This is a genomic window from Phenylobacterium terrae, assembly GCF_042681205.1.
Lineage (GTDB): Bacteria > Pseudomonadota > Alphaproteobacteria > Caulobacterales > Caulobacteraceae > Phenylobacterium > Phenylobacterium terrae.
In genome coordinates, this window is the sequence record NZ_JBHUEY010000006.1 from 891,590 (window position 1) to 944,709 (window position 53,120).

At 70.4% G+C, this 53,120-nt stretch carries 62 protein-coding genes and 3 pseudogenes (2 of these 65 running past the window's edge); 33 read left to right on the top strand and 32 right to left on the bottom strand.

What is annotated here, in order from left to right; genetic code table 11:
- From ACFSC0_RS18950 to ACFSC0_RS18995, 10 genes are all read left to right on the top strand, one after another.
- Positions 1-2,977, top strand: the 3' portion of a protein-coding gene (locus ACFSC0_RS18950) for a TonB-dependent receptor (RefSeq protein WP_377281546.1). The gene continues 116 nt to the left of window position 1, outside the view; the window shows 2,977 of its 3,093 coding nt (coding positions 117-3,093); its start codon lies beyond the left edge, outside the window; it ends in the stop codon at positions 2,975-2,977.
- A 692-nt stretch (positions 2,978-3,669) separates the two neighbouring features.
- A complete protein-coding gene (locus ACFSC0_RS18955) occupies positions 3,670-4,320 on the top strand; it encodes a hypothetical protein (RefSeq protein ID WP_377281547.1) in 651 nt (216 codons plus the stop codon).
- A complete protein-coding gene (locus ACFSC0_RS18960; protein WP_377281548.1) occupies positions 4,317-4,661 on the top strand; it encodes an excalibur calcium-binding domain-containing protein in 345 nt (114 codons plus the stop codon). Before ACFSC0_RS18955 ends, ACFSC0_RS18960 begins: the two co-directional genes overlap by 4 nt.
- A gap of 52 nt (positions 4,662-4,713) precedes the next feature.
- Complete coding sequence (locus ACFSC0_RS18965; protein ID WP_377281549.1) at positions 4,714-5,118, top strand: surface-adhesin E family protein; 405 nt, start codon at positions 4,714-4,716, stop codon at positions 5,116-5,118.
- A gap of 99 nt (positions 5,119-5,217) precedes the next feature.
- Positions 5,218-5,757, top strand: coding sequence for a DUF3251 domain-containing protein (locus ACFSC0_RS18970; protein WP_377281550.1), 540 nt, complete (start codon positions 5,218-5,220; stop codon positions 5,755-5,757).
- Positions 5,758-5,869: 112 nt separating this feature from the next.
- On the top strand, positions 5,870-6,343 hold the full coding sequence (locus tag ACFSC0_RS18975; protein WP_377281551.1) for a hypothetical protein: 474 nt from the start codon (positions 5,870-5,872) through the stop codon (positions 6,341-6,343).
- Between the two features lie 124 nt (positions 6,344-6,467).
- Positions 6,468-6,899, top strand: coding sequence for a surface-adhesin E family protein (locus ACFSC0_RS18980; protein ID WP_377281778.1), 432 nt, complete (start codon positions 6,468-6,470; stop codon positions 6,897-6,899).
- A 555-nt stretch (positions 6,900-7,454) separates the two neighbouring features.
- Positions 7,455-8,420, top strand: a complete 966-nt coding sequence (locus ACFSC0_RS18985; RefSeq protein ID WP_377281552.1) for a toll/interleukin-1 receptor domain-containing protein — start codon at positions 7,455-7,457, stop codon at positions 8,418-8,420.
- 9 nt (positions 8,421-8,429) lie between these two features.
- The gene (locus tag ACFSC0_RS18990; RefSeq protein ID WP_377281553.1) at positions 8,430-8,903 is read left to right on the top strand and encodes a hypothetical protein; all 474 of its coding nucleotides are present in this window, start codon (positions 8,430-8,432) and stop codon (positions 8,901-8,903) included.
- Between the two features lie 79 nt (positions 8,904-8,982).
- Entirely contained in the window at positions 8,983-9,267 is a 285-nt protein-coding gene (locus ACFSC0_RS18995; protein ID WP_377281554.1) for a hypothetical protein, read from the top strand.
- A 196-nt stretch (positions 9,268-9,463) separates the two neighbouring features.
- Here the strand turns inward: ACFSC0_RS18995 and ACFSC0_RS19000 are convergent.
- Positions 9,464-9,892, bottom strand: a pseudogene (locus ACFSC0_RS19000) (tyrosine-type recombinase/integrase); the annotation flags it as partial.
- 423 nt (positions 9,893-10,315) lie between these two features.
- Here ACFSC0_RS19000 and ACFSC0_RS19005 point away from each other — a divergent pair.
- Positions 10,316-11,092: an Ig-like domain-containing protein gene (locus tag ACFSC0_RS19005; protein ID WP_377281555.1), complete on the top strand. Its 777-nt coding sequence runs from the start codon at positions 10,316-10,318 to the stop codon at positions 11,090-11,092.
- A gap of 230 nt (positions 11,093-11,322) precedes the next feature.
- Here the strand turns inward: ACFSC0_RS19005 and ACFSC0_RS19010 are convergent, their stop codons facing one another.
- From ACFSC0_RS19010 to ACFSC0_RS19020, 3 genes are all read right to left on the bottom strand, one after another.
- Positions 11,323-12,564, bottom strand: a complete 1,242-nt coding sequence (locus ACFSC0_RS19010; protein ID WP_377281556.1) for a DUF3363 domain-containing protein — start codon at positions 12,562-12,564, stop codon at positions 11,323-11,325.
- Between the two features lie 302 nt (positions 12,565-12,866).
- Positions 12,867-13,790, bottom strand: coding sequence for a DUF2493 domain-containing protein (locus ACFSC0_RS19015; RefSeq protein WP_377281557.1), 924 nt, complete (start codon positions 13,788-13,790; stop codon positions 12,867-12,869).
- A gap of 348 nt (positions 13,791-14,138) precedes the next feature.
- The gene (locus tag ACFSC0_RS19020; protein ID WP_377281558.1) at positions 14,139-14,540 is read right to left on the bottom strand and encodes a response regulator; all 402 of its coding nucleotides are present in this window, start codon (positions 14,538-14,540) and stop codon (positions 14,139-14,141) included.
- 323 nt (positions 14,541-14,863) lie between these two features.
- Between ACFSC0_RS19020 and ACFSC0_RS19025 the strand changes: the two genes are divergently transcribed.
- Positions 14,864-15,154: a hypothetical protein gene (locus ACFSC0_RS19025; RefSeq protein WP_377281559.1), complete on the top strand. Its 291-nt coding sequence runs from the start codon at positions 14,864-14,866 to the stop codon at positions 15,152-15,154.
- A gap of 16 nt (positions 15,155-15,170) precedes the next feature.
- Positions 15,171-15,566, top strand: a complete 396-nt coding sequence (locus tag ACFSC0_RS19030; protein ID WP_377281560.1) for an ankyrin repeat domain-containing protein — start codon at positions 15,171-15,173, stop codon at positions 15,564-15,566.
- A 903-nt stretch (positions 15,567-16,469) separates the two neighbouring features.
- Here the strand turns inward: ACFSC0_RS19030 and ACFSC0_RS19035 are convergent.
- The 5 genes from ACFSC0_RS19035 to ACFSC0_RS19055 form a co-directional block, all read right to left on the bottom strand.
- On the bottom strand, positions 16,470-16,607 hold the full coding sequence (locus ACFSC0_RS19035; RefSeq protein WP_377281561.1) for a hypothetical protein: 138 nt from the start codon (positions 16,605-16,607) through the stop codon (positions 16,470-16,472).
- 328 nt (positions 16,608-16,935) lie between these two features.
- The gene (locus tag ACFSC0_RS19040; RefSeq protein ID WP_377281562.1) at positions 16,936-17,301 is read right to left on the bottom strand and encodes a single-stranded DNA-binding protein; all 366 of its coding nucleotides are present in this window, start codon (positions 17,299-17,301) and stop codon (positions 16,936-16,938) included.
- A gap of 21 nt (positions 17,302-17,322) precedes the next feature.
- Positions 17,323-17,646: a single-stranded DNA-binding protein gene (locus ACFSC0_RS19045; RefSeq protein WP_377281563.1), complete on the bottom strand. Its 324-nt coding sequence runs from the start codon at positions 17,644-17,646 to the stop codon at positions 17,323-17,325.
- Between the two features lie 268 nt (positions 17,647-17,914).
- Positions 17,915-19,918, bottom strand: a complete 2,004-nt coding sequence (locus ACFSC0_RS19050; RefSeq protein ID WP_377281564.1) for a ParB/RepB/Spo0J family partition protein — start codon at positions 19,916-19,918, stop codon at positions 17,915-17,917.
- The gene (locus ACFSC0_RS19055; RefSeq protein WP_377281565.1) at positions 19,915-20,961 is read right to left on the bottom strand and encodes a toprim domain-containing protein; all 1,047 of its coding nucleotides are present in this window, start codon (positions 20,959-20,961) and stop codon (positions 19,915-19,917) included. The genes ACFSC0_RS19050 and ACFSC0_RS19055 overlap by 4 nt, the downstream gene beginning before the upstream one ends.
- A gap of 220 nt (positions 20,962-21,181) precedes the next feature.
- Here ACFSC0_RS19055 and ACFSC0_RS19060 point away from each other — a divergent pair, with 220 nt between their 5' ends.
- On the top strand, positions 21,182-21,913 hold the full coding sequence (locus tag ACFSC0_RS19060) for a Crp/Fnr family transcriptional regulator (protein ID WP_377281566.1): 732 nt from the start codon (positions 21,182-21,184) through the stop codon (positions 21,911-21,913).
- Here the strand turns inward: ACFSC0_RS19060 and ACFSC0_RS19065 are convergent.
- Positions 21,871-22,074, bottom strand: coding sequence for a hypothetical protein (locus ACFSC0_RS19065; protein ID WP_377281567.1), 204 nt, complete (start codon positions 22,072-22,074; stop codon positions 21,871-21,873). The genes ACFSC0_RS19060 and ACFSC0_RS19065 overlap by 43 nt on opposite strands.
- A 188-nt stretch (positions 22,075-22,262) precedes the next feature.
- Here ACFSC0_RS19065 and ACFSC0_RS19070 point away from each other — a divergent pair, with 188 nt between their 5' ends.
- From ACFSC0_RS19070 to ACFSC0_RS19090, 5 genes are all read left to right on the top strand, one after another.
- Positions 22,263-22,985: a Crp/Fnr family transcriptional regulator gene (locus ACFSC0_RS19070; protein WP_377281568.1), complete on the top strand. Its 723-nt coding sequence runs from the start codon at positions 22,263-22,265 to the stop codon at positions 22,983-22,985.
- A 274-nt stretch (positions 22,986-23,259) separates the two neighbouring features.
- Positions 23,260-23,517 carry a circadian clock KaiB family protein gene (locus ACFSC0_RS19075; RefSeq protein WP_377355231.1) on the top strand — a complete coding sequence of 86 codons (258 nt, stop codon included), beginning with the start codon at positions 23,260-23,262 and terminating at the stop codon, positions 23,515-23,517.
- Complete coding sequence (gene kaiC, locus ACFSC0_RS19080; RefSeq protein ID WP_377281570.1) at positions 23,514-25,004, top strand: circadian clock protein KaiC; 1,491 nt, start codon at positions 23,514-23,516, stop codon at positions 25,002-25,004. The genes ACFSC0_RS19075 and kaiC overlap by 4 nt, the downstream gene beginning before the upstream one ends.
- An 8-nt stretch (positions 25,005-25,012) precedes the next feature.
- Positions 25,013-26,908 (top strand): hybrid sensor histidine kinase/response regulator, encoded by a 1,896-nt coding sequence (locus ACFSC0_RS19085; RefSeq protein ID WP_377281571.1) that lies wholly within the window; start codon positions 25,013-25,015, stop codon positions 26,906-26,908.
- Between the two features lie 17 nt (positions 26,909-26,925).
- Positions 26,926-27,171 (top strand): DUF6894 family protein, encoded by a 246-nt coding sequence (locus ACFSC0_RS19090; protein WP_377281572.1) that lies wholly within the window; start codon positions 26,926-26,928, stop codon positions 27,169-27,171.
- Between the two features lie 32 nt (positions 27,172-27,203).
- On the opposite strand, the gene ACFSC0_RS19095 is transcribed toward ACFSC0_RS19090, so the two are convergent.
- Complete coding sequence (locus ACFSC0_RS19095) at positions 27,204-27,938, bottom strand: Crp/Fnr family transcriptional regulator (protein WP_377281573.1); 735 nt, start codon at positions 27,936-27,938, stop codon at positions 27,204-27,206.
- A gap of 336 nt (positions 27,939-28,274) precedes the next feature.
- Here ACFSC0_RS19095 and ACFSC0_RS19100 point away from each other — a divergent pair, with 336 nt between their 5' ends.
- Positions 28,275-28,682, top strand: a complete 408-nt coding sequence (locus ACFSC0_RS19100) for a thermonuclease family protein (protein WP_377281574.1) — start codon at positions 28,275-28,277, stop codon at positions 28,680-28,682.
- Between the two features lie 107 nt (positions 28,683-28,789).
- On the opposite strand, the pseudogene ACFSC0_RS19105 reads toward ACFSC0_RS19100, so the two are convergent.
- Positions 28,790-28,885: pseudogene (locus ACFSC0_RS19105) on the bottom strand (excalibur calcium-binding domain-containing protein); the annotation flags it as partial.
- A 435-nt stretch (positions 28,886-29,320) separates the two neighbouring features.
- Between ACFSC0_RS19105 and ACFSC0_RS19110 the strand changes: the two are divergent.
- On the top strand, positions 29,321-29,878 hold the full coding sequence (locus ACFSC0_RS19110; RefSeq protein ID WP_377281575.1) for a DUF1697 domain-containing protein: 558 nt from the start codon (positions 29,321-29,323) through the stop codon (positions 29,876-29,878).
- Between the two features lie 59 nt (positions 29,879-29,937).
- Here ACFSC0_RS19110 and ACFSC0_RS19115 read toward each other — a convergent pair whose 3' ends face one another.
- Genes ACFSC0_RS19115 through ACFSC0_RS19125 form a run of 3 tightly spaced genes read right to left on the bottom strand, consistent with a single transcriptional unit; the run spans position 29,938 to position 31,327 of the window.
- Entirely contained in the window at positions 29,938-30,585 is a 648-nt protein-coding gene (locus tag ACFSC0_RS19115; protein WP_377281576.1) for a glutathione S-transferase family protein, read from the bottom strand.
- On the bottom strand, positions 30,582-31,016 hold the full coding sequence (locus tag ACFSC0_RS19120; protein WP_377281577.1) for an SRPBCC family protein: 435 nt from the start codon (positions 31,014-31,016) through the stop codon (positions 30,582-30,584). Before ACFSC0_RS19120 ends, ACFSC0_RS19115 begins: the two co-directional genes overlap by 4 nt.
- Positions 31,013-31,327: an ArsR/SmtB family transcription factor gene (locus tag ACFSC0_RS19125; RefSeq protein ID WP_377355232.1), complete on the bottom strand. Its 315-nt coding sequence runs from the start codon at positions 31,325-31,327 to the stop codon at positions 31,013-31,015. The genes ACFSC0_RS19120 and ACFSC0_RS19125 overlap by 4 nt, the downstream gene beginning before the upstream one ends.
- A 283-nt stretch (positions 31,328-31,610) precedes the next feature.
- On the opposite strand from ACFSC0_RS19125, the gene ACFSC0_RS19130 reads away from it, so the two are divergent.
- Both ACFSC0_RS19130 and ACFSC0_RS19135 read left to right on the top strand, forming a co-directional pair.
- Positions 31,611-32,057: an SEL1-like repeat protein gene (locus tag ACFSC0_RS19130; RefSeq protein WP_377355233.1), complete on the top strand. Its 447-nt coding sequence runs from the start codon at positions 31,611-31,613 to the stop codon at positions 32,055-32,057.
- 54 nt (positions 32,058-32,111) lie between these two features.
- Positions 32,112-32,456 (top strand): hypothetical protein, encoded by a 345-nt coding sequence (locus ACFSC0_RS19135; protein WP_377281580.1) that lies wholly within the window; start codon positions 32,112-32,114, stop codon positions 32,454-32,456.
- A gap of 17 nt (positions 32,457-32,473) precedes the next feature.
- On the opposite strand, the gene ACFSC0_RS19140 is transcribed toward ACFSC0_RS19135, so the two are convergent.
- Entirely contained in the window at positions 32,474-32,872 is a 399-nt protein-coding gene (locus ACFSC0_RS19140; RefSeq protein ID WP_377281581.1) for a hypothetical protein, read from the bottom strand.
- 139 nt (positions 32,873-33,011) lie between these two features.
- On the opposite strand from ACFSC0_RS19140, the gene ACFSC0_RS19145 reads away from it, so the two are divergent.
- Positions 33,012-33,383 carry a hypothetical protein gene (locus ACFSC0_RS19145; RefSeq protein WP_377281582.1) on the top strand — a complete coding sequence of 124 codons (372 nt, stop codon included), beginning with the start codon at positions 33,012-33,014 and terminating at the stop codon, positions 33,381-33,383.
- A gap of 26 nt (positions 33,384-33,409) precedes the next feature.
- Here the strand turns inward: ACFSC0_RS19145 and ACFSC0_RS19150 are convergent, their stop codons facing one another.
- The 7 genes from ACFSC0_RS19150 to ACFSC0_RS19180 all read right to left on the bottom strand — a co-directional run bounded on the left by ACFSC0_RS19150 (position 33,410) and on the right by ACFSC0_RS19180 (position 37,655).
- The gene (locus ACFSC0_RS19150; RefSeq protein ID WP_377281583.1) at positions 33,410-33,934 is read right to left on the bottom strand and encodes a hypothetical protein; all 525 of its coding nucleotides are present in this window, start codon (positions 33,932-33,934) and stop codon (positions 33,410-33,412) included.
- Positions 33,935-34,023: 89 nt separating this feature from the next.
- Complete coding sequence (locus tag ACFSC0_RS19155) at positions 34,024-34,299, bottom strand: hypothetical protein (RefSeq protein ID WP_377281584.1); 276 nt, start codon at positions 34,297-34,299, stop codon at positions 34,024-34,026.
- Between the two features lie 91 nt (positions 34,300-34,390).
- Positions 34,391-34,558, bottom strand: a complete 168-nt coding sequence (locus ACFSC0_RS19160; protein WP_377281585.1) for a hypothetical protein — start codon at positions 34,556-34,558, stop codon at positions 34,391-34,393.
- A gap of 170 nt (positions 34,559-34,728) precedes the next feature.
- Complete coding sequence (locus ACFSC0_RS19165) at positions 34,729-35,121, bottom strand: hypothetical protein (RefSeq protein ID WP_377355234.1); 393 nt, start codon at positions 35,119-35,121, stop codon at positions 34,729-34,731.
- 221 nt (positions 35,122-35,342) lie between these two features.
- A complete protein-coding gene (locus ACFSC0_RS19170) occupies positions 35,343-36,044 on the bottom strand; it encodes a 2-phosphosulfolactate phosphatase (protein WP_377355235.1) in 702 nt (233 codons plus the stop codon).
- Positions 36,045-36,136: 92 nt separating this feature from the next.
- Positions 36,137-36,553 carry a hypothetical protein gene (locus tag ACFSC0_RS19175; RefSeq protein ID WP_377281588.1) on the bottom strand — a complete coding sequence of 139 codons (417 nt, stop codon included), beginning with the start codon at positions 36,551-36,553 and terminating at the stop codon, positions 36,137-36,139.
- Between the two features lie 145 nt (positions 36,554-36,698).
- Positions 36,699-37,655 carry an alpha/beta hydrolase family protein gene (locus ACFSC0_RS19180; protein ID WP_377281589.1) on the bottom strand — a complete coding sequence of 319 codons (957 nt, stop codon included), beginning with the start codon at positions 37,653-37,655 and terminating at the stop codon, positions 36,699-36,701.
- Between the two features lie 80 nt (positions 37,656-37,735).
- On the opposite strand from ACFSC0_RS19180, the gene ACFSC0_RS19185 reads away from it, so the two are divergent.
- The 3 genes from ACFSC0_RS19185 (at position 37,736) to ACFSC0_RS19195 (ending at position 39,846) form a co-directional block, all read left to right on the top strand.
- Entirely contained in the window at positions 37,736-38,554 is an 819-nt protein-coding gene (locus ACFSC0_RS19185) for a LytTR family DNA-binding domain-containing protein (protein WP_377281590.1), read from the top strand.
- Between the two features lie 159 nt (positions 38,555-38,713).
- A complete protein-coding gene (locus ACFSC0_RS19190; protein WP_377281591.1) occupies positions 38,714-39,157 on the top strand; it encodes an MbcA/ParS/Xre antitoxin family protein in 444 nt (147 codons plus the stop codon).
- Complete coding sequence (locus ACFSC0_RS19195) at positions 39,154-39,846, top strand: RES family NAD+ phosphorylase (protein ID WP_377281592.1); 693 nt, start codon at positions 39,154-39,156, stop codon at positions 39,844-39,846. Before ACFSC0_RS19190 ends, ACFSC0_RS19195 begins: the two co-directional genes overlap by 4 nt.
- A gap of 117 nt (positions 39,847-39,963) precedes the next feature.
- On the opposite strand, the pseudogene ACFSC0_RS19200 reads toward ACFSC0_RS19195, so the two are convergent.
- Positions 39,964-40,161, bottom strand: a pseudogene (locus ACFSC0_RS19200) (type II toxin-antitoxin system Phd/YefM family antitoxin); the annotation flags it as partial.
- 218 nt (positions 40,162-40,379) lie between these two features.
- Between ACFSC0_RS19200 and ACFSC0_RS19205 the strand changes: the two are divergent.
- Positions 40,380-42,527, top strand: a complete 2,148-nt coding sequence (locus ACFSC0_RS19205) for an Ig-like domain-containing protein (RefSeq protein ID WP_377281593.1) — start codon at positions 40,380-40,382, stop codon at positions 42,525-42,527.
- Positions 42,528-42,546: 19 nt separating this feature from the next.
- On the opposite strand, the gene ACFSC0_RS19210 is transcribed toward ACFSC0_RS19205, so the two are convergent.
- On the bottom strand, positions 42,547-43,239 hold the full coding sequence (locus ACFSC0_RS19210; protein WP_377281594.1) for a S24 family peptidase: 693 nt from the start codon (positions 43,237-43,239) through the stop codon (positions 42,547-42,549).
- A 30-nt stretch (positions 43,240-43,269) separates the two neighbouring features.
- Here ACFSC0_RS19210 and ACFSC0_RS19215 point away from each other — a divergent pair, with 30 nt between their 5' ends.
- A complete protein-coding gene (locus tag ACFSC0_RS19215) occupies positions 43,270-43,440 on the top strand; it encodes a hypothetical protein (RefSeq protein WP_377281595.1) in 171 nt (56 codons plus the stop codon).
- Here ACFSC0_RS19215 and ACFSC0_RS19220 read toward each other — a convergent pair.
- Entirely contained in the window at positions 43,437-44,918 is a 1,482-nt protein-coding gene (locus ACFSC0_RS19220; RefSeq protein ID WP_377281596.1) for a recombinase family protein, read from the bottom strand. The two genes, ACFSC0_RS19215 and ACFSC0_RS19220, sit on opposite strands and share 4 nt — an antisense overlap.
- Positions 44,911-46,257, bottom strand: a complete 1,347-nt coding sequence (locus ACFSC0_RS19225; RefSeq protein ID WP_377281597.1) for a recombinase family protein — start codon at positions 46,255-46,257, stop codon at positions 44,911-44,913. Before ACFSC0_RS19225 ends, ACFSC0_RS19220 begins: the two co-directional genes overlap by 8 nt.
- Positions 46,258-46,383: 126 nt before the next feature.
- Between ACFSC0_RS19225 and ACFSC0_RS19230 the strand changes: the two genes are divergently transcribed.
- Together ACFSC0_RS19230 and ACFSC0_RS19235 are read left to right on the top strand one after the other, a co-directional pair.
- The gene (locus ACFSC0_RS19230; RefSeq protein WP_377281598.1) at positions 46,384-46,566 is read left to right on the top strand and encodes a hypothetical protein; all 183 of its coding nucleotides are present in this window, start codon (positions 46,384-46,386) and stop codon (positions 46,564-46,566) included.
- Positions 46,567-46,765: 199 nt separating this feature from the next.
- Entirely contained in the window at positions 46,766-47,416 is a 651-nt protein-coding gene (locus tag ACFSC0_RS19235; protein ID WP_377281599.1) for an SOS response-associated peptidase, read from the top strand.
- Here the strand turns inward: ACFSC0_RS19235 and ACFSC0_RS19240 are convergent.
- Both ACFSC0_RS19240 and ACFSC0_RS19245 read right to left on the bottom strand, forming a co-directional pair.
- The gene (locus ACFSC0_RS19240; protein WP_377281600.1) at positions 47,413-47,667 is read right to left on the bottom strand and encodes a hypothetical protein; all 255 of its coding nucleotides are present in this window, start codon (positions 47,665-47,667) and stop codon (positions 47,413-47,415) included. The two genes, ACFSC0_RS19235 and ACFSC0_RS19240, sit on opposite strands and share 4 nt — an antisense overlap.
- 278 nt (positions 47,668-47,945) lie before the next feature.
- Complete coding sequence (locus tag ACFSC0_RS19245) at positions 47,946-48,314, bottom strand: hypothetical protein (protein ID WP_377355236.1); 369 nt, start codon at positions 48,312-48,314, stop codon at positions 47,946-47,948.
- A 129-nt stretch (positions 48,315-48,443) separates the two neighbouring features.
- Here ACFSC0_RS19245 and ACFSC0_RS19250 point away from each other — a divergent pair, with 129 nt between their 5' ends.
- Positions 48,444-49,364 (top strand): LysR family transcriptional regulator, encoded by a 921-nt coding sequence (locus ACFSC0_RS19250; RefSeq protein WP_377281602.1) that lies wholly within the window; start codon positions 48,444-48,446, stop codon positions 49,362-49,364.
- Between the two features lie 56 nt (positions 49,365-49,420).
- Here the strand turns inward: ACFSC0_RS19250 and ACFSC0_RS19255 are convergent, their stop codons facing one another.
- From ACFSC0_RS19255 to ACFSC0_RS19265, 3 genes are all read right to left on the bottom strand, one after another.
- Complete coding sequence (locus ACFSC0_RS19255) at positions 49,421-49,729, bottom strand: DUF4387 domain-containing protein (protein WP_377281603.1); 309 nt, start codon at positions 49,727-49,729, stop codon at positions 49,421-49,423.
- Positions 49,729-51,120, bottom strand: coding sequence for an acyclic terpene utilization AtuA family protein (locus tag ACFSC0_RS19260; RefSeq protein WP_377281604.1), 1,392 nt, complete (start codon positions 51,118-51,120; stop codon positions 49,729-49,731). Before ACFSC0_RS19260 ends, ACFSC0_RS19255 begins: the two co-directional genes overlap by 1 nt.
- A 74-nt stretch (positions 51,121-51,194) precedes the next feature.
- Positions 51,195-52,358 carry a citrate/2-methylcitrate synthase gene (locus tag ACFSC0_RS19265; RefSeq protein ID WP_377355237.1) on the bottom strand — a complete coding sequence of 388 codons (1,164 nt, stop codon included), beginning with the start codon at positions 52,356-52,358 and terminating at the stop codon, positions 51,195-51,197.
- Between the two features lie 173 nt (positions 52,359-52,531).
- Between ACFSC0_RS19265 and ACFSC0_RS19270 the strand changes: the two genes are divergently transcribed.
- A protein-coding gene (locus tag ACFSC0_RS19270; RefSeq protein WP_377281606.1) for a CitMHS family transporter crosses the window boundary here: on the top strand, positions 52,532-53,120 show its start. Its footprint extends 719 nt past the window's final position; the window shows 589 of its 1,308 coding nt (coding positions 1-589); its start codon is at positions 52,532-52,534; its stop codon lies off the right edge, out of view.

Genomic DNA, 53,120 nt, shown 5'->3' on the forward strand with positions numbered 1-53,120 from the left:
TCAGGCCGCCCTCGTCGAACTCGCCCGCGAGAACGGCGTCGAGATTCTGTTCGACGAGGCGCTGGTTCGCGGCCGCACGACCAAGGGTCTCCGCGCGAGGCTCACCCCCGAGCAGGCGCTGGCGGCCCTCCTCAGCGGAACAGGCGTCGGCCACCGGTCGACGCCGGACGGCTCATTCGTGCTCTACCGCCTGCCCTCCGAGGCGATCGCCGACGACGGCGACGGCGCCATTGCCGAACTCCTGGTGATCGGCCGGCGCACTCAGAACGCCGACATCCGCCGCACCGAGAACGACATCCAGCCCTACCAGATCGCCGGGCCGCGCGAGCTCGCCGTGGCGCAGCAGGACACGGTCGGCCAGGTTCTGCGTGACCGCTTCCCCGCCAACGCTCAGGCGGCGTCACCCACGCAGGAGGTGCTTGCCGGCGCCCGCACCAACTCGGCGATCGACCTGAGGGGCGTGGGGACTCAGCGGACCCTGGTCCTCATCGATGGGCGCAGGCTCCCGGGCCTGCCCACCGAACGCGCCGCGCTGGAGCAGGGCGACCTCAACGCCCTCCCGATCGGCGCGATCGAGCGGATCGAGGTCCTGACCGCCACGGCCGGCGGCATCCATGGGCCCAGCGCGCTCGGCGGCGCGGTCAATGTGGTGCTGCGGCGCGACTACCGCGGCGCAGACCTGACCGTCGCCTCCGGCCTGTCGGACCGCGGGGACGCCGGCCGCGTACGCCTCGAAGGCCGGCTCGGCTTCACGCCGAACCAGGGCGACACCGACGTGATGATCGCCGCCGCCTACGCCCGTGCGCAGCCGCTCGAGGTCGGCGACCGCGACTACGCGGCCCGCTCGATCGGCCGGCAGGCCGCGAACAACCCGCAGACCTTCATGGCCTGGTCCGTGCCCGCGGACGGCGTCATCGTGCGCAGCCTGTCCGGCGCCCCGCTCAAGCTCGACCCGAGCCTCGGCGGCGCACAGCTGCCGGCCGCCTACACCTTCCTGCCCGTGGACTTCACGGGCGATGCGGCGGCGCGTTCGGGCGTCCTCGCGGCCAACGCCGGCCGGCTCCCCACCGCCCCTCCGCCGGGACGCGCTGGCGAGGCCACGTCGCTGGTCAACACCGCTCAGACGGCCTCGTTGCTGCTCAACATCCGCCACAGGCTCTCGGACCGTCTCGAGGGATTCGTCGACGGCCTCTATCTCAGCAGCCGCGGCCGGTCCGACGGCCCCACCCTGGCCGCCGTCGCCTCGGTGCACGCCGACGCCCCCAGCAACCCGTTCACCGAAGCGGTGGTCTTCAGCATCCCCACGCCTGGCCTCTACGAGGCGCGGGAGAGCCGCATCGAGGCCCACCGGCTGACGGCGGGCCTGATCGCCACCCTTCCCGGTGAGTGGCAGGCCTCGGCCGACTACACGGCCGGGCGCGCCGTCGTCGAAACCCGTCGCGAGGGCCGCCGCCTCCTCAACCGCCCGCCCCTGTTCGGATACGGCCTGCCCGGGCCCAACGGGCTCCCCCCCTTGGAGCCTCTCGGCGACTTCGCCGCCCTCACCGCGGCCCTGGCGGCCTATGCTTCGGACACGAGGACCGAGACGCGGCTGGCCAACCACTTCAGCGAAGCATCCATCCGCGCTGCGGGGCCGCTGGCGGCTCTGCCCGGGGGTCCGCTCACCCTCACCCTCCTCGGCGGCGTCCGTCGCGAGCGGATGCCGGAAGGCTCGACCTTCAACCTGGCCCTGGGTCCCCCGTCCCTGCAGCCCACCCCGGAGCGGACCCAGACCGTCCGCTCGGGCTACGTCGAGCTGCGGGCGCCGCTCGCCCCGCCCGACGCCGCCTTCCCCCTCGTGCGCGGCCTCGAGTTCCAGCTCGCCCTGCGGCGGGACGACGTGCGCACGCGCTTCCCGGAAAACATCCTCACCGCCCGGACCCTCCAGGAGGGCCACGCGACGCTGCGCCACCAGGCGGACGTGTTCACCGCCGGCGCCCGGGTCTTCCCCGCGCCCTGGCTGATGCTGCGGGCCAGCGTCGCCACCGGCGAAGCCCCCCCGGACCTGCGGCATGTCCAGGAACAGACCTTGCTCGTCGCCGCCGACCACCCCAGCGAGCCCCGCGATCCCCAGCGCGGCGGACGGCGGGTGACCCAGGACGGCGCCTACCTCTGGGTCCGAGGCGGCTTCCGCCCCATCGGCCAGGAGAAGGGCCGCACCACCTCGGCCGGCGTCGTGCTCAATCCGTCCGGGCGCAGCGGCCCCCGCCTGTCGGTGGACGTCTCCCGCATCGACGTGCGCGACGAGATCGTACCCCTCCCCCTCTCCGTCCAGCAGTTGCTCGACGCCGAGGCCCGCTATCCCGACCGGGTGGTGCGCGAGCCCCTCTCCCCCGCCGACGCAGCCCTCGGCTACACCGCCGGCCGGGTGGTCCAGATGCACGTGGGGATGATCAACGGCGGCCGGACGGTCACCGAGACCGTGGACGTCCAGCTCGACTGGGCCCTGCCCCCCACACGGCTGGGCCAGGCCCGCCTCTACGGCGCGGCCACCTGGCAGCCGACCTTCCGCAGCCGCGTGCGGGCGGACGGCCCGCTAATCGAGCGGGCGGGCTACCGGGACGCCCCGCTAAAATGGCGCGGCAACGGCGGCGTCCAGTGGACGCACGGCCCGACGATCGTCGATCTGAACCTGCAGTACTTCGGCGCCCGTCAGGTCGCCTCCTCCGCGGCCGACATCGTCGCCACCGGCCCCGAGCGGGTCCGCTTCCAGGGCGCCGCGCACATCCCTTCCCAGGTCTACGTCGACCTCGCCGTACGGCGCAGCTTCGAGCTCCCCCCAGGCGGCCACCTGCGCGCCTTCGACGTCCGCCTGGGCGTCCAGAACCTGCTGGACCGCAGCCCGCCCATCCTCGCCGACTCCACCACCCTCGGCTACGACTACTACGGCGACCCCCGCCGCCGCCGCTTCGAGGTCCTGCTCACGGCGAAGTTCTGATCCCGCACGTGGCGCTCCATACGTGTGGGCGGCCCCTCGTGCTGGCGCGTGTGACGCGCGGGACTGGCTGTCGGCGATGCGCCATCAGCGCACCTTAGATCAGCGCCAACTAGCGGAACTCTATGGCTATGCCAGCCTCGCGATACCGCGCCAGCGGGTCGGCCAATTCGCAATCCGCGGGCATCTTGGAACGTAATCCTCGAGCCGCCAGGAGGTTGTGTTCGTCCGAGGTTAAGACGACGGGCTGCACATAAGTCTGGAGCGCACGCAGCATCAACTCGGGGGATTCGGCAGACCGCCTCAACACCGGCATGAAGCAAGCAACGGGGATGGAATGGTCATACTCCAGGCCCGCCGTTTGGCCAGTACGTCGCTGCGCACGCGCGGCAAGAGAATGCGTTCTGGATTCAGCCAACTTAGCGCCAGCGCGGAGCTCCCAAAGGAAATGTACAGCCTCACGGCGCACACGGCTGCCGGAAGCGTCACTTGCCCCCTGTTCGTGGAGCCGCTCAAGGGCTGCGAATATAGTTGCGATTGCGCGGGCGACCTCAATTTCCGGAGCCATCGTTCCCCCTCCCCCCTCGGTTTGTGGTCCAGCCTACCGTCGTTCATGCAGCACGACATCTCCATCGCGCCACTAGTGGACGTTGAGATCGGCTCGCTGAGCGGACCTTCGGTTCGCGTCGCCGCGGTTGAAGCTCGAGAGGCTGCTGAAGGACCGGATCGGGTCGAGGCCCTCGTCGGCCCCGCTGACCGTCAGCAGCGAGATCGTCCTGGTCCAGTCGGACCTGATGCTGCCCGATCTGCCCCTGAAGGCCTGGCTCGACCAGGTCGGCCCCCTCGACGCTGTCACCATGTGGTTCTCCGGGGTCCTCAAGGGCCGGGTGCTGACCAAGATCGCACACGACATCGGCGCCACGAGCGACCTGGATCTCCGCGAGGCCCTGGAGGACGAGGTGGTCGAGCTGGCCGCCAAGCGGCTGCGGCCGGGCGGCGTCCTTCAGATCGTCCAGCGCGGGGCGGGCGACATGGAGGGGGAGCGGCAGAAGTGGGCCGCGATCGTCGCCGGCATCGCGGCCGACCACGGGTTCGACGTCGTCAGCGTCACCGGCATGCCCTACGAGGAACCCCCCGTTGGCCGCCAGACAGCAGTGAATAGGAGAAGAGGCGCTCGAGCCTCACAAGATGATGGGCGTGCCCCCCGAGTGAGGCTGAGGACACGCATTGGAAATGCACGGATGGGCGTAGTCCAAAGCAACACAACTTCTCCTGTGGATAGACTCGACTTGCACGTAAGCGCATCGAGCGTCACGGTCAGCTCCTCGGGGGAGGCAATGCGATGAAGACCCAGGAAAGAGTTACGCTGGCGGTATTGCTTGGGGGCATCACCGCGCTCTTGATTGGAGCCGCGCCGGTCGATGCGCATGGTGGCGGATCGAATGCCGAAGGATGCCACAACAACCGAAAGACTGGTGACTACGATTGCCATCGTGGCGCTGGCGCTGCCCCCACTGCACGGTTCACGTCTCAGGGCGGGAGGGGTGATCGCCCAATCGCCGCGCTTGCCAACTGCTCCGCCGCACGCGCTGCCGGTGTAGCTCCAGTTCGGCGGGGACAACGCGGGTACGGCCGGCACTTGGACGGGACGGAGATGGAGTGGGCTGCGAGTGAGGCTGCACCCTAACGTGCCGGCTCCCCAGTCGAGCGCGCTGAGACGATTTTGGGGTGGGCTCGCGATGATCTGGCGGGCGGCGCTACTGGCGCTCGCCGCCACGGCATCCGACGCCTCCGCGGAGATCCTGCCGAGTTGGGTGGCGCAGCGGGACGCGAAAGGATGGGAGTTCCTGGGCGCTTCCGAAGAGAGCGCGCTCTTCATGCGCAAGATCGCGGACAACAAGGCATGGCGCAGGTTTGAGAGCCCTCAGCCCGTCATCATGTACGGGAAGCCCTACCGCTCGACGCTTGGCCTGGCGGAGCTCGACTGCGCCGGAGGTCGGCTTCGCGACTTGCAGCAGGCTCTCTACGAGCAAAACGATATGGCCGGCACCCCAGACACCCACGTGGCCCCAGCGGACCTGCCCTGGACCCACCCGATCCCCGGCACGCTTGACGAGACCTTCCTGAAGGCCGCCTGCAGGTAGCTCCTTATCGTCACGAGTTGCGGCGCTACGACGCCACGGAGCGGGTTTACGGCTCGGGAGCTATAGCTAAGCTTGGCGGATGGAGCGGGGGCTCGGGTGATGACATCGGTTATTTGGCGCGTGATTTGTACCGCCGTCACTGCAGCTGCGGTCGGCGGTTGCGAATACGGTGAGACGGCTTCCACCTCGGACACTTATCTGGAGTTAACGCAGAGGGTTGAGAAACTCGAAGCATCGGCGCGCACCGAGCAGCTGGTGGCGGAGTACGAAGCAAACGCTTTCTTGAAGCCCACGGACCGCGAGTACAGCTGGCTCAAGACCGATTTCGGGATGGTCGCCGTCGCCATCGAGGCGGTGAGCGCCAACGCAAACGGAAGTCGCGTCGTGCTTACATTCGGCAACCCCAGCTCTGCAGGCCTCACGGGCATTTCGGCTACTGTTGACTGGGGACGTGTGGACGCGTCGGGCACACCGGTCGGTCAGCCTTTCAGTAAAGAGGTGACGTTTGACAGACCCCTGCTGGGTGGGACCTGGCGCAACTACCCAATCACGTTAGCAGACGTTCCGCCGGCTGAGCTTGGCTATATCCGAGTGAAGAACTTCCAGCACAAGCAGATATTCCTGAATGTGACGAACTGACATGCACCCCCGGAAGCAGCTCGTGAAGGTCTCACTGCCGCGCAGACGGCGCGATTGGTTCGTTTGGCAGCCCGAGGGAATGTTGTCTGCCTAGATGTCGAGGGGAGCGAAGATGAAGTACCTGGTCGTGACGGCGCTATGGCTCGTCGCAACGCCTGCCATGTCTCAAATGCAGGGCGAACCGATCATCGTCGGTGGCCCTTGTGATCCCAAGTCAGGGGTAACAATCGATGACGGTGAGACAAGCCAATTTTCCTGCGACACTGCGGTTATCGCCCGGACAGATCGAGGTAGCGTGCTGATTCAGTTCACCGATAGGAGTGGCGATGATGGTCGGATATTGGGCTTTGCAGGCACTATTGAGGGCAAGCAGGGATTCGGCGCTGAACCTGTTCAGGCTGTTGCCGTCGAGCGCCTCTATTTGGCCGGCGGCGCAGACCCCATTCCCGTTACTCGCGGAAGCTGCTTCATGAACTGGACCGGCCTACATCGCACGGGCGGAGTCCTCACCAGCGTCGTTTGCGGTGCTGCCGGGAGAGCGGAGGGCTCGGACGTAAGAGCCATGGCTGCGCTCGAAGTGCGATAGTCCCAGGATCTGAACTTGGCGCTCATCAATTCTCAGCATGCCGTGATGATTTTCGCTTCATGGCGTGTAGCGTCAAAGATTCGGCGGAAACGGTTCGGGGTGTGGCATGGCAAGGGTGATCCTGATGGCAGCAGCCCTTGCGGTCTCGAGTCCTGCGGTGGCAGCGCCGTTCGAGTTAGCTGGTAATGCGGGGGGAAAGTGGGCCACAGCTATCGATCGGGGCTCGATCAAACGCAACGGACCCGTCGTGAGGGTTTGGACCCTTACCGTGTACCGTGAAGTACGCGCTAGCGGTCACTCGTTCAGCAGTACCCACACTGAGTTTGACTGCAATAACGAGACACGCCGGACTCTCCATATCGCGACCTATCGCGACGATGGCTCCTTGATACAGCGCGCCGACATACAAGACTTACGGCGAGTCGTCCCACAAACGATTGCTCATCAAGAGATGAGAGCCGCGTGCGCCACGGCTCCGGTTGGTGCCACCACGCCTTCCGAGGCGAACATGCTCGATGTTGTTCAGGCTTTGCGGCGCGAACTCCACCGCTATTGATCCCTTGTCAGACCGTGAGGAGCAACCTTGAACTCGTGGGAAGGGTGTTCGGGAGCTTTCCCTGGCCTTGACCTAGCGTGGGACGACTAAGGCTCCGAAGCGCCAGAAGGAGACCTCGGCTCAACGCCCGGGAGTGGACTCGGCCGCCCGGAGCTGATCGCCTACATCAGCACCTTCCCGCGGCTCGAGACGTGATCGCCACCGGCACCCGGGGCGGCGTGGGTGCCGCCCGCCGCCCCCCCTTGTGGATGCGCGCCGGCGACTTGCCCGCGGCGAGACCGACCCGCACGCGCAGCCCTTCCAGATCAAGGCAGGACCTTATGACCTGCCGCAATCGGTCAAGGCTTCATCCCGCTGGAACGCCTGGGCCGCCGCCAGCACCGCAGCAGGCGTGCTGCCCCAGCCGCAGCGAACCTGCTCGCCCGACTGTGGCCGGCGCGACGAGCCGACGGGCAAGGCCCAGCGGGAGGTGACGTCCTGGCACTGACGAAGACTTTCGAGGGGGTTGTCTCGGCTGCTCCCGCATCGCACTGATAGGCAGGATAGGGAGAGACCTTGCCAAGCGTATTCTTCTCGTACTCGCACGCCGACGAAGGGCTGAGGGATCAGCTCGAAAAACAACTCGCCATGCTGAAGCGGCAAGGTGTGATCGACACCTGGCACGACCGCCGGATCGGTGCGGGCGTACACATCGACCACGCCATTAACGAGCACATCAACAGCGACGAGATCATCCTTCTTCTCGTCAGCCCCGATTTCATAGCATCCGACTACTGCTACGAAATCGAGATGAAACGAGCGATGGAACGCCATGCGGCAGGCGAAGCCGTCGTTGTCCCGGTGATCCTGCGCGCTTGCGACTGGCATCATGCGCCATTCGGGAAGCTCAATGCGACGCCTCGCGACGGAAAGCCGATCACTCAATGGCCCGACGCCGACGAAGCCTTCCTGCAGGTGGCCAAAGCGGTTCGCGCAGCCGCCAAAGGCCTTGCGAAGACGCCGCAGACCGCGGCGGCCGAGCCCCACCCTTCGGATCCTCGGGCGCCTCTGGCCGCGCCGCCGGTCGCCGCCCCAGCGGAGCCCCGGTCGAGCAACCTGCGCCTGGCGAAGACCTTCACCCAGCGCGAAAAGGACCAGTTCCAGAGCGACGCGTTCGACTTCATCGCCCGCTTCTTTGAGAACTCCCGGGTCGAACTGGGCGACCGAAACCCGGGGATTGAAGGCGCGTTCCGCCGCGTCGATGCGAACCGCTTCTTCGCGACCATCTACCAGAACGGGAAGGACGTGGCCCGCTGCACCATCTACATGGGCGGCGCCATCGGCGGCGGCATCAACTACATTCAAGGGCACGTCTCGGACAGCAATTCCATGAACGAGTCTCTGTCGGTTCAGGCTGACGACCAGGCCATGTACCTTCGCCCCATGGGAATGGCCTTCATGGGCGGCGAGCGGGATCCCAAGCTGTCTCTCGAAGGCGGGGCGGAGTTCTTCTGGGAGATACTGATCCGCCCCCTCCAATAGGGAGACCACATGCTTTCTCCGCAGGAGTTCACCGTCGGAACCTTTGCGACGGCTAAACCCGGCAGCCTCGTGCTTCCCCGAGCAAAACACGAAGCGCCCGCCTTGATCTGCGAGGGAGACGGTGAGCCGGTGGCCGTGGTCCTGAGCGGAACCTACGCCTTCCATTCCTTTCCGACCGGCGGCGCCGAAAACTGGAGAGGCGTCATCGTGCCCGATGTCAGTATCGAGCTTGACGAGACCAGTCTTTACGACCCGGACCACCACGGTCACCTGCCCGGCGTCCTAGTCCGCGAAGGGACCAGGCTCATGGTACGCGGAATGCCTCAGCAGGCCTTTGGCCGGTCGGTTCCCGTGGTCATCCACGCCGGTTTGCCTGACGGTGCCGGACGCGCTGCGTTCACGCGGTGGCAAGTGATCCTGGGTCAGGGCGATGAAAAGCGGGTCCTCCATCAGGCTGACCTAGGAGACCCGCCCAACGCGTGACCCGCCGCCCGTTCGTCAGAGTCTCGGTAGCGCCAGAAGACGACCTTGGCTCAGCGCCCGGAAGCGGACCTTAGCCGCCATGCCCCAGCAGGCGCTTTCGACCCCCTGGCGGTCGTTCAACTGGTCCCGTAGCCTCACCAAGATGGGGACGCTGAAAACCGAGAGCGGTGGTGAGTTCGAGTATCAGTGGGCGAGCGATGTCGGGTTCGATGGCATCAGGCTTGAAGTGCTAACCACTGAGGCGGACATGCTCTTCGACGTCAGCGTTCCAGAGCAGGGACCGATGTCGGTGAACACGTTCTCGAACGAAGTCGCCGCCGACCTCATTTTGGCGGCTTTGGATCTTGCGCGCCAACGCCGGTAGACGCGCGTTCACCGATCGGGAACGTTCGACGCTGATTGGCCGGAGGCCCGATTTGGCACATGCAGAGCATCAGGCGAGCCGCATCGTTACCACGGAGCGTCTATTCTCGCTCTGGCTCGCGTCACGAGGCGGTGTCCGCTAGCCACCCATAGGTGACGTTCGGCGGGTCAGCGTTGAGCTGACCCGCCGATGGCGATCAGAGCTCGATCTGCTCGGACAACTCAAGGGCATCGTCGACCTCGATGCCCAGGTAGCGCACGGTGCTCTCCAGCTTCCGATGACCGAGCAGTAGCTGGCAGGCGCGCAGGTTGCCCGTCTTCTTGTAGACCAGCGCCACCTTGGATCGCCTGAGGCTATGCGTTCCGTACGGAGCCGCGTCCAAGTCGATCATCCTCGCCCAACGGTCGACAAGGCGGGCGTACTGGCGCGTGCAGATGTGGTCCCCTGCCCGGCTGCGGCTTGGGAAGAGCCAGTCGTCGTCGCGCCGTCCGCGCAGCGCAAGCCAGGCGGTCAATGCTTCACGAGTCGGCTCGGTGATCTCGAACGGCACGGGACGACCTGTCTTCTGCTGGATGACGGTCGACCGCTGGCGGAGAGATCCGCTCGGCGCGACATCGCTCATCCGCGTGGCGCAGTAGCCAGCAGCCATGGCTGCGAACCCTTTCAGGACGACCTGGAGGTCCTCGACAAACCCCTCGAGCAAAGTCGGAACCGACTTGCCGTACGCCAGGTAGATGGCGTCACGGTAATTGGCTTTGCCGCGATAGCGTGACGCCTCATGCAGGAAGCCTACGCCGCGCCCAGCCAACCAGTTGTCGCGCAGGGTCCGAGCCCGCTTGCTCCGGAAGTCGTCGACGCCCAGCGCGATGAAGTCTGGTCTATGACGAAGGCGTACCTCCTGGTTCCAGCGCTCCCACTTGGCGGTTCCGGATAGATACTCCGCGTGGCATCCCCACGCCTGTTCCACGGTGGTCGGCTTCGCGGTCAGCGCGTGCTTGCCGCGCGCGCGGATCGGCAATCAGTTCCCGCTCCACGTCGGCGGCCACCAGTGTGGTCAATCGGTCGTCGAACGGGGGTATGGCCAAGCGGCTCGCGGCGAACTGGCGGTCCCATTGCTGGGCCGTCGTCGCATGGGTTTGCGGGAAAGATCCGTCCGCCGCTGCAATCATCGCTGAGGCCGCGCCATAGACGCCATAGTACCAGGCGACGATACCGACCCGCGCGACGTCCGCCTTGTTGGGCACGGACGAGAGCGCCGAACCACCACATCTCCGCCGACAGCGGCTCGCTCGCCGAAGGCAACTCAGGCAGCGTCGCCTTCGGCTTCACCGTCTACCGCACCGGCTCGACCGACGTGGCCAGCAGCGTCGACTGGCAGGTGAGCGGCGCAGGATCCAGCCCGGCCGACGGCGCAGACTTCGCCAGCGCGCTCTCCGGCACCGTCAGCTTCGCTTCGGGAGAATACAGCAAAGGCTTCACCGTCAGCGCCGCCGGCGACACCGCCCACGAACCGGACGAAGGCTTCGCCGTCACGCTCTCCAACGCCTCGCCGGGAGATATCGGCACGAGCTCGGCCGGAGCGACCATCGTCAACGACGACGCCGGCCCGCCCGTCAACAACCCGCCGGTCGCCCAAGGCAACGTGAAGCTGATCTACCTCGGACCGCCCGGACAGGCGACCATCTTCAACGTCACCGCCAACGACAGCGACCCCGACGGACACACGGTGCGGCTGGTCTCCGTCACCCAAGGAACCAAGGGCGTCGCCGCCGTCGCCTCCACCACCTCGGTCAGCTACACCCCCACCTACAGCGTGGCCCTGTAAGGCGAAAGCGACACCTTCACCTACACCATCACCGACGACCACGGCGGCTACGCCACCGGCGACGTCACCGTCTACTTCGAGACGCCGTGACGTCGGCCTGAGCGCTCGGGCCGCCTGACGCAGGACCGGGCCGAGAACATCGACGTGCCATCCGCAGTCCCGTTGCTCGGAGAAGCACCGCGGAGTTCCGGGCTCGGAGGTCGCCTCGGCCGCCGCCGTCGAGGCGCCGATCAGGCCCCCCGCTCCACGCCCCCCCGCTCGACCGGCAGCACCTGGGCGCCGCGCGCGCCCGGCGCCAGGTCCACCTGGCGGCCCGCCTCGGACAGCGTGCTCCCGGGACCGAGCCTTGCATAGTGCTCCACCCCCGCCTCGTCCCTCACCACGACGTATCGTGAGGCGCCCAACTCGTCGTGCGCGCCGCTCTGGACCACGCGCCCCCTCACACGCCGCTCGCCCAACTCGAGGACAGCCCGCGCACCTTGCAGGCGCCGCGCGTTGAGGGTGCGGATGACATCCTGCTTCGCCTGCAGCGTCCGCAGCTGCGCCTCGAGGTCCGGCGTCAGCCGGTAGCGCCGACCGACCACCGCGGCGAGCCCAAGCCGCTCCAGGTGTCGCAGCCGGCCCCGGCTCAGCGCCGCCCACGGGCCCCTGCCGACCCCGTCGTCCACCATCATCTCGGCGTCGGTCGCTGCGAGCAGCCGCCGGTCCAGTCCGGTGAAGCGGTTCGCCTCCGTCTCCCGCCAGACCCGACGCTCGGCCTCCGCCCGCGAGAGGTCGCCCAGCCGCTCCTGCGCCACCTCCTGCGCCCGGGCGCGGAATCCGTAGGCGATGTAGTCGCGCGGGATGACCAAGTCGCGGCCATCGCCCCGCCGCCCCCGCACCAGCACGTGCGCGTGCGGCTGGTCGGTATCGACGTGGCAGGTCCCGACCCACACCAGGTCCGGCTCGCCCAGGTCGGCCGCCACGCGGCCCATCACCGCCCGCACATAGCCCTTCAGGTCCGCGATCCGGTCGCCATGCTCGGGCGAGACGATGAACCGGAAATGGTGCCGGTCTCCCGCCCAATCCCGCACCCGCGAGGGCGCGTCCACCGCATCCTCGTTCCGGTCGAAGAACTCGGGCCGGCCGCCCTCCGCGCCGGCGCCGCTGCGGCCGAGATAGGCCACATGCCGCCCCAGGGCCGCCCCTCGCGCCCTTCCCTGCCCCGTGTGCCGCGATACCAGCGCCTTGACGACGACCCGCTGCCGCAGGTCGAGGCGGAAGGGACGCCCCGAACGCGCCTGCGCCGCCCTGAGAACGCCCGAACGATCCCCCAGCGCGAACACCCGCGAGGCGCTCAGCCGTCGCAGCACCGCTGTCCGCGCCGGCGCCCCCTCGCCGCGCATCCAGCGCGGCAGGCTGGCCTTTGCGGCTTCCTCGTCGGGAACGATCGGCCCGCCGAGCCGCGTCTCGATGGCGTCCCGCACCAGCATCCGAGATCCCTACCTTGCAAATCCTGCGCGAAGGATCGCCGCAAGTCGCTGCCGCGAACCCACTCCACGCGCAATAGGTTGAGATCATAGCGAGAATACGAGCGCCGATCAGCTGCCTTTTATCTTGCCCTCACCGCTGATTTACGAATTTCCGCGCACGCCCATCACACCACATCAACACCCATCACATGCCGCCAACAGCAACCCGTACGCCGGTCATCTCCATTCGCCCGACTTCATCCGGCATACGAAAACCCCGCCCGGCCCGAAGCCGAGCGGGGCTGGAAATCCAGGGGCGAAGGTCAGCCGCCCTTCGCCCGGATCGGGACGTGACGGACGCCCAGCCCCTGGGCCTGCTGCGCCAGGTTCAGCGCCGGCCCGAAGGCCCGCCCGGCCCGCGCCGCATCCAGCGACTGCGCCAGCGTCAGGCAGCAGACCGGCTCCAGGGCCAGCAGCTCGTCGTTGGCCCGGAACGGCGCCCCCTTCCCGTGCCGGTCGAAGTCCGCCCGGGCCAGCACCAGGGCCACCCCCTTCTGCTGCGCCCAGCGGATCGCCAGCTTCTCCGCGCCCCGCGCGCCCGTGGTGGCCAGAGCCATCTCCGGCCACTGCCCCTTCGCCCAGTTGAGGGCGTCGAAGATCCGGTTCGCGTCCGCCGCCGTATCGGCCGACGGCGCGCCCCGGAAGGCCACCACCGGCCCGGGCGCGACCCCTTCGGCGGCCTTCGCCTGCTTCGCCCGGATCGCCTGCCGGGCCTCCAGCTGGGCCGCCGTCAGCCGCGTGCCGCGCCGGCTGCCGCGCCAGGCCGTCCACACCTCGCCCGTGGCGGTCGTGTACGTCTCCGACGCCGCGTCCCGGATCAGCTCCGCCGCCCGCTGCGCCACGTCGGCCGCCTGGGCCGCTCGGGTGGCCGCCTGCAGTTCGCCGTCGGCCAGCTCGCTCCCGTCGAAGTCGCGCTCCAGGTCCCGCATCCGGTCCCGGGCCCGGTCGGCGTCGCGCTCGATCCGCCCCGCCGCCGAGTGGAAGGCGCCGATCAGGCTCTCGGCCAGCACCGCCTGCACATCCTCCAGGGCCGTGCCGGCGACCAGGTCCACGAGCTCGGTCATCAGGGCCTGTCCCAGCTGCACCAGGGCCGCTTCCGTCGGGTGCGGACGCGAATCCTCGAGCCGGGCGGCCATGACATCGAAGGCCGTCTCGTCATGGGCGAAGGCGAAAAGCGGAAAGGTCATCGGAAGGCTCCGTGAAAGACGCCGTTGCGCCCCATGCGCAGCGACCTCCTCCCCGCCCACGTCGGGCCCCGGGACGTCACCGGAGCGGCGCGCAGCGCCGCGCAGGGGAACGGCCGCCAGGCCGTTGACGTCCAGGGTGACGTGACACCCTCGGGAGGCGTTGCGTGGGGGCGATTGCGCCCGCGAAGCGGGCGCGCCGTCCGGCGCCCTCGCGCCGGGGCCGAGGCCGGGGCCGCCCCCGCACCCGCCCCGCCGGCGGCGAACCGCCGGCGCCGCCCAAGACATGGCCGCGACGGCGTCAGGAAGGGCGCCGCCCGCCGCCCCCGCAGAAGCTCGCGGCCGTCCTGGTCAGCTGTTCGAGGGGGTGTCGCTCTGCGGGCGCAACATCGCAGTCGAGACCGCCACCACGAGCTGCGCCATGGCGAAGGGCTTCACGAGCATGATGCTGCCGGGCACGCCCTTGGACGCCCAATCATGAGGGCTGCCGCCGCTCGTGTAGATCACGGCCGCCTCCGGCAGGAGTTCGCGGGCGCGCCGGGCGACGTCCCATCCGTCCGCGCCGCCCGGCAGATCGATATCGGTCACCAGGGCTCTGAATGCTGGATGGCGCTCTAGCGCACGAATGGCGTCGTCGGCTGACGCCGCCCTCTCGACCCGGAAGCCCCCCTCTTCCAGCGCCGTAACCCCGAGATCGAGCACCGCCGGCTCGTCCTCGACATAGAGTACGAGCGGTGCGTCGGCGTCATCCACGGCGGCCCCCAAAATATGACAATGTCGACTATACGACAGAGAGGCCAACGGCTTGCGCCGAACGGGAGTTCCGCCGGCTCCCGACAAAGCTCCAACCGCGCGAAGGCCGGCGCCGCAGCGTCAGTCGGTTTGGTTTGGACCCGCCGCGCCACCCCGCGTGAGGGATCGTCACCCGGAGGGCGGAGACCCGGAACGGGGCTCCGGGAGCCGCCACGGCGGCGACTAGAGCCCGGCCCGGCCACCCGGCCGGGACACGCCCGCCCCACCCTTCCCCACGGCTGCCTCTGCGCCCCAGGAGGCGGGGCCGTTCGGGGGAAGAAACCATGTTCCTGGCGATGTTTGCGGACGCGCCGGCCGAGGCCGGCGCGGTCCAGTTCGAGCTCGTCTGCCGGGGCGAGTACAGGGACGTGGAGACCACCACCGGCCAGTCTCCGGTCAGGGACGAGGACGGAAACTGGACCAGCGGCGACGTGACCATGTCCCGCTGCGGTTGGCCGACCCATCGTTGGACGTCGCCAAGGCAGGGCGTCGGGCGCCACCGGCGCGTCATGCGCGGACGGTTCGATGCGAACGCGAACATCGGCTTCGTCTCCGTAGCCGACATACAGCCTTGAGTGCTTCAATAGCTGAATGGCCCCGCCACCACTCGATAGGCTTGGACGCTCCCCTCTTCACTACGCGGCTGCTGAAGGAGCTTCAGAATCGGTTGCCAAGCTCATCGGGGCGGGTGCTGATGTTTCGCTCCCCGACCGGGCGGGATGGACCCCATTGCACTTCGCCGCTCAAAGCGGCGGCGCCCCCACGATCCGACTGTTGATTTCGGCGGGCGCGAGCATCGATTCTCGCGATGAGCACGGAAACACGCCGCTTTGGCGGGCTGTGTTCAACTTCAGGGGAGACAGCGGCTCAATCGACGCCCTGAAGGCGGCGGGAGCAGACGAGTACGCAGAGAACGCTGATGGGGTGAGCCCCCATTCATTGGCCCGCAGCATCGCGAACTACGGCGTTGCCCGCCTCTTTCCCTAGGGAACGCTGACCGCACACAGCGGGCGCACGCTCTTGCGCAAGGGCGCGGTCGATAGTCGCTCCGGCCGAAGAACCTATCCGCGGCGGTCCGCCTCACTAGTTTCCGCGTCATGAGCCGACTGCGCGCGGAGGCCTTGTTGTAGGCCCACATGAGAAATGGAACCGCACCCACGGCCAAGAATAGGAGGGCGACAAGCAGCGGCGCCGTATCCGCCAGGATAGCGACCTAGCCGGCGAGCGGCAGCGGCCCATCGAACAGGGCGGACGTTGATAATTTGACGAGAGCGATGACGACAACCGTCGTCACGGACCAGAGCAGGAGGCGAAAGGTCGCTCGCATCCCTGGGAAGCGCCGGGCGTGGCGGCTGAGCTCGTCAGCGGTCCGGCGGCGCGACCTTGTGAGCCTTCGCAGCATCCGGGTTCAGAGCCAGAACCCCGAGCCTGGCGCAGTGGCCGGCCAGCAGCGCCACGGCCATTCCGAGCCTCCAGTACCAGGGAACGATAGCTGCGCATTTCCGACGCGGACCGTGGAGTGCAGGAGCGATCTACATGCCGATACGCCAGCCAAGGCGCCGGAGCTTGGGCCGCCACATCCGGTCATGCCCGCAGCCGGGACAGGTGCGGGCGGGCGCCTCGTGCACCTTGAAGCGTGTCCGCCATTCCGAGCGAAGGACAGGCATCCCACAGGTCCTGCAGCGCACCCCATCTGTCAACGCCCCGAGCGCCAGGAAGCCAAGCAGCAGTATCCCCCGGGTCCACCACGCTAGGTCGGGAAGAATGACCGCTGCCGCGCCGAGGGCCGCGGCCATCCCAAGGAGCGCATACGCCAGAGCCATGGCGAAACATGCCGCCACGGCCGGCATCGGGGCAACCTCAGTCACCCCCCGAAGGCGAGAAAAGGGGCTAGGCGTCGTCGTGCGGATAGGTGTGGAACCTCTCGTACTGGACTGGCCAGCGGCGGCTCTGTCGCTCGGCGGGTGCGATCACCTCGGGGCTCTCGTCGTCCTTCGGGACGAACGGCTCGACGCCCTCGCTCTCCACGACCGTAGGACCCGAGGCCCGCCATCTCCGCGGCGACCCGCTCGGCGAACTCGTCGGACGAGGAGGCCAAGGCGAGCACCACAGCGTACGCGCCGGCGCCGCCCTCCAGCCCGCCGTCATGCCCCGGAAGCGGCCTCACGTGCAGCCGACCGATCCACGCGCGCTCTGGCTCTGTGCTCACCACCGGGGGACGCGAGTTCAGCCAGACGAACGGACTCGAGCGCCGACCGATCCACGAGCGGCCGACCTGTCATGGCCGCCGGCTCAAACGAACGCCCCGCCGGCGGGGGGCCGGCAGGGCTGCGCATCGTCCCGTCTGGGGCGCGGCTCAGGGCCGCCGGCCGGCCGGCGCGGGCGCCTCTCCCCGGCGGTCCTTGATCCGCACCTCCCGCACGATCAGGCGCAGGTCGTAGTGCACGGCGCCGTCGCGCCCGGTCCAGGTGTCGTTCTCCACATGCCCCTGCACCACCACTCGGCTGCCCTTGCGGGCGTAGGCCCCCAGGTAGCGCTCGGCGACCGCCTCGTCGAAGCAGAGGCAGTTGAAGCCGGTGGTGCGCTCGCCCGCCTCCCCGTCGGCTCGGCGGAAGCGCGTGGTCTCCACCACGCGGAAGCGGGCGCGGCGCGCGCCCGAACGCTCGGCGGTGAGGATCTCCGGGTCGGCGGCCAGGTAGCCGTCCACGATCACGTTCTGCATGTCGGACGCTCCCTCCCTTGGTCACGCGGCCCCGGCCGCCCAGTCCAGCAGCGCGATCCGGCGGACGGCCAGCTCCTTGGCGACGCGCACGCCGCCGTCGCGCGCGTGGTAGCGGACGTCAACGAAGGCGCCCGCGACAAGCACCTCGCATCCGCGCCGGAGGTGCGGCGCGATCACCCGCGCGTTCAGCGCCTTCGACCAGCTCACGCAGTTCACGCCCACGACCCGGGGCTGGCTCGCAGCATCCCGGCCGCGGTTCTCGAGCAGGCGGAACACCGCCTTGCCGAAGTCGCCGGTCACCTGCGGATCGGCCGCCAAACGGCCCTGGAACACGACGTTCTGCATCTTCAGTCTCCTCGCTCCGAGGCGCCCGGAAGGCCATCTCCCGCTTGACGCCTCACCCGCCTTCGCCCTTCCTCCCCTCCCCCCGCTGCGGGCTGATCCCGCCCCGGCCGTCGCCGGGGCGGGATCGATCCGTCCGCCGCCGTGCAGGTGGGAAGCCGGCCCTCAGGAGGGCGCTGCGGAGCTCCAGACATGCCCGCGCGGACGCGCCGGCTCCGACCGGCGGTCTCGCCCGCGCTCGCGAAGGGCGACGGCGGCGGGCCGGAGGGCGTCAGGCCGCGGCCGGTTCGGCCTCACCGGCTCCGTGCGGGCCGGGCCCCGCCTCGGCCGGCGGAACCTGGGGCGGCGCCCGCCAGGAGAGCCAGGCCGGCGCCCATCTGCGCTCGGCGGCGCACGCGGCGACCCGCGCCACCAGCTCGTCCTTGCGCAGCGCACCCGCACGCGGATCGCCCGCCCCCATCGCCTCCAGCATGTCCAGGAGGTGGGGCTTGGCGTGCGCCTGGAGGAAGGCCGCGTCGGGCGTCCACCAGCGCGCCGCGTCGGCGGCGCAGAGCTCGGCGATCTCCGCCGCCTCGGCCCGCGCCGTAGCGCGTACGGCATGGGTCCGCTCCTCACGAAGGTCGAGACTGAGCGCCACCAGTTCCGCCAGCAGCCCCTGCCTCGCCGCCTCCGGCAACGATGCGACCCAGGCGATCGGGCTCGCGCCCGCGCCTTCGAACGCGGCTCGCCGCTCGGCCAGCCGGCGCCGCACTTCGCCGTCGAGCGCGTCCACCGCCGGGGCGCGCGGGCGGCTATAGGCCTCCGCCGAGACGCTCAGGGCCCCGCCGCCGCGCCCAAGCCCCGACCGCAGGACGAGGACGCAGAAGAGGCGCGCCGTCAGGGCGACCAGCGCGGCGGCCGGGTCGTCCGCAAGGGCCCGGATCAGCACCCGCGTGGCGAGGTCCGTGCGCACCTCGTGCAGGGCATGGCCGATCCCCGCCGTCCCGCCCGGCGGCCCGCCAGGCGCCGGCGCTTCGGCGTCGCCTTTCGCGGCCGCGCCGCAGGACGGCGTGGCGGCCATGCCTATGGCGTCCTTCGGCTCCGGCTCCTCATCCGCATCGCCTGCCGGCACGGGCGGCCCATAGAAGGTCGCCGCCAGCCCGACGGCCGGGTCGGGGCGCAGCAGGGCGACGGTGACAGGCCGCCCCGGCGCCCCCGCCCGGGCGGCCGCCAGGCTGGCGGCGAGCCAGTCCCGAAGGGACGCTTCGGCCGTGTCAGCGGCGACGTCCGCGCCGGCCAGCTGCGCCGCGGCGGCCTGCGCGGAGGCCTGCGCTTCGCGCCAGGCGGCGACCTGCGCCTCGTCGAGGCCCGCGCCGTAGTCGGCGCCCACCGGCTCGAGCCCCTCGGGCCATTCGCGGGCCGGGCCCGCGCACAGGCGCAGCTCCAGCCCCTCGGCCTCCAGGCCCGCCGCCAGCGCCCGCGCCCGCGCCTCCCACTGGGCCTGCAGGATCTCCGGATCGAGCAGCACAGCCGCCCGCTCGCCGAAGAGGTCCGCCTCGGTCCGGCCCCCGCCGGCGGCGTACCGGTCCGGGCCGACCAGGGCGAAGCGGCGGTCGAAGGTGGTCACGGCCCCGCGGTCGAGCTGCTCGCTCACCCGCCATTCGGCGAAGCCGCGCCCGGCCAGCGCCGACTCGGCCAGCTCGCGCTGGAGCGCCCGGTCCGGGAGCCGGGCGAGCAGCCTGGCCTGGCGAAGGTTGATGCGCCCCAGCTTCAGCGCCTCCAGGGCCCTCGGGTGCAGGGCCGCGAGGGCCGCCAGCCGGCGCACCTCCACCTCCCCGTAGCCGAGGGCGCGGGCGATCGCCTCGGGCGCCAGCTTGGCCGTCAGCATCCGCCCGATGGCCGCGATGACGTCCGCCACGTGCACCGGCACGGCGCTGTTGGTGAGCACCGCCGCGGCGGCCTGGCGGGCGGGGTCGGTCTCCTCATAGACCTCCACCGGATAATCGTCGCCGATCGCGCCCTCGGCCCGCAGCCGCTCGAGCGCCAGCAGGCGCCGGCGCCCGTCGAGCGCCATGGCCGGCTTCTCCTTCCGGCGGCCGGGGCGGACCGTCAGCGGCTGCAGCAGCCCGGCGGCGCGGATGGTGGCGGCGAGCTGCGGGATGTCCTCGTCCGGCGGCTCGGCGAAGCGGAGGTTCTCGGGGGCCACGGCGATATCCCGCAGCGGATATACCTTGCGCACCCGTCCGGGAGCGGACGCCGGCGCGGCGGCGGCGTCGATGGTGGCGGTGTCGGTCATGGGCGATCTCCCTGCGGCCCGCGGGCGGGCCGTTCCCGCCCCGTCCGGGCGCCCTCTTCCGCCCTTCCTCCTTCCTCCCGGGCGGCGGCTGCGCGCGCGGCGGCCATCGCCTCGTTCCAGTCGCCGTAGGGGACCGGCGGCAGGCGCACGCGGACCGCTACCCCCGCGGCCCGCAGCCGGGCCGCAAGGGCGCCGGCCGCAGCCTCGCCGGCGGCGCCGCGGTCGGCGGCGATCAGCACCCGCTGCACGCCCTCCGGCGGGGTCCAGCGGCGCAGGTTGCCGGCGCCCAGCAGCGCCCAGGCGGGCGCCGCGAACCGCTCGCCGGCGGACAGCGCCGAGAACACCCCCTCGGAGACCAACAGCTCGGCGCCCGGCGGATCCAGCCGCACCGCGGCGCCGGCCGGCAGGCGGCCGACGGTCTTGCGCGGCAGGCGAAGGCCGGCGGCCCGCGCGCCGCTCGGGTGCAGGTAGGTGACCTCCAGCGCCGTGATCGCCCCCTCCGGTCCGCTGACGGCCGCCAGTAGCGCGGGACGGGCCGCCCGGCCGGGCCGGTAGACGTTCAGGGGCGCGGCCGGGTGGGCCCTCAGCGCCGCCATGCCCGCGAGATCCCGCAGCACCCCGCGGCGGCGCGCGTGCCGCGCGGCCGGCGTCCAGGGGCGCAGGGCGCCGCCGGCCGCCCAGAGGGTCCTGACCGCGGCGCGCCGCGCCGCCTCCGTCGGCGGCGCGCCGCCGGGCGCAGCCGTCCCGGCCCCCGCGATCCGCCCGGCGGCGTCGATCAGCCCGAGGGCCCGCAGGTGATCGAGGGTTTCGCGCCAGCCCACGGCGCCGAAGCCGTGGGCGACCACCCGGCCGTCCGGCCGCAGCAGCAGGGACACCGAACGGTCCGAGCGGCTGTGGCCCGGGGCCGGCACGTTGGCCCGGCGGCCGCCCGCGTAGAGGTCGCCGCCGAGGGCCGCGACGATCGGGCGGAGGGTTGCGGCCGCCGGGCCCGTAGGGGCTGTCGGCGGCCCGGAGGTCGGCGGGGAGAGGATGGTGGCGGGCATGTCGGGCTCCGAGGGCTCGAGGCCACGGCGGCCTCGCCCGGCCCGGCCCTTCCTCCGCCTCCGGAGACGTCGCGCACGGCCTGCGTCCGCGCGCCGGATGCGCACTCCCGCCGAGACCGGCGTCCTCGTGTAGGGTTTCGAACACAAGCGTCGATTTTCAGCGTGTACGACCGCCATAGCGCAGGCGCGGCCTTGGCGGGCGGCGCCCTCGGGGGAGGGCATGGAGTTTCGGTCCCAGAATCTGCTGCTGCAGCGCCTCGAGGCGGAGACCCGGGCCGCGTTCGCCAACCGGTTCCAGCTGGTCGACATGGAGCGGGGCCAGCTCGTGCAGGAGGCCGGCCTGGAGGTGGAGTGGGTGTGGTTCCCCGAGAACGGCCTGATCTCCATCGCCTGCGAGACCGTGGGCGGCGAGAGCGTCAGCGGCGGCCTGGTCGGCTGGACGGGGGCCTACGGGGTCTTCGAGGCCTGCGGCAGCCGGATGAGCTACGCCACCGCCACGGTCCAGATTCCGGGCGACGGCTGGCGGATCCGCGCGGCCCACTTCCGCGAGCTCTACGAGGCCTCCCCGGCGATGCGCACCGCCGTGCACAAGCACGTGGAGGCCACGCTCGTGGAGGCGCGCCAGTTCGTGGCCTGCAACGCCATCCACTCCGTCGAGAACCGGCTCGGCCGCGCGCTGCTGGACATGATGGCCCGCAGCCGCGTCGGGAACGTGCTCCCGCTGACCCAGGAGGCGCTGGCCCAGCTGCTGGGGGTCCAGCGCACGACCGTCGCGGTCACCACCTCGGCCCTCCAGAAGCAGGGCCTGCTCCGCACCGGCCGCGGGGTCGTCGAGGTCCTGTCGACAAGCCGGCTGGAGCGGATCGCCTGCTCGTGCCTGGGGACGATCGAGTTCGCGCGGGACGAGATCTACAGGTCCGAGGCCGAGCCCTGCGAGGCGGCCAGCGGCTGAACGGGGAAGGCCCCGGCCGTGGCGGCGGCCTCGGCGATCCGCCGCGCCGTCTCGGCGGCTGCGGCGGCGGTGAGGGCGACGGCGACCCGGGGGCCGGTGATCACCACCTCCCCGTCCATGGCCTCGACCTGCAGCGGCGCATGGTCGGCCTGAAGCGGCATTCGAGCGTCCTTCTCCTGCGGCCCCGGACGGTCCGTCCCGTCTCTATCGCACGGGGCCCTCGTCCGGTTCCCGGGCCGCCGCGCGGTCTGCGGGGGGAACAATTCCATTGGTGAGGCGCCGGCCCTCAACTATTGTGCGCAAATAGGGGCGAGCCGGGCCCGGCGAAATTTACTGCGATCGGGCGATCATGGACTTCAATCCCCGCAATGTCATCCTGTCGCATCTTGAGCCGGCTGCGGCCATGCGCGCCCGCGGCAAGATCGAGCGCGTGACCCTCAGGCGCGGCGGCGTTCTTCAGGAGATCGGCGAGCCGGTGGACTGGGTGTGGTTCCCCGACGCCGCGCTGATCTGCGTGGCTTCCGAGAACGTCGACGGCGAGAGCGTGAGCGGCGGGATGGTCGGCTGGAACGGCGCCTACGGCGCCTTCGAGGCCTGCGGCAGCCGGGTCAGCTTCACCCGCGCCATCGTCCAGATCGCCGGACCGGCCTGGCGCATGCGCGCCGGCCACTACCGCGAGCTGTTCGACCAGTCTCCGGCCCTGCGTACCGCCGTGCACAAGCACATCGAGGCGCTGATGGTCGAGGCCCGGCAGCTGGTGGCCTGCGCCGCCATCCACCCGGTGGAGAACCGCATGTGCCGGGCGCTGCTGGACGCCTCCGAGCGCAGCCACGGCGGGCCGGTGCTCTCCCTCACCCAGGAGGCGCTCGCCAACATGCTCGGGGTGCAGCGCCCGACGGTGGCGGTGACCGCCTCGTCCCTGCAGCGGCGCGGCCTCATCCGCACGCGCCGGGGCGTGATCGAGCTGCTCGACCGCCGCGGCCTGCAGCAGCTCTGCTGCTCGTGCCGGGAGACCATCGCCTACGCCGAGGCCGAGATCGTCCGCTCCGAGGCGCACGTCTGCGAGGCCTGAGGCGGCCGCGCCCGGCCGGCGGGCGCCGCCCGGACCGATCCACAACCTCCGCAGCCGACCGGGCCGGTTCTGTAGGCTTCCATACAGTCCGGAATCTCACCTCTGCTAATTAGGCGCGCTTCCACCTGTCAGGGGGAGCCGGCGCCGGTGACGGCGCCGCGACATCGGCGGCCGTCGCGTCCGCCTCGGCTGCGGCCGGGCCGCGACGCGCCGAGAGGGGGCTCACGACTGCATGGCTGGTGCGCCTGCTCCACCGCTGGACCTTCGGCTTTACGTGGCCGGCGACTCCGCCGGCGCGCGGCGGGCGCGCGAGAACCTGCAGCGGCTCCGCACGCACCTGCCCGCGGGCTCCGCCGTCGAGGTCGTCGACGTGCTTGTCGAGCCCGGCCTCGCCGAAGCGGCGGGCATCCTCGCCACGCCGACGCTCTCGGACGACGGGCACGACCCGCCGCGCCGGATCGTGGGCGACCTCAGCGACCTGGACCGGGTCATGGACTTCTTTGGGCTGGCCCCGCGGGAGGCGGGTGAATGACGCACACGGAAGACGAAGGATTGTCGGCGGTGCTCGAGCGCGTGCAGACGGGGGTGGAGGCGTTCGACGAGCTGGTGATGGGCGGCCTGCCGCGCGGCCGCGCCACGGTGGTGGGCGGCAGCCCGGGCAGCGGCAAGACGGTGTTCGCGACCCAGTTCCTCGCCCACGGCATCCACCTCGGGGAGGCGGGCGTCTTCGTCACCTTCGAGGAGTCGCCGAAGGAGGTGGAGGCCAACATGGCCGGCTTCGGGTGGGACATCGGCCGCTGGGTCCGCGAGAAGCGGCTGGCCTTCGTCGACGCCAGCCCGCGGGCCGACGAGTCCCTCGTGCTAGGCGACTTCGACCTGTCCGGCCTGCTGGCGCGCATCCTCCACGCCGCCGAGCAGGTGAGCGCCCGCCGCGTGGTCCTGGATTCGCTGGCCCAGCTCTTCGACCACTTCATCGCCGAGCCCAACATCCTGCGCCGCGAGCTCTTCCGGATCAGCTCGCGCCTGAGGCGGGCGGGCCTGACCGTGCTGATGACGGCCGAACGCAACAACGAGTACGGGGAGATCACCCGGCACCGGATGGAGGAGTTCGTCGCCGACAACGTGGTCCTGCTCCGCAACGTCCTCGAGCGGGAGAAACGCCGCCGCACCATCGAGGTGCTGAAGATGCGCGGCAGCCACCACGTGGAGGGGGAAGCGCCCTTCACCCTGGTCGGCGGGCGCGGCATCGTCGCCGTGCCCCTCTCCTCCCTGCGCCTCGAGCAGGAATCGAGCACCAAGCGGGTGACCAGCGGCAACGCCAGCATCGACGAGATGTGCGGCGGCGGCTTCTTCCGCGACAGCGTGACCCTGGTGAGCGGCGCCACCGGCACCGGCAAGACCCTGCTGGTGACCAATTTCCTGGCCGGCGGCGTGGCGGCGGGCGAGAAGGCCCTGCTCCTTGGCTACGAGGAGAGCCGCGGCCAGCTGTTCCGCAACGCCCGCAGCTGGGGGGTCAACTTCGAGCAGATGGAGGCGGACGGGCGCCTGAAGGTGGTCTGCCTCTATCCCGAGGCCCAGAGCCTGCCCGACCACCTCCTGACCATCCGCGCCTTGGTGGAGGAGTTCGAGCCGAACCGCATCGCCATCGACAGCCTCTCGGCGCTCGAGCGCATCGCCCCGGAAACCGGCTTCCGCGAGTTCCTGATCAGCCTCACCTCCTTCATCAAGCGCCGTGAGATCGCCGGCCTGCTCACGGCCACCACCAAGTCGCTGATCGGCGGCCAGAGCGTCAGCGAGCAGCACATCTCCACCCTGACCGACTCCATCATCCTGCTCCGCTACATCCAGGAGCGCGAGGTCATGCACCGCGGGATGATGGTCCTGAAGATGCGCGGCAGCGAGCACGACAAGAACGTCCGCCGCTTCACCATCGACAGCCAGGGCATGCACCTGAAGGAACCGTTCTCCGGCGCGCCGAACCTGTTCGAGACCGATCCGGGCGACGGAACCCAGCCGTGACGGCGGCCATGGCTCCGACGGCGACGAACCCGCCCGCCGGCGCTGCGGCCGACGGCGCCCTCGGCCTCGGCCCGGCCGAATACCGCTTCCTCATCGAAGCCAACGCCGACGGCGTCGTCGTCGTCGACGCGGCGGGCAAGGTGGTGTTCGCCAATCCTGCGGCGGCCGAGATCTTCGGCCGGCCGGTCGCCCAGCTCGTGGGCGCGCCCATCGGCGTGCCCACCGTGGCCGGCGAGACCACCGAGATCGTGGTCCTGCGCCCGGCGGGCGGGCGGGCGGACGTCGAGATGCGCGTGGTGGGCACCGCCTGGGAGGGCCGCCCCGCCCTGCTCGCCAGCCTGCGGGACATCTCCGCCCGGCGCGAGCTCGAGGAACGCGCCCGCCAGTCGCACAAGATGGAGGCGATCGGCCGCCTGACGGCCGGAGTGGCGCACGACTTCAACAATCTCCTCACCGTGGTCATCGGCAACCTGGAGTTCCTCCAGCGGCACCTGGGCTCAGACCCTGAGGCCGCCCGGGCCCTGCGCTACGCCGAGAACGCCATGCTGGGCGCCCGCCGGGCCGCGACCCTGACCGACCAGCTGCTCGCCTTCTCCCGCCGGCAGCCGCTGACGCCGCAGCCGGTCGACATCAACAAGCTCATCGCCGGCATGTCCGACCTCCTGGCGCGGACGCTCGGCGAGGCGGTGCAGGTCGAGAGCCGCCTGGCGGCCGACCTCGGCCGCGCCATGGTCGACGCCAACCAGCTGGAGTCCGCCATCCTCAACCTGGCGGTCAACGCCCGGGACGCGATGCCCGACGGCGGCGCCCTGATCCTCGAGACCGCCAACGAGGCCTTCCACACCGAGGGCGCGGCCGACCTGGCGCCCGGCCCCTGCGTCCGGATCACCGTGCGCGACACCGGCTGCGGGATGGGCGAGGAGGTGCTGGCCCAGGCCTTCGAGCCCTTCTTCACCACCAAAGGGGTGGGCCACGGCACCGGGCTCGGCCTCAGCCAGGTCTACGGCTTCGTGAAGCAGTCGGGCGGCCACGTCAGCATCGACAGCGGCCCCAGCCGCGGAACCGCCGTCAACCTCTACCTCCCGCGCGCGGCCGGCGACGCCGCGGAAGCCCCCGCAGCGCCGCCCGACGCGGGCGCCCGGGCCGACGGCGAGGCGATCCTCGTCGTGGAGGACGACGAGGATGTGCGCGCCTTCAGCGTCGCCACCCTCTGCGACCTCGGCTACCGCGTTTTCGAGGCCGCCGACGCCGCCGCCGCCCTGGAGGTGCTCGAGCGCACTCCCGGCGTCCGGCTGCTGTTCAGCGACATCGGCCTGCCCGGCGGCATGAACGGGCGCGAACTGGCCGACGCGGCCCAGGCCCGCCAGCCGGGACTCCGCGTGCTGCTGACCACCGCCTACGCCGGCGGAACCCTGCTCAAGGACGGGCGGCTGGAGACCGGTTTCCAGCTGCTGGCCAAGCCGTTCAGCTACGCCGCCCTCGCCCGCCGCGTGCAGGACGTGCTCGCGCCCGACCGGACGGAGCCGCAGGTGCTTCTGGTGGAAGACGACGCCCTCGTCCGGATGACCCTGCTCGAAGCGCTGCTGGAGGCGGGCTGCCGCGTCGAGGAGGCCACCACCGCCAGCGAGGCGCTGAAGAAGATCCGGTCGGCCGCCGCGCCCCTCGACGCCGCGGTCATCGACATCGGCCTGCCGGACGGACGCGGGGATGCGCTTGTGGCGGAGCTGAGGGCCCGGCGGCCCGGCGCGCCCGTGGTCCTGGCGAGCGGCTACAACGACGAGGACCTGCGCGGACGGCTGAGCGCGGACGAGCAGGTGACCTTCCTGGACAAGCCCTTCGACGGGGCCGCGCTCGAGGCGGCCCTCCGCGCGCTCGGCGTCGCCGCCGCGCGCGGCGGCGACTAGCGCGCGGGGCAGGACGCGTGCCGACCTACTACTTCGACCTGCACCGGGACAGCCCCAGCCTCGACGCCGACGGCGTCGAGCTGCCGGACGAAGGCGCGGCCTTGGTCGCGGCCGCCCGCCACCTCGGGGAACTGCTGCGCGACGACGCAGACGGGCTCGTCAGGGCCGGGGCCTGGCGCCTCGAGGTCCGCGACGCCCGCCGATCCCAGGTGTTCGCGGTGGAGGTGGCGCTGCGCATGGGCGGGCCCGCCGCGCCTCCCTGACCTGCCGCTATCGGCGGCGCCGACCAGGCCGCCTAGCCGGACCTTTGAAGCCGCCCGGCCCCCTCGCCCCAGGCGCCCCTGCGGGCCTCGTGCAGCGCCAGGTGGCAGCGGCAGGCCAGGCGCTCGAGGGCCGCCCGGTCGGGGACCGTCACCGCGCCGCGGCCGCTGCGGACGAGGCCCGCGCGCTGCAGCCGCGACATGGCCACGGCCACGGTGGTCCGCTGCGCGCCCAGCATCTGCGCCAGCGCCTCCTGGGTGAGCGGCAGCGGCCCTTCGATGCAGCTCCGCTCCAGCGCCTCCAAGATCGAGCGGGCCAGCCGCGCCTCCACCCCATGCAGCGCGTTGCACATCACCAGCACCCGGGACTCGGTGAGCAGGAATTCGAAGTAGCGCTCCATCCTCTGGCGGAAATCCAGGGCTTCCCGGCAAAGCTCCCGGAAGGTGGCGGCGCCCAGGCGCAGCGCCTCGCCGCCGACCTGGACCACGTACTTGGACGCAAAGCGGCCCCCCACATAGGCCTCGAAGGCGCCCACGGCGCCCTCGCAGCCCACCATCCCCGTCTGCACGCTCTCACCGTCCGCCGAATCCGACATCACCGCCACCAGGCCGGACAGGGGGAAGCACACGGCCTCGGCCGGCTCGCCCGGATAGTGGAGAACCGCGCCGCGCCGCAGCGGCACGCGCTGGAACCTCGGCAGAAAGCGTGCGCCAGGCCCCGCCTCCAGGGCCTTGAGGATCGAATTGGACTCGGCTGCGGCTGCCGCCATCGGCGCCCTCCGTGCATCGCCGTCCGGAAGACCGGGCGCGATGAACTGAGGCGCGCTTCAACCTTCCGTCCGGCCGTTCAGTCCGCGTGAAGTCACGGAATGTCTCCGTCGGCCAACGGGCTGCGACAGCCAAGGTTCCGCCAAAGACGAGCGCGAAAACAATTGTGGCGCAATATTGTCCAGACCCTCTGGAATGAGCCGTTTTGTCTTGCTCCTCCGGCCTCAATGCCTTGCGCGACCCCCGCCGAACCCCGCCGACCGAACCTCCGGTCGCCCAGCGCCGCGTGCGCCCCGACCCCCTTGCCGGCGGGCGGCGCCCGGGCGACAAGCCTCGCCATGCGCCGCCGCCTCGCCGCGATCGTGCTGGCCCTTGTCCCGGCCGCCGGCCACGCCGATCCGTGCGAGGGGCCGCTCCCCGCACGGCCGGGCGTGACGGTGAGCGGGACCGTGCGCTACGTGGGGGACGGCGACAGCCTCTGCGTGGGCGATGGGCCGGACCCGGCCCGGTGGGTGGAGGTCCGGCTCGCCGACTTCGACGCCCCGGAACTCCGTGCCCCGGGCGGAGCGGACGCCAAGGCGCGCCTGGCCCGGCTGGTCCTGGGCCGCCCCATCGCCTGCGTCACGAGCGCCGGCCGCAACGGGCGCGTGCGGGTGCACGACCGGGTCATCGCCCGCTGCAAGGTCGCCGGCCGGCCGCTCGGCGCGCAGATCCGGGCCCTGGGCGGGCGCGACGGCGGGCGATGAACTTGGACGTGCTGACGGCGCCGCGGGCAGGGTCTTTCGCCGCGGTCGGGCTCCGGCCACTGCGCCGACGGCGGTGAGGGCGGACCGTGCGGCGGCCCGCCTGGGCCTCACAGCCCACTCCGTCCCCGTTCCGGGGCCAGCCGTGACGCATAGCCCGGCTGGCCCCGGCGCACCGGCGCGGCCCCCGCCGCCCGCGCTTCGGAACAGTTGGCGAAGGCCCCTCGCGGCCCAGCGGGACGCCGCGGCGAGGTGAACCGCGCCGCCTGCGCGGATCGAGCCCGAACCCCTCCCCAGCCGCCTCATCGGCCAACAGCAGCCCCAGTTGTCCCGCGCCGGCCGGCTAAAGGCGCTCCGTTGTGCGGCGATGGGTGAGCCAAGGGACTTGGGTTCGGTGAGCGACCCGGAGAGGTCCAGCGGCGCCTCCCGATCCGTGCTAGACGTTTCCCATGAAGCTCCATCTCTGCACAGCGTGCGGGAACGACGCCCAAGCGGTGGTGCTCACGCGCACGCCAGTCGTGGTCGCCACGTCGCAGATGCATGTGTGCGCGCGCTGCGGGGAAGCCTACTGGCTCCCGCCCTCCCCAAGCGACGACGCCGGCGACAAGGACCCGCCGCGGGGATCGGACTGAACGCCCTCCATGGCCCAGACCGTCCAGATCGCCCTCCTGCGCGGCGTCATGCCCATGGGGCGCAACCGCGTCCCGATGGCCGACCTGCGCGCCCTGCTCGCCGAGCTCGGCTTCACCGACGTGCGCACCCTGGTCGCCACCGGCAACGCGGTGTTCCGCAGCCCCGGCCCCGCCGGCGCCGAGCTCGAGGCCCTGCTGGAGAAGGCCATCGCCGAGAAGATCGGCCCCACCCTCGACGTCATGGTCCGCGACGCCGCCGCCTTCGGCCGCATCGTCCAGTCCAACCCCTTCCCCGACGATTCCGCGGCCATGCCCAGCCGCGTCCAGGCCACCATCTTCAAGACCGCGCCCACCCCCGACCAGGCCCGCGCCTTCGAGGCCCTCGTCCACCCGCCGGAGAAGGCCAAGGTGCTCGGCGACGTCGCCTGGCTCGTCCACCCGAACGGCATCTCCGCCTCGCCGCTGCGGCCCGCCGACTGGAAGGCCGCCTTCGGCAAGCTCAGCGGCACCGCCCGCAACTGGAACACCCTGAGCAAGGTCCACGAGGCCGCCCAGGCGCTCGCCTGAGCCCGCGCCGCGAACGCTCTCGGGTCAGCGGACCTCCACAGGTATCGGCGGCGCAGGCATCAAGCCGCATCCGCCGCCGCAAAGTGGGCCATCTGGTCGCGGTAGGCTTTGACGAAGGCCGGCCGGGCCGTCGCGCGCGCGACGTAGGCGTGGCAGGCCGGGTACTCCGTGAGCCCGTCGAAGCGGTCCACCTGCCGCAGCACGTCCGCCATCAGCAGGTCGGCCACCGTGAACCGGTCGCCCACCAGCTGCTCGCGCCCGGCCAGCACGGCTTCCATCCGCTCGAGCCGCGCCTTCAGGAAGGCCTCCACGAAACCGGCCTCGGGCGACTCGCGCGGGAACCCCATGAACCGGAACAGCGCCCAGGGCTGGGCCGGCAGGTCGACCGAGTTGAGCGCCGCGATGACCCACCCCAGCACCTCAGTCCGGTCCCGTGGATCCTGCGGCATCAGCGCCGGGCTCTTCTCGGCCAGGTGCAGCAGGATCGCGCCGCTCTCGAAGATGGTGATGTCCCCATCGGTCAGCCACGGAACCTGGCCGAAGGGCTGCGCCGCGAAATGCTCCGGGCCGCGATCGTGGAAAGACGTGCTCTCCACCCGGTAGGGCAACCCGGCTTCTTCCAGCGCCCAACGCACCCGCAGGTCGCGCACAAGACCGCGCGGCCCCTCGGGGACCCAGTCGTAGGTGGTGAGGATGAGCGCGCTCATTGGCCGTCTCCAAGGAATGCCGGAAGCTTGTCGAGAAGACCGATCCAGCCGTGCTCGTGGCTGGCGCGGGCCGCTTCGTCGGGCAGCCGCTCATGGGTGAGCGTCAGCTCGGTTCCACCTTCGATCGGCTCCAGCCGGAAAGTCACCAGCGAGTCCGGCGCTCCGGCGATCTCCCAGGTGAAGACGAGCTTCGTCTCGGGCGCCACTTCCCGATAGACGCCGGTCGGGTTGTGTTCGTCGCCGTTGACCAGCCGGAAGACGATGCTGAAGCGGCCGCCGGGGCGAACGTCCGCCGTCACGCTGAGGGTCGGCCCCGCGTCGGGCCCCCACCACTGCACCATCAGCTCCGGCTGGGTGATGGCCGCCCACACCTTGGCGGGCGGGGCCTTGATCCGGCGCACGAGGGTCACGCTCGGGAGCTGGTCGGTCATCGCGCGGCATCCTCCTCGACGAGCGCGACGAGCCGGTCCAGACTGACGGTCCAGAAGCGTTCGTACTGGCTGAGCCAGGCCATCGCCTCCTGCATCGGCGCGGGCGCGAGGCTCACCGCCACCGTGCGTCCGGTCTTGGTCCGTGTGATCAATCCGGCGTCGGACAGGACGTCCAGGTGCTTCGTCATGCCGGGAAGCTTCAGCGAAAACGAGCGCGCGAGCTCGCTGACGGAGAGCCCAGGGTCTTTCGCAAGACGTTCCAGGACGCCGCGCCGGGTGGGATCCGCCAGCGCCCAGAACGTCCGGTCCATCTCCGATGACATATGCTTCGCCATGTAGCGAAGTATCAACGGGGTCTCTGGCGAAGTCAATTCGACCCGGGCGCGGTCTAATCGACATCTTCCGCAGCTCGCTGGAGCAGATGAACAAGCGCGGCGACGGCAAGGCGACCCTGCTCGCGCGCTAACCCTCGGCTCGTCCACCTCGGGGTTGCAAGGTCCACGAGGCCGCCCAGGCGCTCGCCTGAGGCCGCGGGCGTTCCACCGTGTGGGCCCGACCGTTGCTGAAGCGGCGGCGCTGCGCCAACTTCGCCCCATGTTCGGCATCCGGCATGTGGTCCTGGCAGGGCTGCTCTGCGGTCTCAACAGCGGCTGTGGAGACCGCCAGCCCACAGTCGAAGAGACCGTCTTCGAGAGCACGGGGACGGTCTACGCTCTGAGCTCCGCCGATCGCGATCAACTCGTGCTGCGCGCGCGGAAGGGCGACGCTGAGGCGGCCTACCGCCTATGGCAGTACTATGACTTTGCAGGCGGCGAGGACGGCATCCCCGACGCTTCCGACAAGTCCAACGCGAGACACTGGCTTGAAGCTGCGGCCTCGCGGGGGCACGAATTCGCCCTGTTCGACTTGGCCGTGATCACGGCAGAAGTGGACTGCCGTCAGTCCCGCGATGTTCTCCAACGGCTCAGCCGACGAGGTTCGACCCAGGCCCTGCGAAGCTCTGCGAGTTCCTGGTTGCAAGAGCCCGTCCTGCGATGCTGACGGCCCCGCGGTGCGCCGCGCCCGCTCTTACATAGCCCTGCGCGGAGGCGCTGCTTGGACCTGGAGCTCAAACCAACCACCGGCCTCGCCACAGGCCTGGTGATTCACTTCGCCGAGGGAACCTGGAACACGCTGGGAGCCGGCGTCGCGATGAGCGAGGAGGCCTTCGACCTCGTCGAACCGCTGTTGAAGGTGGCTTGGCCGGAATGGTCGTACGGTATGCGCTATGGGGTCTCTGAAATTCCCGGACCGGCTCGACGGACGCTGCTCAGCGAACTTTTGGAGACTTCCCGAGACGAGGGTCGCCCCGAGATCGAACGACGCCTGTTCGCCGGCCTGGCCGCCTGGCTGTCGACGAGGCTGCACGATGATCAGGCGGTCACCATTCTTGGGATCTAGCGTCTCGCTTCGTGGGCTCAGTCGATCTCCGTGTCCGGTTCGACAACCCGGATCCGCGCGCAATCCACAGTGATGCTGCGAGCGTCCGTGATCGTCATGCGCAACCTCAGAAGCCCGCTTGGCTGCACACCCAACTCGAACGCGCTCACCTCCGTGTGACTCCAGCCGATCAGCTCTGGGCTGGCGATCAGGTTGTGCGCACGCAGGCCGCCGAGGAACTCGATCCTCTCGACCAACTCGCAGGACAGGCGCAGCAGCTTCCGACGTTGGCCCAGGTCGGCCCTGACCTGCCCCTGCTCCGTCCAGATGTCGTCCAAGGTGATTTGTAACGAGCTCAGGAAGTCATCCATTCGGAATCCGACGATCAGGCACTCGTCGAGCTTCCCAAGGCGCGCCCGCAGCGTCTCGACGTCCAACCTTCCCCTCCTAATCTCGTTTCGCGCGAAGCTAGCTCAAGCGCGTTAGGACCGTCTCCAGGCGCTCGCCTGAGGCGCGAGCTGCGGCGAGCGTTTGGCGTCGATGCCGCCTTTTTGGGTATCGTGCGTTGTGGCGGCCATGACCAGAACCATCGCGATCCTTTTGGCCGCCTGCCTCGCCGCGCCCCGCGCCGCCGAGGCTGCGGGGCCCCAGAGCGCGGACGTCAGCGCCGCATTCGGCAACACGCTGCTAACCATCGACCCCGACGGGCGGTCGAGGAAGATCTGGCTCCAGCCGGACGGCACGTGGACCGGCCTGAGCCGCCGGGGGCTGGACCTGGCCGGCAAGTGGACTGTGAAGGGCGACAAGGTGTGCCTGACACAGTCGAAGCCACGCCTGCCCGGCAGCATGTGCGAGCGGTTCCCGCCCCAACCGGGGGCGAGCCTTCAAACCAAGGCGCAGGGGAAGACCGTCCAGCTGAAGCTCGTGAAGGGGCGCGTCACGGACTAGGCTGGCGACACTGACCTGAGCGCCGCCTAACCTCTGCGCCGCTCCGTGTAGAGGTGGCTGGGCTTGTAGTAGCCGATGCGGGTCTCGGCGCCCCCGCGGCGCAGGGAGAGCGACCACCGCTCGAAGACCAGGTCGAAGCCCGTGCTGCGCAGGCCGGAGGTCAGCGAGACCGCGACCATCTCGCCCGACCCCTTCGGCACGACGCCGATGCCGAGGTCGCCGTTGGACAGGCGCAGCAGCGCGCCATGACGGAACGTGCGGCGCAGAGGCGCGACCAGCATGGGCAGGCCTTCGGTCTGGCCGGGCGCGAACACCACGTCGTCCTCCACCGTGGCGAACGGGTCCGCCAGGACGGAGAGCGGAACCGGCGTGACCTCAACCTGCTCGACGGCCGGCAGGTTGAAGGCCACAGCCAGGCGCTCGCCCAGATCCTCCACCTCGGTCGCCAGGCACAGGATCGGCCGCACGCCGTCGGCCGCCACGAACCAGCGCCCCGGCCGGAGAGCCGAGCGCTGCAGCGTGCGCGGGAATCCTTCGAACGAAACGGCCATGAGAGCCTGTTATGCGGCCGTTGCCTGCGTCGCGGCGACCGAAAAAGACGGGCGATGGTCCGCACGACGGCGCCGACTTCGCCGAAGGTTCAGCGGACCGTTTCCTTTTCCCTGGGCGCCGAGACCCGGCGCGGCCTCGCCTGGGCCTTCGGCTTCGGCAGAAGCCGGAAACGGGTCTGACACCACGCGAAGTCGACGCCCACATCGAGCAGGGCGTCGGAGCGTCCGCATGGGCAGGCGTATTCCATGACCGCGATCACCCGGTAGGTCTCGCCGGCCTGCAGGGGAACCGGCCGTCCCGTGGCATGGTTCGGGGCGGCGTTGACACAGAGAACCAGATCGCCAGGGCCGACAGCGTCGCTCATGGGCTGCACTCACGATGCGGCGGCGAGTCTAGACCCTGCGTGCAATGGGGCAAAGGGTGGTTCCACCCGTTGCGGACCTCGGGCCGTCCGCTCAGTTGGGCCAGCGCCGATATTCCAGCCACCATCCGCCGCCGATCACGCGTTGCTGGTGGAGCGACTGCCACTTGCCTGGCGCCGGATTGTCGAGGCTTGGCGCAGTAGCGGCTGCATCGACGGAGAGCAGTCCGTATCTGTAGCCCTTGGTCTCGAGCCCTTTCACGTTGGCGCTCCTGGACCAGGCGGTGATGCTGACGACGCAGCTCTGGCCGTGCCTCCTGACCCCTACAGCTTGGATCTTGGACAGCTTGCCCCCTCGCCTTCGGGCTCTGTGGTAGGCGGGTAGTTGCGGTCACTAGGAGATGCCGCAACCCACCCATTCCTGACGTTCAACTAACGGAGCGGCAACGATTGGGCGTCTGTAGGATGAATGATCACCGGCGGGCCGCCGTCACCGGCGAACTTTAGGTACAGCCGATACTTCCCATCTGGCCGTGTGAAGCGTCGGCCCGGGCATCGATTTCCGTCCCACTCGCCATCGAGCACACGGTAAGTGATCTCGTACCCTTCCCTTGCTGAACCCTTGTAAACTCGGAGCACGCGCGCCGTCGCGATGCCGACGCGAAGGGACATGGTGTTCGGCACGGGAACGTAGGCTTCGGTGAGCGCCTGAACGTCCACAACAGTGTCAGCCACAGCGAATGTTTTCGCCATGCCCTTGGCCGTTGGAATCTCGAGACAAGCAGCAGCGGGAGACGCGACAAGGCTCGCCACCAGCCCGAACATCCACGCCAACTTTGGCACGACTCCCCTCCACATTGCCGTTGCGCAGCTTAACTGCTGAATGTCCGCAATTGACCTCACACTGTCGCCAGGAATGCCGCACAGGCCGGCCTGGCGCTCCGCGATACAGGGTCCGAGCAGCGTCAGGAGCTGACCCCTTCATTTCCGGTCGAGAACCGGACCTGCTCATCGGCCGAACCTGAATGCCAGATCCCGACCCGGACCTATCGGTACGCTCCGTCGATGAGGCGCGGAGCACGCTTGCTGGAGCCTACTTCCAGAGCGATCTCCACATCCTCTCCGAAACCACGCTCGATCAACTCCCGGCCCGACATGCAGGTGCGGATAACGGAGGCAAGGTCGTTCGCTGCCGCCGCAAACACGGCTCGTGCGACCGCAGCTTCGGCGCTCACCTCCGCTTCGATGGCTGAGATGATTGCGCCTGCTCCGATCCAATCCTCGATAGCAGGCCGGAGGCTCCCGTCGGCCCAACGCTCCCCCGCCGGTATCACCGCGACCAAACCGTCTAACCTCATCGCTTGCACGGCCTCCGCGACAGATTTGTAGTTGCGGAGACACCCACAGAGTGTCGGCACCTCCCCTGTAGCGAGAGAGAGGCGGGAGCCGTTCGGCGAGGGGAGGAGAAGACGGGTGCCGCGGACCACATGTCGGAGGCTTGCTGGAGAAAGGCTTAGCTGACCGCCCGCGGCTCTCTTCGGCGAAGCGGCGATCGCGCTTTGTCGGGCAGCCTCCTCGCGGGCTGCATCAGCATCTCCCCACGGAAACGGAATGACCTCCGCGCCTGTATCCGTGGCAACGCTAACAGCCGTTGAGAACGACAGCACGTCGACGATCACGAAGACCGTCGCCGTGGATCGAAGCATTTCGATCCCCGGCAGTCCCCATTCGCAAACGACCTGCGCCATATGCTTGGTGTGGCACAACGGGCGTCCGCTTCCCACCCATGGCGGACAACCCTCCGTAAGCTGTGCCGAACTCTCCTACGATGTTTCCCCCGTCACCTCCGCCAGAGCCAAAGCGCCGCCCCGGCGAGCGGAACCAGGAGCATCGATTGGTTCAATCGGATATCCCACCGCACCTTCGGCAGTGCGTGCGGAGGGTACTGCACAGGCCATCGCCCGGTTTCGATTGCTCGGACCAAAATGTCAGGCGTGATAGGTATCCGCTCCACGCGTCGGTTGGGTGGGGCGAAGAACAAGGCTCCGAAGTTCCAGCCTTCTTCCTCATGATGGAAGTACCAAAGGTATTCATCGCCGGTGACGTCGAAACGAGCGCCAAATGCGTCCATGAAGTCGGATGCGTCGTCGCCGCATATCCCGAACCGATCGAAAAGATCGGCGTCGCCTTCACGGGGCAGCTGCTCGCCAAGGACCTGCTCGAACCACTCGGCGAGCAATCGTCGCGCGTCGCTCACGCTCGGAACTATGCCTGCCCGAGCCGGTGTCCGCAAATCACTCCTCTCTTACGCGGAGCGCAGCTGCTGAAGCGCAAGGCGCGCCCGATGTCAGCGGGCTTGTACGCCGAAGGCCCGAGCTTGAGACGGAGGCCGCATCAGCCGATCAGCTCCCTGGCGACGACGTCGGCCGCGCCGTTCTGTCGCTGTAGAGGAAGTCGGCGGCGGCTTCGCCCATCGCGCGGTAGTCATGGCCGACGCCCGGCACGATGTGGAGCCGCCACTTGAACGGAAAGCCTCGTCGCGCGGCCTCCTTCTGGGCCAGCGCATGGAAGCGCCGGCCGCGGGCCAGCCGGTGAGGGCCTTGAGCCGCTGTTTCCTCGGTTTGACGTAGATGACCGCGCGCCTCTTCGGCGTTGTCTTGCGCCCCGAGGAAGATCACCAGGTCGCCGCTGAACGCGGTTCTCAGCTGCTGCGATGTGAGCGGCAGGCCGCTTAGGCCATATGGGAACGGAATCTCGGGCGCCGGCGTCGTATACCAGCCGGAGTTGGCGGCGATGGCGGTTCTGACCCGCGGGCTCGGCGCCGCCAGCATCATGCGGTGGATGATCTGACCGCCTGCAGAGTGCCCGAACAGATCGTACTGTCTTTGTCGCGATCCAAAGCGTCGGACAGCCGCTTCGAAGATCGCGTCCAGGTCTGAGAAGAGCCAGGTCCGGCGCGGCGTGATCTCCACGTCCCGCAGGCTGGCCACATCGGCGTCGCCCGCGATCATCCCTGCCAGGTTGTAGTTGATGGGACCGGGAAACTGCGCCTCGTCGAACGCGGGGGCCAGCACGAGCAGGCGGTGCTTGTCGGCGGCCGCGATCCAGCTGTCCCGGTAGTCGGCGCCGTTGCGCCCACCCCCGGGCAGGACAAGGATGACCGGATCTTCCGGACCGTGGCCCGCGGCCCGATAGGTGAAAACCTCGATCGCTTCGCCGCCAGGCAGGCGAACCGGGAAGGATCCCACCGCCCGCGGCCCGACGTCCGCGACGTTGTCCTGGCGAGCGGCGCCATCGACGGGCAGATATGAGATCAGGAACAGCGCCAAGGCGGCTGCGGACACTTTGAACCAGTTCATGGGCGAACGCGGCCCTTCCGATGTTTGAGACCCCTGAGCTAGGCTGCCGGCCGACCTGCCGAGAAGGGGTTTGACGCGGAATGACCGGCCTTGTCGCAAACGGTCCGTTCGCGAACCGACCTGGGGGCGGCCATCGCCAACTGGCGCTGCACGGTCTGGGCGCTGTCGCCCTTGCCCTCGCACTGGCCTCGAGCGGCGCATTCGACAGCGACACGCTGCCGCTCGCCCGGCGGATGCTGATGTTCGGCGTCATCGCCGCCCTGCTGGTCCCGCAAGCCTCGCTCTTATTCGACGTGGCGCGATGGCTCCTGCCGCGCCGGCGGGGCCCCATCGTTCCGGGGGCCGTCGCGGCGGCCGCGACACTCGTCTTGATGACCGCGGAGATTCACGCGCTGAAAGCCACCCCCGTCGTGCCGTACGCGCCCGATCCACTGATCGAGTTCGCCCTCTTCCTTTCGCCCTTCATCCTTCCAGTGAGCGGCCTGATCGCGGGGCTCAAGTGGGCGGGCTCGGCCAAGCGAGCCGCACCTGTGCGGCTGAACAGCCAGGCTCGGCCCACACGTGTCATGTCGCCTGAGGCAAGCGGCGCGATTGCTGGCTGGCCGCCAGAGCCCCCTCTGACCATCCAGGTGCGTGATCACTACCTTGAGGTTCGCACCCGTCGGGGCGCCCGCCTGCTGCGCGGCCGGATGTCGGACGCCCTGCAGCACGTTTCCGAACAGCCGGGCCTCCAGCCCCATCGCTCATGGTGGGTGGCGCTCGACGAGATCCGCGGAGTCGATCGGCGCGGACGGGACCTGGTCCTCAGCCTCACCGACGGTCGATTGATCCCTGTGGCGCGATCCAGAGCGCAAGACGTGATGCGCATCCTTCAGCAGCGCGCAATCACGCGGTCGTGACAAGCCAAGCAATCACACCAGAGCGAAGCGCCCCCTCTCACTCGAATTGGTCCTCAGTGTTCGGCCAAGCGCAACCGCCCACGGCCCCCGCAGCCTCGCGCGCCTTGCGCCTCCACCTCCATACTTATACATTATGTCCAACCCTGGACTCTCACGCGCATGCCGCCCCACGCCGCCGCCCTCCCCGCCTCCGAGGCGCCCGCCTTCACCGCCGCCGACTTGCGCGACCCCGAGGCGCGCCGGCGCGTCTCGGCGCCCGCGGTGCGGCTCTTCCTGCGCGTCTGCGACCTGTGGGACCTGAAGGTGGACGAGCGCCGCGCCATGCTGGGCGGGATCTCGCGCCAGACCTACCACAACTGGAAGGCCGGCCAGGTCGGCGCCCTCACCCGCGACCAGCTGGAGCGGATTTCCCTGACGCTGGGGGTGCTCAAGGGCCTGCGCCTCGTCTTCGCCGAGGACGCCCACGCCCTGCGCTGGCTGAAGTCCGAGAACGCCGACGCTCCGTTCGCCGGCCGCTCGCCGCTCGCCCACATGACCGAGGGCGGCCTTTCCGAGCTCGCCGACGTGCGCCGCTACCTCGACGCCTGGCGCGGCGTGAAATGAGCTTCTCGCGGGCCCGGGTCCGCGGCCGCAGCCACCGCCTGATCCTCAGCCGCTATCCGACGGTCGGCGTCTTCGACGACATCGCCGGCGACGAGGCCGAGCTGCGCCTGGCCTTCGCCCTCGAGGACCTCACCCTGCGCACGCCGAACCGCCTGGCCGCTTTGCCGGAAGGCGGCCTCGTCACCGGCCCCACCGCCTCCATCGTCATGGCCGCCTTCCTGCACGTGGCCGACGAGGGCGGCCGCTTCCACGACGCCGCCCTGGGCGCCTGGTACGCCGCCCGCGACGTCGCCACCGCCATCGAAGAGACCGTCCACCACAACCACCGGCGCCTGGCCGCCTCCGCCGGCGGCTTCCCCGCCCGGCTGCAGCTGCGCGAGCTGGTCGCAGGCCTCGACGCTCAGCTCCTCGACCTGCGCGGCGCCCAAGCCTCCCACCAGGAGCTCTACCGCCCCGACGACTACGCCGCCTCCCAGGCCTTCGCCCGCGAGCGCCGCTGGCCCTTCGCCCAGCCCGGCGAGGACGGCTTCGTCTACGACAGCGTCCGCCGCTCGGGCGGCGAATGCGTCGTCCTCTTCCGCCCTGCCGCCGTCCCCCTCCCCGTCCTCCAGGGCGACCACTTCGAGTACGTCTGGGACGCCCGGGGCGAGCTGACGGTGCTCAAGCTCACGAGCGTCGATCGCGCCTAGCGCTGCCGCACGCCGCGAAGAGGCTTCGCAGCTTGTACGGATCCCGGCACACGCGGCGCCGGCACGTCCCACATCGATAAGCTCAGGGCGGACTCCGCGCCCCCCGGCATCAAGTTCGGCGACCGCCTCCGCCAGACGAGCGGCGTTGGCGGGCGAGGCGAGCAACCGCGCCGTCTCCTCAATTGAACGCCAGTCGGAGAGCGAAACCATCACCACGGCTTCTCCGCCTTGACGGGCGATGACCATCGGCGCGTGGTCTTCCACGACCCGGTCCATCACGGCTCCGAGCCTCGCGCGCACCTCAGCCACGGTCATCACGTCCCTGCGGCCTCTCCATGCCTGACACCGTCGCCACTCGTCACCAGCAGGGGCCGAGCCCGGACAGGCCCGAGAAGACGCGACGGGCGATCTGGCCGCCGCGCCCTCCGGGTGAAATCAAGCGCGAACGCTCGCCCCGCACGTGAACCCCGGTTGCGGCCACATAGCTGCGCCGTAGTCTGGCCGAAACGAGCGATCCGGCCGGGGGGCTGACAATGACGGACTTCACCATCACCTGGCTGACGGAGCCTCGGCCCGGCATGACCTTCGCGCCCGGCGTGGAGGCCAACACCACCGTGACCCTTTCCGAGAACGGGCGCTACGCGCTGCTCACCTCGAACGGCTGGCCGGGCGACGCGACCAGCAGCCCCGACGTCTTCCTGAAGGACCTCCTGACGGGCGAACTTGCGCTCGTCTCCAAGACCGCGGCCGGTGTTCAGTCGTCGCACGCCGCCTTCGGCGGCGGCGTCTCGGGCGACGGCCGCTACGTCGTCTTCACCACCAGCGGAAACACCTTCGATCCCACCGACGCCAACGTCCACGAGGATGTCTACCGTAAGGACATGGCGACCGGAGAGGTCGTCCGGGTCTCCACCGCGTTCGACGGCGCCTTCGGCAGCCAGACCACCGGGGCCAGCACCAGTCCCCTGATCTCGGCCGACGGGCGCTTCGTCTTCTTCACAAGCAGCGCCTACAACATCGACGGCGGCCCGCTCGACTTCTTCCAGGACGTGTTCCGCAAGGACATGGTCACGGGCGAAGTCGCCCGGGTCTCCCGCACCGCCGACGGCGCCTACCTGGACGGCGCGAGCGTGCTGGAGTCGATCTCCAGCGACGGCCGGTACGCGAGCTTCATCAGCTTCTCGACCAACCTCGTTCCCGGCGACACGAACGGCCAGACCGACGCCTTCCGCAAGGACCTGGTCACCGGCGAGGTGATCCGGATCTCGACGTCGCAGGCCGGCGTCGAGGCCAATGGAGAGAGCGCCGGGACCGATCTGTCCTCCGATGGGCGCTACGCCGTCTTCTTCAGCGGCGCGAGCAACCTCGTCGAGGGCGACACCAACGGCCAGCATGACGTCTTCTGGAAGGACCTTGCGACCGGCCAGCTCCGGCGCGTCTCGGAGGCCGCCGACGGGACCCAGGCCAACGGGGCAAGCTTCTGGGCGAGCGTGAGCGCCGACGGCCGCTACGTGACCTTCGTCAGCGACGCCTCCAACCTCGTCGCCGGGGACACGAACGGCCAGCGGGACGTGTTCTGGAAAGATCTCCACACGGGCGAGATCCTGCGCATCAACGTCGGACCTGGCGGCGTGCAGTCCAACGCCCTCACGGGGGCGCCGCAGACGATCGACGGCCAGCACATCGTGTTCTGGAGCTATGCGTCGAACCTCGCGGCCGGCGACACTAACGAAAGGGCCGACGCCTTCCTCGTCACCATCGACCGCAACGACCCGCCGTCCGCTCTGGATGACACGGCGACGGTCGCCGAGGACGCGACCACGCCCAACCTCGTCCCCCTCCTGCTCGCCAACGACGCGGACCCGGACGCCGGCGACGACTTGAGGATCCTCTCGGTCGACGCCACAGGCGCGCTGGGCGCGGTCGCCTTCGACGCCGCCGCCCAGACCCTGACCTATTCGGCGGACCACGACGACTTCGACCTGCTCGGCGTCTTCGGGAACCCGGACACGGCCGCCGACACCTTCAGCTACACTCTGGTCGACAGCGCGGGGAACACCTCCACCGCCGCCGTCGCCATGGTGATCACAGCGGCCGGCGACGGCGTGTTCGTCTCCGGCCGCGTGGGCAACGAGACCCTGTCGGGCGGGGCCGGCGAGGACACCGTCCTGGGCCTCGGCGGGGCCGACGTCCTGTTCGGCGCCGGCGGCGCCGACAGCCTCGACGGCGGCTCGGGCGCGGACACCCTGGACGGCGGGGCCGGCCACGACCGCCTGCGCGGGGACAGCGGCAACGACCGGCTGCTCGGCCAGGGCGGCCGCGACACCCTGGTCGGCGACGGCGGCAACGACAGCCTCGCCGGCGGCGACGGCGCCGACCGCCTCGAGGGCGGCGCCGGCAACGATCGGCTGGAGGGCGGCGCCGGCGACGACACCCTGCTCGGCGGCGGCGGGATCGACGCCTTCGTCTTCGGACCCGGCGGTGCGGACGAGATCGACCTCGTCGCCGACTTCGGCCGCGAGGACCGGATCCATCTCGCCGGCGGCCCTGGCCTCTCCGGGGCCGACACCACCGCGGACGTGACCGGGGACGGCGTGGCCGACACCGTCCTGACCCTGACCACCGGCCAGACGGTCGTGCTATCGGGGTTCACGGCCTGGAGCGACGGCCTGCTTGCCTGATGCGGCGGGCGCCCCGCCGTCAGGCGCCGGCCCAGGTGGTGATCCTCCGGGCGTGGAACGGCGGCACGATGGCGGTGATGTGCGCCGCCCAGCGCAGGCGCACGTCCGCACGGACAGGCGCGTCGAGGCTCTCCAGGCTGTAGACACCGGCCTTCGACCCCCTGACGAGGCGCTTCACCAGCACCTCGTCCGTATCGGTCTCCACCACGACCACCTGCCCCAGCATGTCCGGCGTGGGGGGCGTCCGCTGGTCCTCGAAGTAGATCAGGGCCCCGTCGTCCGCCAAGCCCCGCATGGACTCGCCCACCACGCGCAGGGCCACGGCCTTGCCGCTGCCGCCCGGCGGCACGGGCGTGAGCTCCAGCCCCTCCTGGCCGGTGCTCAGCAGGACCGAACCGTCCGGGTTGGCCCCGACCCGGCCGATGATCGGGACCATCGCTGCTCGGCCGTCCTCGCGCGCCGCCCCTGTCCCGGCGTAGAGCCACTCCGGCCGCACGCCGAAGGCCGCCCCATAGGCTTCGGCCATCCGGTACGAGAACGGCGCGTTGCCGTTCTCGTTGGACTTGTAGGTGTTGCGGTTCCACCCGTGCGCCTCGGCCGCGGCCAGGGCGGAGGCGAAGCCGGCGTCGATGCGGGCGCGCCTCAGCCGCTCCGAACGGCCCAGGTCGTCGGGCGATCGCCGGGCCGTTCCGCGTGATTCAGCGCTTGCCATGAGATGGGTATTTAACCTACCGTTCTGGTTATGTCCACGCCCGCCCAACGTAAGCCGCCGCGGCCCGCAGCGACAGAGGTCACGATCCGGTTCGGTCGCTGGTTCGAGGCGCACGCGACCGGCTGGGGCGTCCTGGTCGTCGGCGCCGTCGCCCTGGCCCTCCTGACGCTGCTCAGCCTCTCCGCCCTGGCCGGCGCCTAGCTAAGCCCGGCCGCCGCCCTCGCCCGTGCGAGGCTCCCGAAGCGCCGCCGGACCGTCCGCGCCGCGATCGAAGGATCGGCCTCGATCAGCCGCCAGCTGAGGCGGCCGTGCTCGGCGTGCAGTCGCCGCAGCTCGGCGACAAGCCGGTCGGTGGTCCGGCGCGGCTTGCGCAGCGGGACGCGAACGGGGGTCTGCGGCACGCCCGCCGCGGCCTGCGCCGCCTGCAGCGACCCGAACCACCGCGCGAAGGTGCGCGGCAGGGGCGCGTGAGGATCGCGCCGGAGGCTCGCCTCGTCCGTGGCCCCGTACGCGACCTGCAGGCGCCGCAGCTCGTCGAGCAGGGTCTCCCGCCGCCACTTGCGCGCGCCGCGGGGCGGCCGATAGCCCGCCGCTTCGAAAGCCGCCGCGAGGGTTCCGAACCGGGTCTCTATCGTGGTCGGGCTCGGCAGCTCCGGCCGGCGGCGGACGATCGCCCCGGTCAGGCGCCCCTCCGCGGCGAACGCCCGGCGCAGCCGCTCGAGCAACTCCTCGGTCCCGAGCGAAAGGCGCCTGGCGGCGCGCAGTTGCTGGGCCCGGCGGAAGGTGCGCTCGGACACGGTCGCGGGCGCCACCCGCGCCCTCACCCACTCCGCCTCCGGGGCCTTGCGGCTGGCGGCGCGGAGGCGCTCGCTCCTGCGGCCATAGACCCGGACGCCCCGGTAGACCTCGTTGGCGAGGATGTTCCCCACCTTGAAGGCCGACCAGCCGCCGCGCGGCGGCGGTGCGCCGGCGGCGGCCATGTCCTGCGCGATCCGCCGGAGGCCCCGCCCTCCGCCGACATAGAGGCGGAAGATCGCGCGCACCGCCTCCAGCTCCTCGGGGGGCCCGGGGACGAGCCGAACCCGGTCCGTGGCCACCGCCTTCACCTGCCCGGGCCCGAGGATCAGGCGCGGCCGCCCGTCGCCGTCCACCAGCTGGCGCCGGAAGCCGTAGGGCGCCGGGCCGCCCGCCGAGAACCCGAGACCCGCGACGTGGCGCTGCCCCCGGAGGACCCGGACGCCGAGCTCGCGGCTGTACTCGGCCGCCATCACCCGCTTGAGCTGCTTCATCAGGCTCGAGGAGAGCGAGCCGTCGTTCTCGAACCCTTCGGCGCAGTAGCGCACGGCCACCCCCGCCTCCCGGCAGAGGAACTCGTAGTGGCCTGCCTGGTCCGGGTCCTGGAAGCGGCCCCAGCGGCTGACGTCGAAGACCAGGACGGCGTCGAAGAGCCCGCCGCCGCCCGCCACGTCCGAAATCAGGGCCTGCAGCCCGGGGCGGCCCTTGAAAGTCAGCCCGCTGCGGCCGGCGTCGGCGTAGGTCCGCACGATGCGGTAGTTCCGCCGCAGGGCGTACAGGGCGATCGCCGCGGCCTGGTTCTCGAGGGAGTAGCGCTGATGCTCGCTGGACTTGCGCAGGTACTGGGCCGCCGCGACGGGCGCCGATCCGCCGGCCTCAGGCATCGGCCGCGCCTCGAACCGCCCCGCCGGCCCGCGCCCGCCGCCAGGCCCGCCGCACCTCGGCGAAGTTGTCCCCGAGCCCCGCGGCGACGTAGGCCCGCCGCAGGGACCCGAACCGGCGATGGTAGGTGCTGGGCTCCGACAGGCCTTCCTGCGCCGTGAGCAGGGGCCCGCTGGCCACGCCCCTGCGGCGCTTCAGCGCCCGCAGGTCCTCGAGCAGCTGTTCGTCGCTCACGCGCCGGACCGGCCCCGGGACATAGCCGATCCGGCGGTAAAGCGCCGTGAGGCTGCCGAACCGCTTCTGGTACACCCGCACGGCAGGGGTCTCCCCCGAGCGCGCCATGAGCGCCGCTGTGAGCCGCCCCTCCTTCGCCAGCAGCCGCCGGGCGGCGGTGAGAAGGTCCTCGTCGGTGTAGCGGCTGCGCAGCGCCAGCAGCGTGCGCGCGCGGGCGAAGGTCTCCGGCGGCGTCACCGGCGCCATGACGGCCGCGCGGACCCACTCGCTTTCCGGCAGCGGCCGCCGCCGGGTGCGCAACGCCTCCGTGCCCCGGTTGAACACATAGACGCCGGCGTAGAGCTCGTGCCGCAGGACCCGCAGCACCGCCGTCGCGGTCCACGGCCCGCCCTGAGGCCGCGGCGGGCCTTCCGCCGCCATCCGCCGCGCGATGTCCGTCAGGCCGAGCCGTTCGTCCACATAGGCGCGGAAGATCGTCCGGACCGCTTCCACCTCGGCCGGCGGACCGTGCGCGAACCCGACGGCCTGCTCGCGCAGCGTCTTGCGCTCCCCCGGCTTCAGCGGGCCGGCCTCGGTCCCGTCGGCGTTGAGGAGCATCCGGGCCACGCCCATGGGAAGGCGCCCGCCCCGCTTTCGGCCGGCGGCGGCGGCGGCCTTCCCGGCCGCACGGACCAGCTCCGAACGCTCGCGGCTGAACTCGGCCGCCATGATCCGCTTGAGCTGCTTGGCGAGGCTCCCGAGCGCGCCGTCCTCGTCCTCGGGCGGCTCGCCGCAGTAGCGGACGACGATCCCCGCCTGGCGGCAGAGGAACTCGTAGTGCGCGGCCTCGTCCAGGTCCTGGAACCGCCCCCACCGGCTCACGTCGGCGACCAGCACGACCGAGAAGTCCGCCGCCCCCGAGACCACGTCCGCCACCAGGCTGCGGAGGCCCTCCCGCTCGGCGAAGGTGAGGCCGCTGATCCCGGCGTCGGTGTAGGTGCGCACGATGTCGAGCCCGGCGCCGCGCGCATGCTGGGCGATCACCGCCGCCTGGCTCGCCAGCGAGAACGGCTGCTGGTCCGTCGACATCCGCAGGTACTGCGCGGCGCGCCGCAAGGCCGTGGCCATGATCGCCTCCAGACCTGACGGCCCTAACGCTGGCGGCGATATCCCCTTGGCTCAAGTAGATTTTTCCTACCGGCCGCCGCTGCGCCAGCCGCTTGACCGATCCCGGCCGGTGGGCTTGATGGACGCGTGCACATCCGGCCAGCGCCGATCCTCGCGGTGTTCTGCGTCCTGCTCGCGGCGATGTGCGTCTGCGTCGCCCTTGCCTACCGCGCCGCCCACGAGGAAGCCCTCTGCTGGCGCGCCTTCGTCGAGGACGGCGAGCATCCCCCGGAAGGCGACTGCCGCCGAACCGGGCCGTGGCGCCCGTGATCACCTCACGCTGCGCAAGAACGAGGCCGCGCCTGGACCTAAGTCATCGGGCGAGCGGCCGGATCGGCGAGCCCGGTGTGGATCGGACGCACCGCGGCGGCGTCTCGACCCGGGGGCGCGAACCCGGCCCTGCGCCCCAGGCGCATACTCGGTCCAAGGCTCGGCTTGCCGCCGTCCACAGCTCGTCTACCGTGCGGCCATGTGCGGTCGCTTCGACACCTCGCACCTTTTCTGGCGCGACATCCACGAGCAGCTCTCGACGCTGATCCCGGTCAGGACGGAGCCCCTGAACCTGGAGCCCGACGACGACGTGCGGCCGACCACGCCGCAGCTCACGGCGCGCATTGAGGATGGCGTGTGGATCCTGGAGAAGATGCGCTGGGGGCTGGTGCCGTTCTGGCGCAACGGCAAGCCCCTGAAGGACACCGCCAAGGGTGCGGACGACGGGTTCAAGCTGACCACGTTCAATTGCAAGGTTGAGACCTGCCACAGCGCGGCGGCCTTCCGCGACGCCTTCGCCAAGCGCCGCTGCATCGTCCCCGCCAGCGCCTGGTACGAATGGACGGGCGAGAAGGGCGCGAAAGTGAAACACCGCTTCGCCCGGGCCGACGGCAAGGCGATCTGGTTCGCGGGCCTGTGGGATCGCTGCACCACGCCCGACGCCGGCGAGGTGCGCAGCTTCACCATCCTGACCGGCCCCTCCGCCGGGCGGCTCTCGGATTACCACAACCGGGCGCCGGTCATCCTTGAGCAGGAGGAGTGGAGCGCCTGGTTGGAGCCTCCACGCGATCCAGCGGCCCTGTTCGCAGCCGTGCGGCCGGAACGGTTCGAGGTCGCGACGGCCGCTTAGATATTAGGGGCGCCTTCGGCAGGCGCCTCGCCACGATCCAGGCAAGCCCACTTGTGGACCCACATCAGTTCGCGCTTGAGCGTCGCTCCCGCGGTCTTGCAGGCCTCCAGGGTCGCAAAGGTACCAATCACCGTCTGCTGAAGGTTCAGCCCCTTGCCTTCGGTGACGAGGATCCAGCGGTGCTCGCTGGCGGCCGCGCTCGCCGCCAGCGCCAGGCAAACCAAAACCGCCGGATACGTGAGTTGGCTCATATTCCGAACTTGCACCTGGTCGGCCTCGCTCGCTACCGCTTCGCTTGGATCTATCGCGTGACCCGCTTTCGCCCGGCATGACGCCAAAGCCTAGCGCGTCTCGGCGAAGGGCTTCCTCTGCCACCGCCTGGATGTGAGTCGGTGGTTCGCGGCGCCGGACCTTCGGTGTCGCTGCCCGTCATGAGCGAGACGCAGCTTGGCCGATGGCCGTCAGGTGCGACGACAGGCGGCTCCAGACTGGCGAAAGGGGGGCGCACCTGGCCGCCTGTCGGCGAGGTTCACACCGCCGCGGCGACCTCGGCGAACGCAAGCCGCATGGTGACCGCGAACGCCCGCCAATCCCCGTCCCGGCTGTAATGCCGACCAAAGCCCAGGCGCCGGTAGTCGCTGGCCGCGTCCACCGCCTCGCTCGGTGTGGCGAAATGGCTCGCCTTCTGCTGATCCACCGTCACGACCCAGTGGCCATGGCGGCGGTCCCGGCAAAGAAACCGTGGCCGGGCGCCGTCGAACGCGGCGACGACGTAGGTCGTGGAGGTGATCGGCTTCGGCGTCATCGCGGCCCCATATGGGCGGCGCGCGCGCCCGTCCAAGGCCTGCAGTGCGCCCGTCGCCCGAAAGCTCAGCAGGTCCGAGCGGGATTCGACCAAGACGAAGGAAGCGCCACGGCCGGACGCAGGGTCCCGCGTCATGGGCGGTGGCGAGGCGGAGTGCTAAGACTCTGCCAGGAGAGTGTCCGAGGGGCGCGCGCTCTAGCCGACACGCATGTGGGTTTGAGGATGGAACTCGCTTGGCTTGAGGATTTCGTCACGCTCGCCGACTGCGGCCACTTCTCCCGGGCCGCCGAGCGCCGGAACGTGTCCCAGCCGGCGTTCAGCCGACGCGTCCGCATGCTGGAGGACTGGATCGGCGCGCCGCTGTTCAACCGTGACACGCACCGGGTTGAACTCACGCCGGCCGGGGCCGCATTCCGGCCGATCGCGGAAGACGTCCTGCGACGGCTGGGCTCCGGCCGCGAACGCGTGCGCGAGGTGGCGCAGGCCGCCGCAAACTCGCTGCGGTTCACCTGCACGAACGTCCTGTCCCTCACCTTCTTCCCCGGCTGGCTGCAGCGCGTGGAGGAAGCTTCCGAACTGCAGGCCAGCATCAGCCTCGTCACGGACAACATGGCCGACTGCGAGCGTCTGATGACACAGGGCCAGGCGCAGTTCCTGCTGTGCCACTTCCATCCGGCGGCGCCGACATCGCTCGACACCACCTACTTCCGCTCGCTCGATGTGGGGCAGGACCTCCTGGTGCCCGTGAGCGCTCCCGCAACGCCCGGATCGACGGATCCCCTTCACGCGTTGCCCGGCTCGCCCGAATCGCCGGTGGCCCATCTGGCCTTCACCTCGGCCTCGGGCATGGGCCGGATCATCGCCTCGACCCGGACGCGCGATGCGCCGCCCGTCTGGCTGAACGCGGTGTTCACGGCGCACCTTGCGATGGTGCTGCTCGCCATGGCCAAGGCCGGTCGGGGCGTGGCCTGGCTTCCGCAGAGCCTGATCGGAGGCGAGCTGGAGCGCGGCGAGCTCGTCCGCGGCGGCGCCAGCGACTGGGACATTCCCATCCGCATACGCCTCTATCGGCCGCGGGCCCGCCAGAGCCCGGCCGCGGAGAGCTTCTGGACCCACGTGCGCCATGTGACGGGCGCCGACTGAGCGTCTTGGGCTGACGCGGCGGGCTCAGAGAGGACGGAGTGCCGGACGGCGCGCCCTCAGTCCAGGTCGAGATCGAGCAGACGGACGAACTGCTGGCCGGCGTGCAGGTCCCGCTCCTCCACACCGCCCTGCGGGGTCCGACGCGGATAGGAGATCTTGATCATCTCCAGGCTTTCGACGGGGAAGCGCTTCACCAGCGCCGGGTCCACCCCGAACAGCTTTCCGATCGCCTCGGCTCCCAGCGCCGGGTGATGGGCGTATCGGCGGAAGCTCTCCGCCCCGTCGAAGAAGATGTCGATGGTGACCCAGAACGGGCCCGCGTTCTTGGAGCGCAGGTCGCGGCACACCTCCTGAAGCCTGGCCATCACGCGGCCTCCGTGCGGGTGAGATCCACGAACTCCATCCGCACCAGCTCGGTCGGGCTCTCAGGCGCCACCACATGGTTGAGCTTGAACTCGAAAACGGGCCCGCGCTCGATGTCCGCCGGCGAGAAGGCGAAGGCGTAGCTCGGCAGCTCCTTCTCGGGATTGAGGGGGAAGTGGAAGAAGTAGGGGTTGCAGGCCTTTGCGATGTCCGTCGCCAGCTGCTGGGTCGGCGCGGTGACCACGCAGAGGATGCCGACCTCGCGGGGCGGCGGCGTTCCGGCCGGGACAGGCTCGCCATCCACGGCGTTCCAGCCGTAGATGCGCAGCGAGATCGACCAGCTGTCGGGGTCGGCATCGACGTTGCGGCGGGCCCGCTCGGTCAGGGCGGCCAGCATGCGGTCGTGGAAGACGTCTAGCTGGCGAAGGACTTCGGGGTCGCGGATGCCGATAAGCATCACCGTCTGGCAGGGCCCGACGGCGGCGCCCTCGAGCTTCATGGTGTACGGGCGCGGCTCCCACCGCGATCCGGTCACCCGCACCCAGCGTGGATCGAGCTGCTCGTAGCGGGCGTCGGTCACGTCGAGCACGCCCCCGGGCTCCACCAGCCGAAAGGGATCGCTGTTCTCGTAGAGCATGTGCGCCGAGACGCTGTGCGGGGTGCACAGGTTGTCCGGATCGAGCGGCGCGACGTCGAAATAGTCCGCGCCGACGCGGAACATCACACCGGAGCCTCTGCGCCGGGCGGCGCACTGGGCGCCGCACTCCGTGACCTTCGCGCCGTGCCAGGCAGGCGCGACCCCCATGCCCTTCCAGAGCGGATATGCGGCCAGCACCGCCGTATCGGTGGTGCGGCCGGCGAGGACGATGTCCGCGCCTGCCTCGAGGGCGGCGATGAAGGGTTCGGGGCCCATGACGGCGACGATGTGGTCGCAGGCGTCGATCGTCGCCTCGTCCAGGGGCCCGAGCGGCGGGAGCGGCGTGATCGCCCCGGCCGCGCGCTTGGCCTTGAGCGTGGCCTTGTCCTGTTCGCAGTAGATCACCGCAATCCGCGGCGTCAGCCCCTGCTCACGGGCGATCTCGAGCGCGATGTCGCGCGTCCAGTCGACGTTGAGGTCGCCGCCCGCCTGCCCGCTGGTGCCGATCAGGATCGGCACGCGGTACCTGGCCTGGGCCCGCATCAGTATCTCCAGGTCCCGCTTCACCGCCCCACGGTTGTTCTTGGAGACGCCCAGGGCGAGGTAGGCGGCGCCGCTGTCGGTGGAGCCCGCATCCGAGGCGATCACCTGAGCGCCGGCCTCCAGGCCGCGGACGACCTCCTCCTCACGAACCCCGGCGCCGAGGGAGCCGACCGGTACGAGCACGGTCACGGGGGCGGTCTGCTGCGCGGTCATGGGTCCTCCCTGGAAGAGACTCTCCTATCCGACGCAGAACTTCCGCCGTCAATATTGACGATTTCCGTACATGTTCAGCCGGGAAGCGGGCCGGTGTAGACGGTTCTTGGCCGCACCGTCTCCTGGGTGAGGTACTGTTCCATGGTATGGGCGATCCACCCGGCCATCCGGGGCAGCTGCCAGATGACGCCGCCCTGCCCCTTGAGCCCGAGCTTGTGGGCGACGAAGCTCAGGGGAATGGCGAGGGCCGGCTCCAGTCCCGTGGCGTCGCGCGCGACCCTGATGGCGGCCTGGAGCCGCCGGAATCCGACGTCCTCGCCGACGCAGTCTTCGAGTTTCGCAAGCAGCGCCCGCGCCCGCGGATCCCCGGCCGGATACTGGCCCGAGCCGAAACCCGGAAGGGACGCGCCCTCGCGGATCGGCCGCAGGATCGCCGATTCCGGATCGGCGGTGGTGAGCACCTCATCCATGAGACGCTCGAGGCTCTGGGCGCGGCCGAACATCAGGCGGCGGCCGAAGGTGGACGCAAGGCCCACCAGCACCGCCTGGTGGGCCGTGACGCCGGTGTTGGCGATCGCGCGCACCGCGTAGGTGCTGGGATCGAGTTCATGATCCGCCGCAAGCACGAAGAGCCTGCGCAGAATGTCTTCGTAGGGCGGCGGGGCGCCGAGCCCGCCCGCCACCGCCTGGTGCAGCGGACGATCGTCAGAGGGATCGAAGCCGCCGATGAGATGTCCGAACCAGCGCATCAGCTCCGCGCCGGTCCGGGCGTAGCCGGCGTGGGTCAGGTCGAAGGCGCGCGGGTTGCTGCGTTCCAAAAGAGGGAGCAGCGCGACGGCGCGCTCCTGCACCGGGGCGCCGGCGAGCGCGGCCTCGGTGCGGTGGTAGAGGTCCCCGAGCCGCAGGTTGAAGGCGCCGAAGGTGGCCTCGTAGGGCGCGTCCCACAGGAGCGCGCAGACCGACTCCAGGGTCTCGCGCTCGGCGAGCGCCAGGGCGCTGCGCCCGCGGTAGAAGTGGCCCTCCTCGGTGATAAGGGTGATGGCGGAGCGCGGCGCAAGGACGTCTTCAGCCCCGCTGGCGGAGGCCCCCTTGAGCCGCTCGATGTCCTCGCGCCAGTAGCGCCGCGTGCGCGCGCCGGGCGCCTTCTGGGTGCGGATCTGCTTGCGGCTCACATAGGCGTAGAGGGTGGTCACGCTCACACCCAGCTCTCGCGCCGCCTCTTCTGCGGTGAGGTACACGTCCACTCCCTTTCAAGCGCGCCGCCGGAAAACCCGGAGCGCCCTGCGCATCGCCGGCGCCCCGGGCGCCGCCTGTCGCTGTAGAGCTACATCATGATGGATTTTGTCAATATTGACGTCCTGGCGCCATTGTCACAGTGAGGGTGCAGACGCCTTGGCCGAGGAGCCCGCTGTTGCACCTTTCCCTGTGGGGCTTCGCCACTCTGGCTGTGTTCCTCGCACTCGTTCTGACCCGGCGGCTCTCGGCGGCCGCCGCCCTGATCCTGACGCCGGTGACGTTCGGGCTCCTGGCGGGCTTCGGCGCCGGCCTTGGCGAGATGATGCTGCAGGGCGTCGTCGAGGTGGCGCCCACGGCGCTCATGCTGGTGTTCGCGCTGCTCTACTTCGCAGTGATGATCGAGGCCGGCCTGTTCGAGCCGCTCGTCCGCAAGATCCTGGCCCTGGCCGGCGACGACCCGGTGCGCGTGGTCGTCGGAACGGCTGCGCTGGCGATGCTGGTCTCGCTGGACGGCGACGGCGCGACCACCGCCCTGGTGACCATCTCCGCCATGTACCCTGTCTACCGCCGCCTGGGCCTGAACCCGCTGATCCTCGCGGTGCTGCTCGGCCTTTCCAACACGCTGATGAACTGGCTGCCCTGGGGCGGGCCGTCGGCCCGGGCGGCCACGGCCCTGCGGGTGCCCGTGATGGATGTCGTCGGGCCGCTGCTGCCCGCCCTGGGGCTCTCGCTGCTGGGCGTGCTCGCCCTCGCCTATGTGTTCG

Coding starts and splice junctions, on each gene's coding strand:
- ACFSC0_RS18960 (WP_377281548.1), top strand. CDS start 4,317: ATGAAGACCCAGGAAAGAGTTACGCTGGCGGTATTGCTTGGGGGCATC.
- ACFSC0_RS18965 (WP_377281549.1), top strand. CDS start 4,714: ATGATCTGGCGGGCGGCGCTACTGGCGCTCGCCGCCACGGCATCCGAC.
- ACFSC0_RS18970 (WP_377281550.1), top strand. CDS start 5,218: ATGACATCGGTTATTTGGCGCGTGATTTGTACCGCCGTCACTGCAGCT.
- ACFSC0_RS18975 (WP_377281551.1), top strand. CDS start 5,870: ATGAAGTACCTGGTCGTGACGGCGCTATGGCTCGTCGCAACGCCTGCC.
- ACFSC0_RS18980 (WP_377281778.1), top strand. CDS start 6,468: ATGGCAGCAGCCCTTGCGGTCTCGAGTCCTGCGGTGGCAGCGCCGTTC.
- ACFSC0_RS18990 (WP_377281553.1), top strand. CDS start 8,430: ATGCTTTCTCCGCAGGAGTTCACCGTCGGAACCTTTGCGACGGCTAAA.
- ACFSC0_RS18995 (WP_377281554.1), top strand. CDS start 8,983: ATGCCCCAGCAGGCGCTTTCGACCCCCTGGCGGTCGTTCAACTGGTCC.
- ACFSC0_RS19010 (WP_377281556.1), bottom strand. CDS start 12,564: ATGCTGGTGCGGGACGCCATCGAGACGCGGCTCGGCGGGCCGATCGTT.
- ACFSC0_RS19015 (WP_377281557.1), bottom strand. CDS start 13,790: ATGACCTTTCCGCTTTTCGCCTTCGCCCATGACGAGACGGCCTTCGAT.
- ACFSC0_RS19025 (WP_377281559.1), top strand. CDS start 14,864: ATGTTCCTGGCGATGTTTGCGGACGCGCCGGCCGAGGCCGGCGCGGTC.
- ACFSC0_RS19030 (WP_377281560.1), top strand. CDS start 15,171: ATGGCCCCGCCACCACTCGATAGGCTTGGACGCTCCCCTCTTCACTAC.
- ACFSC0_RS19040 (WP_377281562.1), bottom strand. CDS start 17,301: ATGCAGAACGTGATCGTGGACGGCTACCTGGCCGCCGACCCGGAGATC.
- ACFSC0_RS19045 (WP_377281563.1), bottom strand. CDS start 17,646: ATGCAGAACGTCGTGTTCCAGGGCCGTTTGGCGGCCGATCCGCAGGTG.
- ACFSC0_RS19050 (WP_377281564.1), bottom strand. CDS start 19,918: ATGACCGACACCGCCACCATCGACGCCGCCGCCGCGCCGGCGTCCGCT.
- ACFSC0_RS19055 (WP_377281565.1), bottom strand. CDS start 20,961: ATGCCCGCCACCATCCTCTCCCCGCCGACCTCCGGGCCGCCGACAGCC.
- ACFSC0_RS19060 (WP_377281566.1), top strand. CDS start 21,182: ATGGAGTTTCGGTCCCAGAATCTGCTGCTGCAGCGCCTCGAGGCGGAG.
- ACFSC0_RS19065 (WP_377281567.1), bottom strand. CDS start 22,074: ATGCCGCTTCAGGCCGACCATGCGCCGCTGCAGGTCGAGGCCATGGAC.
- ACFSC0_RS19070 (WP_377281568.1), top strand. CDS start 22,263: ATGGACTTCAATCCCCGCAATGTCATCCTGTCGCATCTTGAGCCGGCT.
- kaiC (WP_377281570.1), top strand. CDS start 23,514: ATGACGCACACGGAAGACGAAGGATTGTCGGCGGTGCTCGAGCGCGTG.
- ACFSC0_RS19085 (WP_377281571.1), top strand. CDS start 25,013: ATGGCTCCGACGGCGACGAACCCGCCCGCCGGCGCTGCGGCCGACGGC.
- ACFSC0_RS19095 (WP_377281573.1), bottom strand. CDS start 27,938: ATGGCGGCAGCCGCAGCCGAGTCCAATTCGATCCTCAAGGCCCTGGAG.
- ACFSC0_RS19100 (WP_377281574.1), top strand. CDS start 28,275: ATGCGCCGCCGCCTCGCCGCGATCGTGCTGGCCCTTGTCCCGGCCGCC.
- ACFSC0_RS19110 (WP_377281575.1), top strand. CDS start 29,321: ATGGCCCAGACCGTCCAGATCGCCCTCCTGCGCGGCGTCATGCCCATG.
- ACFSC0_RS19115 (WP_377281576.1), bottom strand. CDS start 30,585: ATGAGCGCGCTCATCCTCACCACCTACGACTGGGTCCCCGAGGGGCCG.
- ACFSC0_RS19120 (WP_377281577.1), bottom strand. CDS start 31,016: ATGACCGACCAGCTCCCGAGCGTGACCCTCGTGCGCCGGATCAAGGCC.
- ACFSC0_RS19125 (WP_377355232.1), bottom strand. CDS start 31,327: ATGGACCGGACGTTCTGGGCGCTGGCGGATCCCACCCGGCGCGGCGTC.
- ACFSC0_RS19130 (WP_377355233.1), top strand. CDS start 31,611: ATGTTCGGCATCCGGCATGTGGTCCTGGCAGGGCTGCTCTGCGGTCTC.
- ACFSC0_RS19145 (WP_377281582.1), top strand. CDS start 33,012: ATGACCAGAACCATCGCGATCCTTTTGGCCGCCTGCCTCGCCGCGCCC.
- ACFSC0_RS19150 (WP_377281583.1), bottom strand. CDS start 33,934: ATGGCCGTTTCGTTCGAAGGATTCCCGCGCACGCTGCAGCGCTCGGCT.
- ACFSC0_RS19155 (WP_377281584.1), bottom strand. CDS start 34,299: ATGAGCGACGCTGTCGGCCCTGGCGATCTGGTTCTCTGTGTCAACGCC.
- ACFSC0_RS19165 (WP_377355234.1), bottom strand. CDS start 35,121: ATGTTCGGGCTGGTGGCGAGCCTTGTCGCGTCTCCCGCTGCTGCTTGT.
- ACFSC0_RS19170 (WP_377355235.1), bottom strand. CDS start 36,044: ATGGCGCAGGTCGTTTGCGAATGGGGACTGCCGGGGATCGAAATGCTT.
- ACFSC0_RS19180 (WP_377281589.1), bottom strand. CDS start 37,655: ATGAACTGGTTCAAAGTGTCCGCAGCCGCCTTGGCGCTGTTCCTGATC.
- ACFSC0_RS19185 (WP_377281590.1), top strand. CDS start 37,736: ATGACCGGCCTTGTCGCAAACGGTCCGTTCGCGAACCGACCTGGGGGC.
- ACFSC0_RS19190 (WP_377281591.1), top strand. CDS start 38,714: ATGCCGCCCCACGCCGCCGCCCTCCCCGCCTCCGAGGCGCCCGCCTTC.
- ACFSC0_RS19195 (WP_377281592.1), top strand. CDS start 39,154: ATGAGCTTCTCGCGGGCCCGGGTCCGCGGCCGCAGCCACCGCCTGATC.
- ACFSC0_RS19205 (WP_377281593.1), top strand. CDS start 40,380: ATGACGGACTTCACCATCACCTGGCTGACGGAGCCTCGGCCCGGCATG.
- ACFSC0_RS19210 (WP_377281594.1), bottom strand. CDS start 43,239: ATGGCAAGCGCTGAATCACGCGGAACGGCCCGGCGATCGCCCGACGAC.
- ACFSC0_RS19215 (WP_377281595.1), top strand. CDS start 43,270: ATGTCCACGCCCGCCCAACGTAAGCCGCCGCGGCCCGCAGCGACAGAG.
- ACFSC0_RS19220 (WP_377281596.1), bottom strand. CDS start 44,918: ATGCCTGAGGCCGGCGGATCGGCGCCCGTCGCGGCGGCCCAGTACCTG.
- ACFSC0_RS19225 (WP_377281597.1), bottom strand. CDS start 46,257: ATGGCCACGGCCTTGCGGCGCGCCGCGCAGTACCTGCGGATGTCGACG.
- ACFSC0_RS19235 (WP_377281599.1), top strand. CDS start 46,766: ATGTGCGGTCGCTTCGACACCTCGCACCTTTTCTGGCGCGACATCCAC.
- ACFSC0_RS19240 (WP_377281600.1), bottom strand. CDS start 47,667: ATGAGCCAACTCACGTATCCGGCGGTTTTGGTTTGCCTGGCGCTGGCG.
- ACFSC0_RS19250 (WP_377281602.1), top strand. CDS start 48,444: ATGGAACTCGCTTGGCTTGAGGATTTCGTCACGCTCGCCGACTGCGGC.
- ACFSC0_RS19255 (WP_377281603.1), bottom strand. CDS start 49,729: ATGGCCAGGCTTCAGGAGGTGTGCCGCGACCTGCGCTCCAAGAACGCG.
- ACFSC0_RS19260 (WP_377281604.1), bottom strand. CDS start 51,120: ATGACCGCGCAGCAGACCGCCCCCGTGACCGTGCTCGTACCGGTCGGC.